54 protein-coding genes (2 of these 54 cut by a window edge) are annotated in these 57,671 nt (G+C 64.1%); 14 read left to right on the top strand and 40 right to left on the bottom strand.

Features of this window, described 5'->3' with window-relative positions; all coding sequences use genetic code 11:
- Together ACTDXD_RS15895 and ACTDXD_RS15890 are read right to left on the bottom strand one after the other, a co-directional pair.
- Positions 1-319, bottom strand: partial view of an enoyl-CoA hydratase-related protein gene (locus tag ACTDXD_RS15895; RefSeq protein ID WP_440123283.1) — the 5' end (the start) only. Its footprint begins 446 nt before the window's first position; 319 of the gene's 765 nt are visible here — the first part of the coding sequence; its start codon is at positions 317-319; its stop codon lies beyond the left edge, outside the window.
- Entirely contained in the window at positions 316-969 is a 654-nt protein-coding gene (locus ACTDXD_RS15890; protein ID WP_440123282.1) for a PaaI family thioesterase, read from the bottom strand. The genes ACTDXD_RS15895 and ACTDXD_RS15890 overlap by 4 nt, the downstream gene beginning before the upstream one ends.
- A gap of 126 nt (positions 970-1,095) precedes the next feature.
- On the opposite strand from ACTDXD_RS15890, the gene ACTDXD_RS15885 reads away from it, so the two are divergent.
- Positions 1,096-2,151 carry an acyl-CoA dehydrogenase family protein gene (locus ACTDXD_RS15885; RefSeq protein WP_440123281.1) on the top strand — a complete coding sequence of 352 codons (1,056 nt, stop codon included), beginning with the start codon at positions 1,096-1,098 and terminating at the stop codon, positions 2,149-2,151.
- 69 nt (positions 2,152-2,220) lie between these two features.
- Here ACTDXD_RS15885 and ACTDXD_RS15880 read toward each other — a convergent pair whose 3' ends face one another.
- Positions 2,221-2,829, bottom strand: a complete 609-nt coding sequence (locus ACTDXD_RS15880; protein WP_440123280.1) for a TetR/AcrR family transcriptional regulator — start codon at positions 2,827-2,829, stop codon at positions 2,221-2,223.
- A 159-nt stretch (positions 2,830-2,988) separates the two neighbouring features.
- Between ACTDXD_RS15880 and ACTDXD_RS15875 the strand changes: the two genes are divergently transcribed.
- Complete coding sequence (locus ACTDXD_RS15875; RefSeq protein ID WP_440123279.1) at positions 2,989-4,158, top strand: amidohydrolase family protein; 1,170 nt, start codon at positions 2,989-2,991, stop codon at positions 4,156-4,158.
- A gap of 83 nt (positions 4,159-4,241) precedes the next feature.
- The gene (locus ACTDXD_RS15870; RefSeq protein ID WP_440123278.1) at positions 4,242-4,451 is read left to right on the top strand and encodes a hypothetical protein; all 210 of its coding nucleotides are present in this window, start codon (positions 4,242-4,244) and stop codon (positions 4,449-4,451) included.
- Positions 4,452-4,691: 240 nt separating this feature from the next.
- On the opposite strand, the gene ACTDXD_RS15865 is transcribed toward ACTDXD_RS15870, so the two are convergent.
- The 11 genes from ACTDXD_RS15865 to ACTDXD_RS15815 form a co-directional block, all read right to left on the bottom strand.
- Entirely contained in the window at positions 4,692-6,245 is a 1,554-nt protein-coding gene (locus tag ACTDXD_RS15865) for an ABC transporter substrate-binding protein (protein WP_440123277.1), read from the bottom strand.
- Positions 6,246-6,364: 119 nt separating this feature from the next.
- Positions 6,365-7,372 (bottom strand): DUF2889 domain-containing protein, encoded by a 1,008-nt coding sequence (locus tag ACTDXD_RS15860; protein ID WP_440123276.1) that lies wholly within the window; start codon positions 7,370-7,372, stop codon positions 6,365-6,367.
- A gap of 53 nt (positions 7,373-7,425) precedes the next feature.
- Complete coding sequence (locus ACTDXD_RS15855) at positions 7,426-9,705, bottom strand: CoA transferase (RefSeq protein WP_440123275.1); 2,280 nt, start codon at positions 9,703-9,705, stop codon at positions 7,426-7,428.
- Positions 9,706-9,891: 186 nt separating this feature from the next.
- Entirely contained in the window at positions 9,892-10,689 is a 798-nt protein-coding gene (locus ACTDXD_RS15850; protein WP_440123274.1) for a crotonase/enoyl-CoA hydratase family protein, read from the bottom strand.
- 14 nt (positions 10,690-10,703) lie between these two features.
- Positions 10,704-11,858, bottom strand: a complete 1,155-nt coding sequence (locus ACTDXD_RS15845; RefSeq protein WP_440127662.1) for a thiolase family protein — start codon at positions 11,856-11,858, stop codon at positions 10,704-10,706.
- A 27-nt stretch (positions 11,859-11,885) separates the two neighbouring features.
- Entirely contained in the window at positions 11,886-13,400 is a 1,515-nt protein-coding gene (locus ACTDXD_RS15840; protein WP_440123273.1) for a class I adenylate-forming enzyme family protein, read from the bottom strand.
- A gap of 237 nt (positions 13,401-13,637) precedes the next feature.
- Positions 13,638-14,828: an acyl-CoA dehydrogenase family protein gene (locus ACTDXD_RS15835; RefSeq protein ID WP_440123272.1), complete on the bottom strand. Its 1,191-nt coding sequence runs from the start codon at positions 14,826-14,828 to the stop codon at positions 13,638-13,640.
- A 1-nt stretch (position 14,829) separates the two neighbouring features.
- A complete protein-coding gene (locus ACTDXD_RS15830) occupies positions 14,830-15,612 on the bottom strand; it encodes an enoyl-CoA hydratase/isomerase family protein (RefSeq protein WP_440123271.1) in 783 nt (260 codons plus the stop codon).
- Positions 15,613-15,696: 84 nt separating this feature from the next.
- Positions 15,697-16,884 (bottom strand): thiamine pyrophosphate-binding protein, encoded by a 1,188-nt coding sequence (locus ACTDXD_RS15825; protein ID WP_440123270.1) that lies wholly within the window; start codon positions 16,882-16,884, stop codon positions 15,697-15,699.
- Entirely contained in the window at positions 16,838-17,335 is a 498-nt protein-coding gene (locus ACTDXD_RS15820) for a thiamine pyrophosphate-binding protein (protein ID WP_440123269.1), read from the bottom strand. Before ACTDXD_RS15820 ends, ACTDXD_RS15825 begins: the two co-directional genes overlap by 47 nt.
- Before the next feature lie 28 nt (positions 17,336-17,363).
- Positions 17,364-18,146, bottom strand: coding sequence for an SDR family NAD(P)-dependent oxidoreductase (locus ACTDXD_RS15815; protein WP_440123268.1), 783 nt, complete (start codon positions 18,144-18,146; stop codon positions 17,364-17,366).
- A gap of 91 nt (positions 18,147-18,237) precedes the next feature.
- Between ACTDXD_RS15815 and ACTDXD_RS15810 the strand changes: the two genes are divergently transcribed.
- On the top strand, positions 18,238-19,137 hold the full coding sequence (locus tag ACTDXD_RS15810) for an NAD-dependent epimerase/dehydratase family protein (protein WP_440123267.1): 900 nt from the start codon (positions 18,238-18,240) through the stop codon (positions 19,135-19,137).
- A gap of 52 nt (positions 19,138-19,189) precedes the next feature.
- Here the strand turns inward: ACTDXD_RS15810 and ACTDXD_RS15805 are convergent, their stop codons facing one another.
- Positions 19,190-19,945, bottom strand: coding sequence for an SDR family NAD(P)-dependent oxidoreductase (locus ACTDXD_RS15805; RefSeq protein WP_440123266.1), 756 nt, complete (start codon positions 19,943-19,945; stop codon positions 19,190-19,192).
- On the bottom strand, positions 19,942-21,336 hold the full coding sequence (locus tag ACTDXD_RS15800; protein WP_440123265.1) for a phosphotransferase family protein: 1,395 nt from the start codon (positions 21,334-21,336) through the stop codon (positions 19,942-19,944). Before ACTDXD_RS15800 ends, ACTDXD_RS15805 begins: the two co-directional genes overlap by 4 nt.
- A 121-nt stretch (positions 21,337-21,457) precedes the next feature.
- Here ACTDXD_RS15800 and ACTDXD_RS15795 point away from each other — a divergent pair, with 121 nt between their 5' ends.
- The 4 genes from ACTDXD_RS15795 (at position 21,458) to ACTDXD_RS15780 (ending at position 26,023) form a co-directional block, all read left to right on the top strand.
- A complete protein-coding gene (locus ACTDXD_RS15795) occupies positions 21,458-22,543 on the top strand; it encodes a DUF7065 domain-containing protein (RefSeq protein WP_440123264.1) in 1,086 nt (361 codons plus the stop codon).
- Positions 22,544-23,476, top strand: coding sequence for an LLM class F420-dependent oxidoreductase (locus ACTDXD_RS15790; RefSeq protein ID WP_440123263.1), 933 nt, complete (start codon positions 22,544-22,546; stop codon positions 23,474-23,476).
- 121 nt (positions 23,477-23,597) lie between these two features.
- On the top strand, positions 23,598-24,422 hold the full coding sequence (locus ACTDXD_RS15785; RefSeq protein WP_440123262.1) for an alpha/beta fold hydrolase: 825 nt from the start codon (positions 23,598-23,600) through the stop codon (positions 24,420-24,422).
- Positions 24,377-26,023: an AMP-binding protein gene (locus tag ACTDXD_RS15780; RefSeq protein WP_440123261.1), complete on the top strand. Its 1,647-nt coding sequence runs from the start codon at positions 24,377-24,379 to the stop codon at positions 26,021-26,023. Before ACTDXD_RS15785 ends, ACTDXD_RS15780 begins: the two co-directional genes overlap by 46 nt.
- A 149-nt stretch (positions 26,024-26,172) precedes the next feature.
- Here the strand turns inward: ACTDXD_RS15780 and ACTDXD_RS15775 are convergent, their stop codons facing one another.
- From ACTDXD_RS15775 to ACTDXD_RS15720, 12 genes are all read right to left on the bottom strand, one after another.
- Positions 26,173-27,735, bottom strand: coding sequence for an ABC transporter substrate-binding protein (locus ACTDXD_RS15775; protein ID WP_440123260.1), 1,563 nt, complete (start codon positions 27,733-27,735; stop codon positions 26,173-26,175).
- 237 nt (positions 27,736-27,972) lie between these two features.
- Entirely contained in the window at positions 27,973-28,779 is an 807-nt protein-coding gene (locus ACTDXD_RS15770) for an enoyl-CoA hydratase-related protein (protein WP_440123259.1), read from the bottom strand.
- Positions 28,780-28,830: 51 nt separating this feature from the next.
- Positions 28,831-29,688 carry an SDR family NAD(P)-dependent oxidoreductase gene (locus tag ACTDXD_RS15765; protein WP_440123258.1) on the bottom strand — a complete coding sequence of 286 codons (858 nt, stop codon included), beginning with the start codon at positions 29,686-29,688 and terminating at the stop codon, positions 28,831-28,833.
- A 100-nt stretch (positions 29,689-29,788) separates the two neighbouring features.
- Positions 29,789-31,345: an ABC transporter substrate-binding protein gene (locus tag ACTDXD_RS15760; RefSeq protein WP_440123257.1), complete on the bottom strand. Its 1,557-nt coding sequence runs from the start codon at positions 31,343-31,345 to the stop codon at positions 29,789-29,791.
- A 152-nt stretch (positions 31,346-31,497) separates the two neighbouring features.
- Positions 31,498-31,950 carry a MaoC family dehydratase gene (locus ACTDXD_RS15755; protein WP_440123256.1) on the bottom strand — a complete coding sequence of 151 codons (453 nt, stop codon included), beginning with the start codon at positions 31,948-31,950 and terminating at the stop codon, positions 31,498-31,500.
- Complete coding sequence (locus ACTDXD_RS15750) at positions 31,947-32,375, bottom strand: FAS1-like dehydratase domain-containing protein (protein ID WP_440127661.1); 429 nt, start codon at positions 32,373-32,375, stop codon at positions 31,947-31,949. Before ACTDXD_RS15750 ends, ACTDXD_RS15755 begins: the two co-directional genes overlap by 4 nt.
- 18 nt (positions 32,376-32,393) lie before the next feature.
- A complete protein-coding gene (locus tag ACTDXD_RS15745; protein WP_440123255.1) occupies positions 32,394-33,281 on the bottom strand; it encodes an ATP-binding cassette domain-containing protein in 888 nt (295 codons plus the stop codon).
- The gene (locus ACTDXD_RS15740; protein WP_440123254.1) at positions 33,274-34,296 is read right to left on the bottom strand and encodes an ABC transporter ATP-binding protein; all 1,023 of its coding nucleotides are present in this window, start codon (positions 34,294-34,296) and stop codon (positions 33,274-33,276) included. The genes ACTDXD_RS15745 and ACTDXD_RS15740 overlap by 8 nt, the downstream gene beginning before the upstream one ends.
- The gene (locus ACTDXD_RS15735; RefSeq protein WP_440123253.1) at positions 34,293-35,183 is read right to left on the bottom strand and encodes an ABC transporter permease; all 891 of its coding nucleotides are present in this window, start codon (positions 35,181-35,183) and stop codon (positions 34,293-34,295) included. The genes ACTDXD_RS15740 and ACTDXD_RS15735 overlap by 4 nt, the downstream gene beginning before the upstream one ends.
- Positions 35,180-36,115, bottom strand: a complete 936-nt coding sequence (locus tag ACTDXD_RS15730; protein ID WP_440123252.1) for an ABC transporter permease — start codon at positions 36,113-36,115, stop codon at positions 35,180-35,182. The genes ACTDXD_RS15735 and ACTDXD_RS15730 overlap by 4 nt, the downstream gene beginning before the upstream one ends.
- Positions 36,116-36,378: 263 nt before the next feature.
- Positions 36,379-36,810 carry a Zn-ribbon domain-containing OB-fold protein gene (locus tag ACTDXD_RS15725; RefSeq protein ID WP_440123251.1) on the bottom strand — a complete coding sequence of 144 codons (432 nt, stop codon included), beginning with the start codon at positions 36,808-36,810 and terminating at the stop codon, positions 36,379-36,381.
- Positions 36,807-38,018 (bottom strand): thiolase C-terminal domain-containing protein, encoded by a 1,212-nt coding sequence (locus tag ACTDXD_RS15720; RefSeq protein ID WP_440123250.1) that lies wholly within the window; start codon positions 38,016-38,018, stop codon positions 36,807-36,809. The genes ACTDXD_RS15725 and ACTDXD_RS15720 overlap by 4 nt, the downstream gene beginning before the upstream one ends.
- A gap of 229 nt (positions 38,019-38,247) precedes the next feature.
- Here ACTDXD_RS15720 and ACTDXD_RS15715 point away from each other — a divergent pair, with 229 nt between their 5' ends.
- Positions 38,248-39,048 (top strand): FadR/GntR family transcriptional regulator, encoded by an 801-nt coding sequence (locus ACTDXD_RS15715; RefSeq protein WP_440123249.1) that lies wholly within the window; start codon positions 38,248-38,250, stop codon positions 39,046-39,048.
- A gap of 75 nt (positions 39,049-39,123) precedes the next feature.
- Here ACTDXD_RS15715 and ACTDXD_RS15710 read toward each other — a convergent pair whose 3' ends face one another.
- The gene (locus tag ACTDXD_RS15710) at positions 39,124-39,867 is read right to left on the bottom strand and encodes an enoyl-CoA hydratase/isomerase family protein (protein WP_440123248.1); all 744 of its coding nucleotides are present in this window, start codon (positions 39,865-39,867) and stop codon (positions 39,124-39,126) included.
- A 101-nt stretch (positions 39,868-39,968) separates the two neighbouring features.
- Positions 39,969-41,249, bottom strand: a complete 1,281-nt coding sequence (locus ACTDXD_RS15705) for an FAS1-like dehydratase domain-containing protein (RefSeq protein ID WP_440123247.1) — start codon at positions 41,247-41,249, stop codon at positions 39,969-39,971.
- 186 nt (positions 41,250-41,435) lie between these two features.
- Here ACTDXD_RS15705 and ACTDXD_RS15700 point away from each other — a divergent pair, with 186 nt between their 5' ends.
- The gene (locus ACTDXD_RS15700) at positions 41,436-42,239 is read left to right on the top strand and encodes a FadR/GntR family transcriptional regulator (protein WP_440123246.1); all 804 of its coding nucleotides are present in this window, start codon (positions 41,436-41,438) and stop codon (positions 42,237-42,239) included.
- A gap of 50 nt (positions 42,240-42,289) precedes the next feature.
- Here the strand turns inward: ACTDXD_RS15700 and ACTDXD_RS15695 are convergent, their stop codons facing one another.
- Both ACTDXD_RS15695 and ACTDXD_RS15690 read right to left on the bottom strand, forming a co-directional pair.
- Positions 42,290-43,801 (bottom strand): class I adenylate-forming enzyme family protein, encoded by a 1,512-nt coding sequence (locus tag ACTDXD_RS15695; RefSeq protein ID WP_440123245.1) that lies wholly within the window; start codon positions 43,799-43,801, stop codon positions 42,290-42,292.
- 41 nt (positions 43,802-43,842) lie between these two features.
- Positions 43,843-44,151, bottom strand: a complete 309-nt coding sequence (locus tag ACTDXD_RS15690; RefSeq protein WP_440123244.1) for a hypothetical protein — start codon at positions 44,149-44,151, stop codon at positions 43,843-43,845.
- Between the two features lie 224 nt (positions 44,152-44,375).
- Between ACTDXD_RS15690 and ACTDXD_RS15685 the strand changes: the two genes are divergently transcribed.
- Entirely contained in the window at positions 44,376-45,134 is a 759-nt protein-coding gene (locus ACTDXD_RS15685; RefSeq protein WP_440123243.1) for an SDR family NAD(P)-dependent oxidoreductase, read from the top strand.
- 43 nt (positions 45,135-45,177) lie between these two features.
- Complete coding sequence (locus tag ACTDXD_RS15680; protein WP_440123242.1) at positions 45,178-47,343, top strand: acyl-CoA dehydrogenase; 2,166 nt, start codon at positions 45,178-45,180, stop codon at positions 47,341-47,343.
- A gap of 79 nt (positions 47,344-47,422) precedes the next feature.
- On the opposite strand, the gene ACTDXD_RS15675 is transcribed toward ACTDXD_RS15680, so the two are convergent.
- From ACTDXD_RS15675 to ACTDXD_RS15640, 8 genes are all read right to left on the bottom strand, one after another.
- Complete coding sequence (locus tag ACTDXD_RS15675) at positions 47,423-48,088, bottom strand: TetR/AcrR family transcriptional regulator (RefSeq protein ID WP_440123241.1); 666 nt, start codon at positions 48,086-48,088, stop codon at positions 47,423-47,425.
- 43 nt (positions 48,089-48,131) lie between these two features.
- Positions 48,132-49,112 carry an NADPH:quinone oxidoreductase family protein gene (locus tag ACTDXD_RS15670; RefSeq protein ID WP_440123240.1) on the bottom strand — a complete coding sequence of 327 codons (981 nt, stop codon included), beginning with the start codon at positions 49,110-49,112 and terminating at the stop codon, positions 48,132-48,134.
- A gap of 56 nt (positions 49,113-49,168) precedes the next feature.
- Positions 49,169-49,915, bottom strand: coding sequence for an SDR family NAD(P)-dependent oxidoreductase (locus ACTDXD_RS15665; RefSeq protein ID WP_440123239.1), 747 nt, complete (start codon positions 49,913-49,915; stop codon positions 49,169-49,171).
- Positions 49,912-51,216 carry an acyl-CoA dehydrogenase family protein gene (locus ACTDXD_RS15660; RefSeq protein ID WP_440123238.1) on the bottom strand — a complete coding sequence of 435 codons (1,305 nt, stop codon included), beginning with the start codon at positions 51,214-51,216 and terminating at the stop codon, positions 49,912-49,914. Before ACTDXD_RS15660 ends, ACTDXD_RS15665 begins: the two co-directional genes overlap by 4 nt.
- A 57-nt stretch (positions 51,217-51,273) precedes the next feature.
- Entirely contained in the window at positions 51,274-52,299 is a 1,026-nt protein-coding gene (locus ACTDXD_RS15655; protein WP_440123237.1) for a phosphotransferase family protein, read from the bottom strand.
- 219 nt (positions 52,300-52,518) lie between these two features.
- On the bottom strand, positions 52,519-53,676 hold the full coding sequence (locus tag ACTDXD_RS15650) for an acyl-CoA dehydrogenase family protein (protein WP_440123236.1): 1,158 nt from the start codon (positions 53,674-53,676) through the stop codon (positions 52,519-52,521).
- Between the two features lie 104 nt (positions 53,677-53,780).
- Positions 53,781-54,176 carry a nuclear transport factor 2 family protein gene (locus ACTDXD_RS15645; RefSeq protein WP_440123235.1) on the bottom strand — a complete coding sequence of 132 codons (396 nt, stop codon included), beginning with the start codon at positions 54,174-54,176 and terminating at the stop codon, positions 53,781-53,783.
- Positions 54,177-54,203: 27 nt separating this feature from the next.
- A complete protein-coding gene (locus tag ACTDXD_RS15640) occupies positions 54,204-55,229 on the bottom strand; it encodes an aldo/keto reductase (protein WP_440127660.1) in 1,026 nt (341 codons plus the stop codon).
- Positions 55,230-55,290: 61 nt separating this feature from the next.
- Here ACTDXD_RS15640 and ACTDXD_RS15635 point away from each other — a divergent pair, with 61 nt between their 5' ends.
- Positions 55,291-56,187 (top strand): acyl-CoA thioesterase, encoded by an 897-nt coding sequence (locus ACTDXD_RS15635; protein ID WP_440123234.1) that lies wholly within the window; start codon positions 55,291-55,293, stop codon positions 56,185-56,187.
- A 191-nt stretch (positions 56,188-56,378) separates the two neighbouring features.
- Positions 56,379-57,671, top strand: partial view of a CaiB/BaiF CoA transferase family protein gene (locus ACTDXD_RS15630; RefSeq protein ID WP_440123233.1) — the 5' portion only. The gene runs 1,155 nt beyond the window's last position; the window shows 1,293 of its 2,448 coding nt (coding positions 1-1,293); it begins with the start codon at positions 56,379-56,381; its stop codon lies off the right edge, out of view.

Genomic DNA, 57,671 nt, shown 5'->3' with positions numbered 1-57,671 from the left:
AGCCACCGCCGAGCGCCGGGCCATCCACCGCAGCGATGAGCGGCTTGGTGAGACGACGCCGGATGACCCCGTATTCACCACCGCGTTCCGTGTAGTAGTCACCACCGGCAGTGAGATCGCTGCCTGCACTGAACACGGGACCATCCGCAGCCAGCACGCCGACTCGGAGGTCGTCGTCCCGGTCGAGCGACGTGAGGGCCTCGTCAAGAGCATCCGCCATTGCACGGTCGATCGCGTTGCGCTTGTCTGCGCGACACATCTCGATCACGAGTACATGCCCGACGCGCTCGACGCGTACGCGTGGCTGTGCGTTCGTCACGGCTGCCCGGGACGCAATTCGATGAACAGGCCTTCCGCTTCGGCACACAGCACCTCACCGTGACGGAGTTCTGCGCGCAGGTAGCGCTTGCGTCCCTCTTCCCGCTCGAAGCGGGCGTCGACGGTGAGTTCTGCATCGATGGGAGTGATGGAGCGGAAGTCCACGTGCAGGTATGCCGTGCGGCACGGGGTACGGTCCGTGCTCGCCAGCCTGCCGAGCACCTCGTCGAACATGAGGGGGATGGTGCCGCCGTGCGCAGCGCCGTTACCGCCGAGGTAGTACCTACCGAAGGTGACAGTGCCGGCGGCGCCGTCACGGTCCCATCGGTCGAACTCGATCAGCGGCGACATGCATTGCGCGCGTCCCGGCACGTCGAGATGGCCGAACGGACGACGACGCTCGGACACCTGGTGGTCTGTGAGCAATGCCTGCACATCGGCCAGATGAGCAGCAACCTTCTCGACGACGTCGAGGGGCGGGTTCGCTCCCGCGAGTTCGTCGAGCATGTCCCGAGCCACCGCGACCATCGCCGCATACGGCTGCGGATTCTCACGGTGAACGCCGGCGTCGAAGCCGCGGTGGCTCACCGAACTCCAGCCGCCTCCGATTGCGCCCCCGCCGACCGATTCTCTTGCGCTGCTCCCGGACATGTGACCTCCTGTTCGTACGACCGCTCGATACGAACCTAGACTTTCAGAAAATCTCGTCTCGGGCGCTACCCAAAACCTAGATGACGTGGTTAACTACGTCAACAAACACGATGCTGGAGGAGTGCCATGGACTTCGCGCTGAGCGACGAACAAGAAGCCCTCGCCGAGGCCGAGCGCGCTTGGCTCACCAAGAACGACCCCATCGCAGCGCGGCGTCCGGCGATCGACAGCGGCCCGGCCCGCACGACACCCGAAGGCGTGCAACACGTCGCTGAATCCGGCCTGATCGGGCTCCTCACCGAGGATATGGGCGGCACACACGTCGATCTCGCCGTACTCGTCGAAGAGCACGGACGTGCGGGCAGTGCGCTGCCGGTCGCAGAGCTCGCGGTCGCGACGCGACTGCTCGCACAACTCGGCCATGAGGCCTTCGACGCTGCCGAATCGGGTGCCGAACTCGTACTGCCGGCACTCGGCTCCCTCGAGAACTCTGCGCTCCACGCGCAACTCGACGGCACAACGCTCCACCTGAGCGGCACCACGGCCCCGACGACCGGGCTGATCGAAGCACACAGCATTCTGCTCGTTGCAATCACCGACACCGGCACCGAAGTCGCCGCGGTGTTGCCCGTCGACACGGTAACCGTCCGCACCCTGGAGACCCTCGACCTGACCCGCTCGTGGTCGGTAGCCGAAATGGACGTCCTTCTCGACGAGGGCAACTGGTCGGTGCTGCAGCCCGGTACCGTGGCCTTCCTGCACGACGAGCTCGCCACGTTCCGGGCCCTGGACGCGCTCGGCGCGGCAGCCCGTCTGGTCGATGTCACGGTCGAATACGCCGGACAGCGCACCCAGTTCGACAAGCCGATCGCGAGCTTCCAGGCGATCAAACACCACTGCGCGAACATGGCCCTCTCGGTCGAGGCCTCGCGCGCCGCACTGTGGGCGGCAGCCGTCGCCCTCGACGGTGACGACACCGACGCCCGCACCCGCGCCGTATCCGCTGCAGCGGCGTTCACCTGCGAAGGTGCCAGCGCCACCGCGCAGACCGCTCTTCAGGTACACGGCGGCATCGGATTCACCTGGGAGCACGACGTGCACCTACTGATCCGTCGCATCAAGGTCGACGAACTCCTCGACGGCTCGGTGTCGTACCACCGGCGTCGACTCGTCTCGGCCTGAGCGAGAACGTGCATCGAAGGGCGAGGCAGCGGGTTCGGGACCGCTGCCTCGCCCTTCGTACCGATCATTTCAGGCGTCGGCGCGTAACCGCCTGAAGTACTTCTCCGCCTCGTCGATCAACTCTTGCGCGTCCGCCTCGGCCTTCGTGCTGAACAGCGCGATCGTGGTCTCGTTGCGCATGGCGAGCAGGAAATCGCCGAACAACCGCTCCCGTCGCGACGGACCGAGCCCGAGCACCGCGACTTCGCTGTCCCCTCCGACACGGCTCGCCCTGCGGCGCTGGACGTCGAATCCGGGCGGCGTGTCCCCCATCGCGACAACCCGTGCCTGTGCTCGGTTTTCCCATATCAACCACAAGTATTCGCGGGTGCCGACAACGAACAACTCGAAGCCGTCGGTTTCCCCGCCCTGCCGGGCTGCCCGCACAACTTCGTCGACACGATTCCGCAGCAATCCGACGAAGTCCTCCCAAATCGCGTTGAAGACCTCGGTTTTCCCACCGAAATGGTGATAAATACTGCCGACGCTGACGCCCGAGCGCTCGACGATCTCGGCCATGGTCGCCGCAGTGAAGCCATGCTCACCGAAGACCTCGACGGCCGCGTCGAGGACCTTGTCCTTCGTCGCGGATGTGCTCGTCCATGTGCGGGCGCGTATGCGCCCTTTGCTCTGCAGCATCGTTCCTCCGTTGTCGCACCGCCTGGGGTTGACTTCCCGCCCTCTGCGTGGCCATAATCACTGTACATCCTAAAATAACATTCTAGAATTTCTACCAATATAGACCGGTACCAGCACAAACTGACCGCTCGGTACCCAGCCCCATCCCCGTACAAACGAATGGAGACCGAAGTGTCCGACAAGAAGCTGTGGGCCAATTCCGGTGATTCGCACTTCCTCGAGCCCGACGATCTGTGGCGCGCACGCCTGCCCAAGGATCTGGCCGAGCTCGTCCCCCGTTCCGAGAAGGACCCTGACGGCAAGTGGGAGACCGTCTTCGTCGACGGCCAGGCGTTCCGTCGCCGGCTCCCCAATATCTCGCAGGAAGAGTTCTACGCCGCCAGCCATCGTGCGCCGGGCGCCGGCAACGTCGAACTGCGCCTGAAGGACCTCGACGAAGAGGGCATCTGGACCGAACTCATCTTCCCGTCTCTCGGCATGTGGTCCAGCTCGTTCCGCACCCCGAAGGTCCTGCGTGAGGCACTGCGTGTGTCCAACGATTGGGCCAAGGAAACGATCATGGACTACTCGCCGCGCCTCGTCCCCACCGCTCAGGTGTCGACCCTCGATATCCAGGACGCGTGCGACGAACTCAAGCGCTGCGGCGAAATCGGCTACAGGGCCGTTTTCATGCCGGTCTCCCCGCATCCGCTGCAGAAGGACTACAACCGCGACGAATGGGAGCCGTTCTGGGCCCTCGCCGAGGACATCGGAATGGTCATCGCGTTCCATATCGGCACCGAGCCCATCGACTTCACGACCGGCGGCGCTCCCGGCGCCACCTACCGCGGCCCGGGCGGTGCAGTCCTCAATTACACCGAGACCACCTTCGGCGGCCAGCGCGCCGTGATGAAGCTCGTCGCCTCGGGCGCACTCGATCGTCACCCCAATCTGAAGGTGCTCGTCTCCGAAGGTGGCGCGACGTGGGTGCCGTTCGTCGCCGACCGTATGGAAGAGGGTTACCGCCAGCACTCGATGGCCGTGCGCCCCAAGCTGAAGCGCAGCCCCAAGGAAATCATCTACTCCCAGGTCTACGCATCGTTCCAGCACGACGAGTCGGCCATCGCCGCTATGACAGGCATGGGCTACAACAACGTGATGTGGGGCAGCGACTACCCGCACATGGAGGGCACCTACGGTCATACGCAGTTGACGCTGCACAACCTATTCGACAACGTCGACCAGAAGGTCAAGGATCGCATCATGCACGGCACCTTCGAAGAGCTGTTCCCGGGCGCCCCCAAGCTCCCTGCCGTCGGCACTGAGAAGCCGGAGACCGCCACCGTCTGACGGTCTCCGATGACCCAACGGCCGGTCCGCATCGAACGATCGCGGGCCGGCCGGTCCACTTCACCTCCTGAAAGAGCACTCCGATGAGCGACAGCGTTCTCTACGACCTGCCCGGCGAGTTCGTCTCCTCGATGGCCGAGTCCTCCGGGTACTGCGACGCCCAGGCCGTCCTGCCGACCGAAGACCACTACATCGCGTTCTGCACCTGCGGCAAGTGGCACACCACCGTCCCGACTCGCGACGAGGGGTTGGCCCTGGCCCGGGCCCACACCGCCGAAACCGAAGGCCAGTAGCAGACCGGCCATTCTCCATACATGAAATCCGGGTTCTGGAGCCTGAACAAGGCTCCGGAACCCGGATTTCATGGTGTGAGGAGTGCAAGAGGTTGCCGCGCAGGTGGATCCGCACGATTGGTGCAGAGCCAGTGGAGAGCCCAGTCCACCTGCTTGTCGCGATCGCTGCACCGGGTTCCACCGATCCGGAAATACTCCCCGTGCCTGTGACCCGGGGAGTATTTCCGCTTCGGGGCGGCTCTACTCGGAGACGGTGAGGTATCGCAGATCGAAGGGACCGGTCGTCGTGGAGTAATCCATGTCGACGCTGAAGTTGCCGACCTTGTCGCTCATGACCCACGGGTAGGTGATCCACACGAGCGGAGCGCCCCACGCCTGGTCGACCAGGTAGGTATTGAGCTCGACCGCGGAGGCTTCACGCTCCTCTTCCGAACGGCGCGGATCAGTTGCGGCGGCGAGCATCTGCTCATACTCGGGTGTCACACCCGACGGATTGAGGCGGGGGCCCCAGCGATAAGTGGATCCGGCCGTGAAGCTGGTCCCCAACGGGGAGTAGTGCAACAGCGCGGAGGCTTCGCCGCGGCCGAATGATGTCGGGCCCTCGAGTCCGTCCTTCACGATCGGCGTGATCTTGATACCGGCTTCTGCAAACTGCTCCTGCAGTACGTCTGCCACCCCCGGGGTGATGACGTTGACGATGATGACTTCACCCAGGTCGACGCCGTTCGGGTGGCCGGCCTCGGCGAGCAACTGTTTCGCCTTTTCGGGATCGTAGTTGTAGGTCTCCTCGAGCGCCGCGTCGTAGCCGGGCAGACCGGTGCGCGAGTACTGGTGCCGAGCTTCGGAACCCGGGTAGAGCGCTTCGACGATCACGTCACGGTTGTAGGCATGGTTGATCGCCTGGCGAACCTTGACATCGTCGAGCGGGGCCATGTTTCGGTTCAGGAAGAGTTCCACGCCGATTCCGGTCGGGACGTCGACTGTCGTCAGTCCGCGACGGTCTTCGACCGCGGTCACCGTGCCCGGCAGGAACTGGCCCAGCTCGATCTGCTCGCCGGCCATCGCGTTCGTGAATGCCTGAGTGTCGGAGATCGCCTTGTACTCGAGCTTCGCGATCTGAGCGGCCTCGGTGTCCCAGTAATCGGTTCGGTCGCGAACGACTGTCAATTGTTCACCGGGAGCGAAGCTTTCCACCGAGTACGCACCCGAGCCGTTGGTCTCGGTGGCAGGGTCGCCGTTGGCAATCAGATCCGGGTGCATGATGAAACCGGACATTTCAGCCAGGACGTACGGCATGGTGTCGGTCGGCTCGGCCAGCGTCAACGTGACCTGGTACGGGCCGGTGACGGTGACGTCGGTGACCGGCTCCATGCGCGACTTCACGGACGGGCTGTCGAGCGTGCGGGCGCGGTCGAGGTTGACTTTGACAACATTGCCGTCGACCGGAGAGCCATCGCGGAATGTCGCATCCTCACGCAGGTCGAGCACGAGCCCCAGGCCGTCCTCGGAGTACGAGAAGTTGTCGACGAGCATTCCGTCGACCGTGCCGTCCGCCTCCACGGTGAACAGCCTGTCGTAGATCATGTTGAGCCCGAAGCGGAACGAAGCGATCTCACTGGTCGCCAAGTGCGGATCGAGGCTGGTGATGCCGGTGGTCCAGCCCGTGCTCAGCGACGCGTCCGGGTTGGGTACACCGGAGTTGCCGGAACCACCGGATTCGCTCGAGCCACAGGCGGCAAGCAGTCCTACCGCGGCCACGGCGGCAGCTGCACGGAGGGTGCGGCGTCGAAACATGTTCGGCCTTTCTCAGGGGATACGGACACTCCGGCCCTGGAGACACACCTGCGACCGGAATGTGTCTAGGCTAACATCTTTCTTAGTAAACCTGTAGCACTTATATTACTAAGTTCCATTCACCCGTCTGCGCTTCGAAGCGCGTCGACCAACACAGGCACTTCGGCCATTGCGCGCATCGCGTCGTTGAGGTGTGTACATCCAGCAGTGCCGGGGAAGATCTCCAGTACAGCGGCTCTCAGATCGCGAAGTGGAGTTCCTACTATCCTGTCGACGGACAATGAGGCAAGCGGGCATTCGTCGTACGGAAGCACGCGGGGATCTGCCGAGATCGACAGTAGTTCCCCCGTTGCGAGATCCGCCGTTGCCTTCACCAGATACTCGTGCACCGCGACACGCCCGCCCTCTGGCACCGTCGACGAATCTTGGAACATCGAGTCGATCTCGATGACATCACCCATCGTCACGTCGATGCGGCGTGCACGCCGCATCGAGATCTCCGTGATTTCCAAAAGTTCATGCCACCCGATCGGATCATCTTCGCGGAGCAGCGGTCCGACCGTCTGCACCTGGTGGTTCCACTTGGACGAGCCGTCGGGCATCAACGCTCCCGAACCCGGCTGGAACCCCGTGCAGATGCCCTCCATCTTGCGACGCGGAGCATTCTCCATCGCCACGAGCATCTGTTCCCGCGGAATCCAGCGAGAGTAGGCGAATCCGGCGACGAGCGACGCGCCCGCGATGTCGTCGAGCATCAGATACAGCGGGGTGCCGGCCGAAGCCTCGCCCGGCAGCACCTCGGCGAGTACGGTGCGCGAACTGCCGCCGCCACGTGCGCCGATCATCCCGGTCACCGCCGGTCGCGGCGGATCCGTGGCGATGTCTTCGATCGTCCGGGTCGCCGAGTTCACCCCGACCGTCATCGTGTCCTCGGCGAGGACGACGGGCTCACCGTCGTCCGGTGTCAGCAGATCCCGCGACCTGCCAGTGAGGCGCAACTGCGTTCCGTGCCCGTCCGGCCACCGCATGTCGATCGTCGAGGTGCGGCGCACCGAACCTCGACGACGGACCGGGGCGGGACCGGACGGGCCGCGGGCCACGAGACCGAACGGGATGTCGACTGCCATGAAGTTGTCCTCCCGTAGAACCCTGTACCTGACGGCGGGTGTACTGCTGCTGTCTACTCGTGTTCCCACATCTTCGGCACCGACGGTCCTCCGGCCACACGATCGGCGTACATTGCGTCGATCTCCTCGTCGCCGTACCCGAGTTCGGTGAGGATTTCACGGGTGTGCTGGCCGATCACCGGTGCTGCACGGTCGAACTTCAGAGTGAGATCGTCGAAGTTCCAGTAGGCGCCGGGCTGCTCCATCCGACCGAAGTGCGCGTGATCGTAGGAGGCGATGAGCTGCCCGGTGCGGTTCGCTTCGTCGTCGAAGAACTCGAAGCTGTACTCCTCACGGACCGGCTCTGCTGCAATGCCCGCAGACGCGAGGTCGATCAGCAGCTTCTCGGATTCGAACGCCGCGAGGCCCGCCTCGATCCCCTCGTCATCGGCTGCGCCCGCTATCGCGCGCAACGCGGCGAGCTGGCCGTCGGCTTCGGCAACGACCGCGACCCAACCGTCGGCCACCTCGTAGATGCGGCGGCCCGGTCCGAAACCGGTTTGGGTTGCATCGAACCGCGGGTACTCGGCAACACTGTTGTCGGCGAGACGGATCAGCGTCTCGCTCTGCGTCGCAGTGGCCGACGCGAGCAACGACCCGGATGCCTTGGTTCCTCGCCCGGTCCGCTGCTTGTAGTACACCGCAAGCAGTGTTCCGATGAGCGACCCGAGTGCCGTCTGGACATCGAGGACGCCGAACCGAGAGAACTGCGGTGGATTTCCGACACCGCCATTCTCGACCTCCCAGCCTGCAAGTGCCTGGAAGATCGAGTCGAAACCAGGGCTGTCGGCACGATCGCCGTTCTCTCCGTAACTGGTCACGTAACCGAAGACAATATCCGGCTTGAGCGCACGCAGACCCGCCTCGTCTATGTGGAGCTTCGCGGACGCTTTCGGACGCTGGTTGTGGTGGACAACGTCTGCCCAATCTACAAGTTTGCGCAGTACGGCCTGGCCCTGCTCGGTAGTGAGGTCGACCGCGAGCGAACGCTTGTTGCGGGAGCATGCTTCCCAGTAGCTGGGCTTGTACCGGAGCCGGTCGCCGACGACGGGCTCGACCTTGATGACTTCGGCACCGAGGTCCGCCATCAGCATCGGCGCCATCGGGCCTGCGAGGAACGAGCCGAGGTCGAGGACCTTCAGGCCGGCGAGAGGCCGTGGGTCGCCGATATCTTTGGAACCGTCACCGACTGCAGCACACAACGATCCGAGCTCGGCGAGCACTTCGTCGGTGTGCTCGCCGAGGAGTGGCGCGGGGCGCGTTACGACGCATGGGGGGTCGATACCGAACGGGTTACCGGCCTGGATCGTTTTTCCGTTGATCGGATCGTCCACCTCGACGACGTAACCGTTGGAAGTGACCTGCGGATCGCGCAACAATTCGCCCATCTGCAGGGCCGGCTCGATTCCGAGGTCGGCAGCTCGGAACACGGGTAACCATTGGGTACTCGGCCGCTGCGCGATGACGGTGCGCAACTCTTCACTCGCGTTACTCGACAGATCGTTCAGGTCGCCGCCGAGTTCAGCGGCGACCTCCCGGACGAGAGGAATCGCACCGACGTCGATACGTTCACCAGGGTTCATCATCTGCAGCCACACACCGTCGCTGCACTGGTACATCGCGAGCTGCGGAGGCGCTTCGTACTTGTTGAGAATCAGTGCGGGGATGGGGTTCTCGGCGTTGTTCCACGCGAGCGATGCCGTGTTGAGCATGCCCTGCAGCAGTGAGGTATGCACTGCACCGATCCGGCCGGTGCCGTCGCGCTGGATGAGTCGTGCCACGATGCCCGCGGCGGCGAGGGATGCTGCCGCCCAGCTCGGCAGCGGGAAGCGCATGGCGATCGGGCCCTCGCGGTAACCCCACAGCTCACCCATCAGTCCGGAGCGTGCCTGCACGAGCAGGTCGTGGGCAGGGCGGTCGCGGTCGGGGTGGTCTACGGGGTAACCGACCACCGAGGAGACGATGAGGTGCGGGTGACGTTCGCGCAGCGTCGCGTCGTCGAGACCGAGCTCGGCCGCGTGCGTCGGGGTGAATTCGTGAACGAAGACATCGACCGTGTCGAGCAGGTCGGACAGCTTCGCGCGGCCGTCGTCGGTGTTGATGTCCAGGACGACGCTGCGCTTGCTGCGGTTCCAGGAAGCGAAGGCAACACGTTCGCGGAGCGGATCACCCTGCGGAGGTTCGACCTTGATGACATCGGCACCCGCCTCTGCGAGCATCCGCGACGCGACCGGAACGGCCAGCCCGGAGGCGAGTTCGACGATACGTACTCCGTCGAGAATCCGATCGGTCATGGAGTTTCCGCCTTTCGTACTCCGGACTACATGTGCCGGAAATCGACATCCGCTGTGACGCTCACCACGAGGTTACCCCACAAAGGGAACAAGGTCTACTTAGTAACCTTTGTCTAGAAGAACTACAGCCCGGGCCGAATCCCCATGGGAACGACCCGGGCTGCTGCATACCGGACGAAGCGAGCGTCAGCGCGCCTTCCAGACCGGCTCGCGCTTCTCGGCGAACGCGAGCGGTCCTTCCTTCGCGTCCTCGCTGAGCGCGAGACGATCCCACTCCGCGGCGGACAGTGCCCACCGATCGTCCTCCTCCACGCGCCGGCCGTCCACGACGCCGTAGGCGACGCGCTTGCTGGCCTGTACCGACAACGGAGCATTGACGGCGATGCGCTCCGCGAGTGCGATCGCAACCTCGACAGACTTCCCTTCGGGCGCGATCTGATTGATCAGACCGACCTCCAGAGCGCGCGCGGCGGTGATCGGATCTCCCGTGAAGATCATCTCCATCGCGAGACGCTGCGAGATCTGGGCGGGAAGGCGGAACACGCCACCCGCACCGGCGATCAGACCGCGCTTGACCTCCGGCAGACCGAAGGTCGCGTTCTCCGCGGCCACGATGAGATCCGCCGACAGCGCCAGTTCAGTACCCCCGCCGAGCGCGGTGCCGTTGACAGCAGCGATCGTGGGCTTGTCGACGTAGTGCTTGACGAAGCCCGCGAAGCCCCAGTCCTCATGACCGGGAGCATGCAGGCCCTCGCCACGCGAGATCGCCTTGAGGTCGGCGCCCGCGCAGAACGACTTGTCACCGGCACCGGTGACAACGATCGCCCGCACCTCGGGATCGTTCGCCGCCTCTTCGAGGGCGCCGCCGACTCCGATGCTCACCGACGAGTTCACCGCGTTGCGGGCCTCCGGACGGTTGATCGTGATCACCATGACGTTGCCGACGCGCTCGACGAGCGCACCGGCCTGGGTTGCCTGAGTCATCGTCGGTCCCTTTCTCAGTTCTCGACGAGTTCGAGGATCGTGGCGTTGGCTTGTCCGCCACCCTCGCACATCGTTTGGAGTCCGTAGCGAATCTTGTTGCGACGCATGTGGTGAACCATGTCGGTGAGGATTCGTCCACCGGATCCACCGAGCGGGTGGCCGAGGGCGATCGCGCCGCCGTTGGGGTTGAGGCGCTCGGGGTCGGCTCCGATCTCCTTCAGCCATGCAAGGGGCACGGGGGCAAACGCCTCGTTGACCTCGAACACACCGATGTCGTCGACGCTCAGGCCCGACTTCTCGAGGGCCTTGGCCGTCGCCGGGATCGGCGCGGTGAGCATGATGACCGGGTCGGCGCCGACAACGGTCGCCGTATGGATCTTGGCGATGGGCGTCAGACCGTACTTCGCTGCCGCCTCCTCGCTCATGATGAGCAGCGCCGAAGCGCCGTCGGAGATCTGCGAGGCGTTACCGGCGTGGATGACGCCGTCTTCCTTGAACACCGTCTTGAGCTTGGCGAGCGACTCGACCGACGTGCCGCGGCGGATGCCCTCATCCTTCGAGATCACAGTGCCGTCAGGGGTGGTCACGGGCACGATCTGAGCGTCGAACAGACCTGCATCCTGCGCCGCCGCGGCACGCTCGTGGGAGCGAGCCGAGAACTCGTCGACCTCGGTGCGGCTCATGCCCCACTTCTCGGCAATCATCTCGGCACCGACGCCCTGATTGGGCGCGACACCGTCGTACCGGTCGAGGAACGCCGTCGGGAAGGGATTTCCACCGACCTTGCCCGACGAACCCATCGGGACGCGCGACATCGACTCGACGCCACCGGCGACCACGACCTCGTAGTGACCGGCTTCGACACTTGCAACGGCGAAGTTCAAGGCTTGCTGCGACGAACCGCACTGGCGGTCGATGGTAACTCCCGGGACAGTCTCGGGCCATCCGGCCGCCAGCAACGCGGTGCGAGCGATGTCGATGGACTGCTCACCCACCTGCTGCACGCATCCCCAGATGACATCGTCGACAACGACCGGGTCGATACCCGCACGCTCGACGAGCGCGTTGAGAACGACAGCGGACAGGTCGGCCGGATGGACGTCGGCCAGGCCACCGTTCCGCTTACCGACCGGTGTGCGCACGGCCTCCACGATTACTGCAGTCACGATGTGCTCCTTCTTTGTCAGCGAGACGGGTCAGACCCGCGTGGATTCGAGTTCGGCGACCATCTCGAGCAGACGGCGCCGGTCGACCTTGAGGGACACGCTGCGCGGCAGTGCGTCCACCGTGTGGATGGTGACCGGAACTTCGTAGCCGGTCAGCTGGTTGCGGACGAACTCCTTGAGTTCGGCCTCATCGACGGGTTCTGCTCCCGCGATCAGTTCGATCACCGCGACAGGGACCTGACCGAGCCGCTCATCGGTCTTGCCGTACACGGAGGCGTCGAGCACCGAACTGTGAGCGCGCAGCGCATTGCATACCGTCTCCGGCTGCACCTTGAAGCCGCCGCGGATGATCGCATCGTCGGCGCGACCGTCGATGTAGACGAAGTTGTCGTCGTCGAGATGAGCCAGATCGCTGGTACGCACCCACTGGTTGGTTCCGGTGCCGGTCTGGCTGGAGCAGACTTCCAGGCGGCCGGTAGTGCCGACGGGCAGCACGTTTCCACTCTCGTCCACCGTGCGCATCTTCACGCCGGGGAAGGGTCGGCCGATGCTGCCACGCTTGCGCGCCCACCATTCGCCGATGAGCGGCTTCGTCCACCCTGCCACTGCACCACCGAATTCCGTGGCACCGTACATGATCATCACGGGAATCCCGTAACGCTCGGTGAACTCGTCGGCCAGGTCGGGGCTGACGAAGGTCGTGCCCGCCGTCACCGCACGCAGACTCGCGAGCTTCTCCTTGGGCACGTCCTCGTTGAGTACCGACCGCATCGCGGCCGGCGGCAGACCCGCGACACGCAACTGGTGCTCGTGCACGGCGTCGACCCATCCGTCGACCGTGAACCGCGGCAGTACGACAATCGGCCGCGCCTCGGCAAGCGCCTGAATGACGCCCCACAGGCCGCCGATGTGCACGATCGCGAGCGACACGAGGGCAACGCGTCCGGTGAGCGGCTCACGCTCGTCGCCACCTTTACCGGTGTGGCTGTGGACCGATTTGAGAGCCGCCTCGAGCTGACGCCAGGTCAGCGGGACCCGCTTGGGCGGGCCCGTGGTCCCCGAAGTGAACATCTCGACCGCAATGGGGTCTTTCTCGTCCTTCACGACCTCGATGGTGACCTCGGGACCACCCGTTCGCTGCACGACGTCGAGTCCGTCGACCGCGAATCCGACGATGCCGGCCTCCGCTATTGCGATCTCGAATTCGGTTTCTTCCCACATGCTCTGCGGTGCGAGCACGACCTGTGGAAGCGATGCCACCGCGTCTGCGGTGACTCGCGCCGTCGGCTGCATGGGGTTGAGTGTGATGATCGTGCGACCCTTGCCGAGGATGGCGATCAAGGATGCGATGGACTCCATCCGGTTCCCCAGCACGACGCCGATACGTGCACCGTCACTGCACCCGACACGCGCCAGTTCGGCGTCGATCGTCTCGGCGAGCACGCGCACTTCGCCCCACGTGTGCCATACCTTGCCCTGCTGGACCATTTTCGCGTCGTCGGATGCCGACCACAGCAAGCCCACCGCTTCCCTGATACCCGTCATTCGATGCCTCCCACTTCTGCCGACGGGAAAAATCCGCGTTCTTCCTGCATCGGTACCGGTTTCATGACGCTCCTGTACACCGGTTACGGCGACGCGGAGCGAAACGTCTACCTTCAAGATAGATGACATAGTTAACTAGGTCAATCGTGTTTGAGTCAAATGTGCCACGGGACTCTCAGTCTCCGCACGACGAAGTGGGGAGGGTCCGTCAGACCCTCCCCACTCACGCGACATACTTCAGCGCGGCATTCCCAAACCACGCTCGGCAATGAGGTTGCGCATGATCTCCGAGCTTCCGCCCGCGATCGTGTACGCCCGCGCGTACAGGAACTCGTCCTGCCACCGACCACGGTCGATCGCGTTCGCGTCTCCCTCGACGAGAATCCCGGCCTCGCCGGCGAGTTCGAGAGCGAAACGTGCGATGTCCACACCGAGTTCGCTGAACATCAGTTTGGTCATCGGTGCGTCGTATGGTCGCTCGGTCTTGCGTGACCAACGGCTGATGTTCGCGTACACCAGAGCCGAGAGTGCCGTGACCGCGGCCGACAGCTCACCGATGCGGTCCTGCACGGCACCGTCTTCGATAGCCGGCCGTCCGTTCCGCGTGACGTTCTTCGCCAGATCCTTCAGAGCCTCGACGTTCTGCTGCAGCCGCACCGTGCTCGTCGCCACGCCGCTTCGCTCATGTCCGAGACTGGAATTCGCAATGCCCCAGCCACGGTTGACCTCACCGATCAACGCATCCGGTCCGAGCTCGACATTGTCGAGGAACACCTCATTGAAATCGGAGGTGCCGGTCATCTCCCGCAACGGCCGCACCTCGACACCCGGCAGACGCATGTCGACGATGAATGCGCTGATACCTCTGTGCTTCGGGGCATCCGGATCGGTACGCGCCAGCAAGTAGCCGTAGTCGGCCCAGTGTCCGTTCGTGGTCCACACCTTCTGACCGGTGACCTTGAATCCACCGTTTTCGGTGGGGACGGCCTTGGTGCGCAGCGACGCGAGGTCACTGCCCGAACTCGGCTCACTGAAGAGCTGACAGAAGATGAGCTCGCCGGTACGAATTCTCGGCAGGTACTTCTGCCGCTGTTCCTCGGTGCCGAAATCGATCAGTGCATGCGACACCAGATGAGCAGCGCCCTGGATCGCGGCCGGCGCGCGGCCCCGGGCGAGCTCCTCACCGACGACAACGTCCTTTTCCGATGAATGCGCAGAACCCTTACCGCCGTACTGCTCCGGCCAGTCGGCGCCGACGTATCCGGCCGCGAACAGCTTTCCCGTCCACTCCTTGAGCAGAGCCAGCTCCTCGGCATCCTCCGCGCTGCGAACACCCGCCTTGACGGTGATTGCCGGCTTGTTTGCCGCGACGAACTCGCTCACCTCTGCACGGAACTCTTCGAGCTCCGGGGTCATTCCGTAATCCATGTCAGCGCACCTCGTACTTGCGGGTCGGTACCTCGGAGCGGACGACCTGCGCCTTGCCGATCGGATTGCCCAGGTCGGTGTAGTACATTCCGGTCGCGAGGGCCGCAGACCGGCCCTGATCCTTGGACTCCCAGATGGCCCGGATGCTGCCCTGGATCGCGGCCGGAGGTTTCGCGGCAATGCGCTCTGCCAGCTCCTGCGCTCGGTCCCACAGGCTGTCCCGCGTCACGATCTCGCTGACGAATCCGATTTCCAGTGCGCGCTTGGCCGACATCCGCTCGTCGAGGCCCAACAGAACCATACGCAGCACCTCCCCGATCGGGATCCGATGCGCGAGACCGATCGGTTCGAGCGCCGCGACCATTCCGTACGACACGTGCGGATCGAAGAACTGGGCATCCTCGCTTGCGATGATGATGTCTGCTTCGTTGAGCCAGTAGAGCGCACCTCCGGCGGCCATGCCGTGCACGGCGCAGATCAGCGGCTTCCAGCAACCATTGTGCTTGGGCGAAAGATCGACGCCCGGATCGCGGCGGCTGAAGACGTTGTCGGAGAGGAACGTGCCTTCCTTGACGTCTACGCCTGTCGAGAAGGCGCGTTCCCCGTTGGCCCGGAGCACCATGACATGGACGTCATCCTCCTCGCGCGCGTAGACCCACAGTGCAGCGAACTCGGCCCGCATCGTGTCGGTGAACGAATTCAGTTTGTCGGGCCGGTCGAGCGTGATCGTCAGAACGTGGTCTTTCAGCTCTGCAATCACCGTGGTCAAGCCGCTCAGGTCCACAGTTCCTCCTGGAAAGTACGGGCATGCGCCCTGACAAATATTACTAAGTGACCCATGTCGAGTCCAGTCCTTACCGTCAACACGTCAACGCGCATGTCCGGCAACCGCAGCAACCTCAGGACGCCGTCGGGCAGGATCCGCCTTGACCTCGATAACCAGAGGGTAGGCCCCCTCGTCCAGCAGCTCCGCGACCTGCGCAAACTCGTCGACCTCCCGCACCATCACCGCGCGGGCACCGAGCGCACGCGCCGTCCCCGCAAAGCCGGGCCACTCGACCTCCGAATGCGCGGTCGCGAGCCCGAGACTCTCGAGTTTGAGGTACTCGGCGCCGTAGCAATGGTCGTCGAGAACGACGAGCACCAGCGGCAGGCGGTGCCGGACCGCCGTACTCACCTCCACCAGGCCCATCATCGCGCCGCCGTCCCCGGCCACACAGACCGTCGGCACGTCGCGGCGACCCGCGGCAGCGCCCACCGCGGTCGCGATCCCTAGTCCGATCGAGCCGAATGCGCCGGGAACGGTAAAACGACCCGGATCGACCGGCAGATACTTCCACGCCGCAAACGAGAACCGTCCGACATCGGTGACGACCTGTGTTCCCTGCGGAAGCACCTCGGCGAGGCGGACCATCGCGTCCCGCATGTCGACGGTTCCGCCGCCGGAGATGCTGCGGTAACCCTTCGTCTCGAGCCCCTGCACCGCGTCGGCGAGTTGGGCGACACGACGACCGGACGGCGCCGGTGCTTCGGCCTCCGCGAGACGCTCGCACAACGCACGCACCACACCTGCGGCGTCACCAGGAATCGGAAGATCCACCGGCGCGAAACGCCCGAACGCACCGGATCGATCGTCGACCTGGATGACGAACTTGCCGGCCAGCAGTGCCGTGTTGTCCGTCGTGAACGACGAGAGTGCGGCACCGACAACGAGCATGCAGTCGACACGGCCGAGCTCTTCGATCGCCACGGCGTGCGATAGCGACCCATGGACGCCGAGATTCTCGGGTTCACCGGCGAAGAGGTCCTTCGCGAGCAACGTCGTCATCACCGGAGCGTCGATGGCCCGCGCCAGCCGCAGGATGTCGTCCCGCGCCCCGGAGGCGACCGCACCCCTGCCCGCGAGGATTACCGGTCGCGCGCTGCCGAGCAACGCGGCAAGCGCGTCGTCGACGAGATCCGGGTCCGGCGCACCGGGCACCGGCAGCGGAGGTGCCGTGCGCGGAGACTCACCCGTCACCGCAACTTCGAGCAGGTCGTAGGGCAGATCCAGCACGAAGAGGAACCCGGGTGGCGGCCACCCGGGCGAGGGCTTCGGCGATATCTGCACCCACCGCGTCGGCCTTCCGCACCCGGCGGTACTCCGCGCCCGTGAGACGGGCGAACCCCTCGAGATCGAGATCCTGGAAGTGGTCGCGCACATCCGGGGTGCCGCCGGTCAGCAACAGCACTGCACTGCGCGACCGCACCGCCTCCACAAGGGCAGTCGTGCAGTTCGTGACCGCCGGACCGTGTGTCACGGATGCGACGCCGACACCACCGGTCATGCGGGCGTAGCCGTCCGCCATCGACACCGCGCCACCTTCTGCCACGGCCGCCACGAACTCACCGCCGTGGTTTTCGACGAAGTCACCGAGATACGCGAGGTTCACATCACCCATGAGCCCGAAGATGGTTCCGACACCGCACTCGGAAAGCGATTGGGCCGCCAGTTGATAGGTCTTCACAACATGTTCCTTCGTGATCAGGGGGTTGTCAGATGACGGGACTGAAGCCGCCGTCGACGTGCACGGCCGTGCCGGTGAGGTAACCGGCGCGGGGCGAAAGCAGGAAGGCCGCGGTGTCGCCGAATTCGTGTGGCTCGCCCACACGGCCGAGTGGGATCTTCATCCGGTCGGCGATCTTGGCCATGTATTCCCCGACATCGCGGCCGGCTTCGACCGCCGGGCGCATGATCTGCCCGCTGCGAATGATGCCGATGAGCATCGCGACCACCCGAACTCCGTCGGGGCCGAACTCGTTGGCCAGCGCCTTGGTCAGGCTCAGGCCCGCGGCCCGTAACGGGGAGCTGGGCATACCGCCACCGGCGCCCGGAGCACGCGCTCCCGTGCTGAGTACGTTGAGAATGACGCCCTTCGATTCCTTCAGGTGAGGCATTGCCGCGCGGCTCGCGCGCACCGCCGCGAGGAACTTCAGGTCGAAGTCGTCGTGCCAGGCGTCGTCGGTGATCTCTTCGAACGCACCGCCGCTGTGCACACCGGCGGAGTTCACGAGTCCGTCGAGCCTGCCCCGCTTCGCATACGCCTGTTCGACGAGGCCGTCGAGGTCGGCGGCGACCGTGACATCGGCCCGCACTCCCTCCACCGATCCGCCGCCGAGTGCGCGCAGCGACCGCACGGCGTCGTCGAGACGCTCGGTGTTGCGCCCGCAGATCGTCACGTCGGCGCCTTCCGCGACCAGAGACGAGGCCGTCGCGAATCCGAGTCCGTCGGACCCGCCCGTGACGAGGAAAACTTTGCCCTTCAGGCCGAGATCCATTTTGCCTCCCGATATCGTGGGAACTTAGTAAACTATGTGATCTGGGTTATAACACAGTGTACGGGTTCGACGACAGTCCACGGAGGACAACATGAATGTTCTGATCTACGGCGCGGGTGGATTCCTCGGCTCCGCGCTCGTCAGGCGGTTCGTCGCAGGTGGGCATACCGTGCGCGGTCTGGTCCGCAACGAAGACGCCGCCGACGCGCTACGGAAGGCCGGCGCCGAGCCCGTGCTCGGCGACCTGCTGACCGATCCCGAGGGCACCGTCGCGCACGCGGCCGACGCAGACGTCATTCTCTATGCCGCGCAACTGCTGCTCGAGCCCGAGCGGCACACCATCGAAGCACTGATCGACACCCTCGAGGGAACCGGGAAAACGCTGATCTTCACGTCCGGCACCGGCGTCCTGTCGCAGCGCACCGACGGTGAGTGGAGCGAGGACACGTTCGCCGAGGACGACGAATTCGTCCCGTCCAAGTACATCGGCGGCCGCGTCGACACCGAGAACGTCGTGCGTGAGGTGAACGCCCGCGGGGTCCGAGGCATCGTCGTACGGCCCTCGATGATCTGGGGACACGGCCGCTCCCCCATGCTCGACGGCTTCCGTACGTCGATCGAGAAGACCGGTGCGGTCTGCTACATCGGTCGCGGTCTGAATCTGTATTCGAACGTGCATGTGGACGACGTCGCCGAGATCTACCACCTCGCCGCCGAGAAGGCGCCGGCCGGCGCGCTGTACCACGCGGTGTCGGGCGAAACGAACTTCCGCACCATCGCCGAGGCCCTTGCACAGCAGCACAGTGTTCCTGCTCGCAGCATCGATCTCTCCGAAGGCGTCGAGATCTGGGGTACCTTCGCCGCCCTGATCGTCTTCTCGACGTGCAGTCGCACGCGTGCACCCCGCGCGCGGCGCGAACTCGGGTGGTTACCTCATCCCGACAGGCTCGATGTGCTTACCGAGATCGGCGCTCCGGTGGACGCGACCTGACCTCCGGCGCACCCGATCCGAGGGAATCGGGTGCGCGGCGCTGCGCCCACTCTCAATGGCGCCCGCCGGCGACCACAAGCGTCTCGCCGGTGATGTAGGAGGATTCGTCGGAGAGCAGGAACCGAACGACCGACGCGATCTCCTCCGGCTGTGCGCCGCGTCCCAACGGGATTCCCTCGACCATCGCGGCACGTTGCTGCGCCGTGACGGTCTGTGCCTGCTCCGTCAGGACGAGTCCGGGCGCTACGGCGTTGACCCGGATGCCGTCCTCCGCGAACGCAAGCGCGCAGCCACGGGTGAAGTTGTTCAGCGCGGCCTTCGTCGCGCCGTACGCGATCGTCGAGGCATTCGCCGAGACACCGTTGATCGACGAAATATTGACGATTGCGCCCCCACCGGCCTCGGCCATCTCGTCCTTGACCGCCCATGTCGTGAGATAGGGCCCACCGGCGTTCGTGCGGAACAGAAGATCCCACCGCTGCGGGGTGAGCTCGTCGACGTCGAGCAATCGCGAGTAGGCAGCGTTGTTCACGAGAAGTTCGATGGGACCGCCGAATTCACGGCGAGCGAACGCCATGAGCTCCGTCACGGATTCGGGGTCCGCCACGTCCACCTGCACCGTTACCGCGTCACCCCCACGGTCGCGGATCCCGGCGGCCGCAGCCGTCGCCTCGTCGGCCCTGGATCGGTAGGCCACCACCACACGGGCCCCTGCATCGGCAAGGTTCTCACAGATCGCCCGACCGATACCGCGGGCACCGCCCGTAACGACAGCGATCTTCCCGTCGAATACCATCGCGCCGCTCACTTCTTGATCACATCGAAGTGCCGGTCGGCGAGTACGCCCATTGCCGGACGCAGTGCCTGCGTCTCGCCGGCCACCTGACGCAAGAGCACGCCCACCGCCGTCTCGAGCTGTACCGTTCCCGCGAGGCACCGCTTCACCAGCTTGGTAGTTCCCGCCGAGACCGACGACGGTCGGTATTCGAGCACCGCTTCGAGATCGTCCAGGTTCCGCTGCTCGATGGGCGCTGACACGCACGCGGCTTCACGCAGATACTTCAGAATTCTGGCCAGACCCTTGCTGCGCTGAATCACGAACGGATCCTCGCTTCGCGGCACGATGATCTGCCGGATCTGCTCGAGCGCGGCGGCGTAGAGCCAGTCACCCTCGCTCGGCGTCGACGACACCGGATCGACGTCGACGATCTCCACACCTAGCACGTCGGCCAGCGCTTCGAGAAACAACCTCCGGTGCAGCAGCCCGTACACGAGAGAATTGCCGACCTCGCCCAGCAGATCGGGCTCCGCACGCTTGCGGTGCCCCAAAATCACGATGCGCAATTCGGCGAGCACCCGGTAGTAGCGGACCCGATCGAAATCGATGTCCGTGCCGGCCGCACGCGCGTAGTCACCGAAACGCTCCATAAGATTGGTGAAAGGTTCCTGAACCGAGCGGACCGAGACCCATGCAAGATCGTCATGCGGATCGCCGAGGTGTCCCAACTCGAGGTCGAGGACGGCGGTAACCCTGCCGTTCTCGTAGAGGAAGTTGCCCGGCCCGGTGTCGCCCTGCACGATCACCACCGGTCCGTCCATGTCGGGCACGTGGCCGCGCACCCAATCTAGCCCTAGATCGATCAGAGGATCGCTGGTTCCGGAGTCACGGTAGACCTTCTCCCACGTATCGATCTCGCGGTGCACGAGCACACGCAGATCCGCGTCGGGATCCTGGTCGGGTAGCCCGAGCCGGTGTGGATCGACACGATGCATCTCGGCGAGGATCCGCATGAAATCCGATGCGACGGAGACCCGTTGATCCTCGTCATGCAGGCGGGAGAACCACGCTTGTCCGGGCACGAGCTCGGACAGAATCGCCTGTTCGGTCGGGTGGACACCGACGACGTCCGGGACCGGCACTGCGGTGCCGCTCAGCGCTCGGAAGAATGCCGCCTCGCGGTGCAGGGTGAAATCGTCACCCTTCTCCTCGGGGTCGAGACGGTCGTAGCGCAAGAACAACGGGCGAACCGCACCGTCCGCACCACGTACTTCCACCACCCACGCTTCGCGTCGACCACCGCCCGGGCGCCGATCGGACGAGATCACGGTGCCGTTCGCAGCGTCGCCGATCCACTCCACGAGCTCGGAGGAAAGAGAATTCGCTTCGAGTTCGGTCGAAACTTCTGTCGCCGTCGTCATCAGTGCGTCCTGTTCCTCGAGCGATTCTCACGTATGCGGTCCACCAACAGATATGGTACAGATCACTTATATCACTTAGTTCGCTTTCGACAAGCTTCTCGACCGATCCCGGAGCGTGCACATGACCTCGAACACCGTCACCGACCCCGAAGTACCATTTCTCCCCGAGGACGACCTCTACCACCGGCTCAGCGACGACCCCTACGAGACCGAGACGACCTGGTGGTCGTTCAACGTTCCCGAGCGCCGGATCGGAGGGTGGCTCCACGCGGCACATCTACCCAACCAGGGCGCCGTCACGTGGCGCGTGTTCGCGTGGGATCCGCGCGGAGCAGACCCCGGCCGTCTGGCATACTTCCGCAACTCCGGACCGATCCCGATGATCGAGAACCCCGACCTGCGCGACATCTCCTTTCCATCAGGCGGTTTCAGCGTCAAAGCCTTGAAGCCGACCATGGACTACCACATCGCTTACTCCGACCCGGCTGCGAAGTTTGCGATCGAATTCGAACATCGCAGCGTGCACCCACCTCAGCGCTTCACACCCGGCGAGGCGCCCGCGATGTTCAACCCTCATTTCGATCAGCTCGGCCATCTCACCGGTGAACTCGTTCTCGACGGCGAGCGCATCACTATCGACTGCCACTCCGTGCGGGACCGCACGTGGGGTCCGCGCGGCGGGGCGCACCTACAGAGCCGCAAGCCTGAACACTTGCGCGGCGAATACACCGTTCGCGAACCCGGTGGTCCCTCGTGGCGACAGGTCGAGCGGCAACGCGGTCGCGGGCGCATCCAGTACATTTTCGGCCACGCCGGCGCCGAGACGGGCTTCTTGAGCTTCGTTCGTCCCCAGGACGGTAACGCCGCGGGATTCTCGCCGCTCAACGTCGGGTGGCTCCTGAAGGAAGGACGATTCGAACGCCTCGACAAGACACGCAGCCGCATGCGCAACTACCGCGACCCCCGTACCGGATGGAGTGCGCACATGGAGGTCGAACTGGTCGACGTCACCGGCCGGTCGATGGAAGCCGAAGGCTTCGCCGTCAGCCACATGTGTGAACACGGCACCGGATCGAACGCATTGATGCGTTGGGAGTTCGACGGAAAGATCGGCTGGGGAGAAGACCAGGACGGATGGAAGCCAGACCACTTCGCCGAACTCGTGCGGGCCCTGCGCGACACGGGACGAGCCGGGAACCTGTCCTGAATGAGTGATGCCGTGAAGTTCACAGTCCAGTACCCGCTCGCGGTCCAGGGATACACCCCGGAATTCCTCGGACCGCAAGCGATGACCCGATTCGCGCGTGCCGCGGAAGAGTCAGGTTTCGACGCCATCGCCGTCACCGACCATCCGATCCCGTCGGAGAAGTGGATCCGGTCCGGCGGCCACGACGGTTTCGACCTGACCACCGCCCTGGCGTTCTGCGCGGCCGTCACGGACCGCATCAAGCTGATGACATACGCGATGGTGCTGCCCTATCGGAACCCCTTCCTCGTCGCGAAGGCCATGTCCACCCTGGACCATCTGTCGCAGGGCCGAGCGATCCTGACCGCCGGCGTCGGATACCTGAAGTCGGAGTTCGCCGCCGTCGGCGTGGATTTCGAGGAGCGACACGAACTCTTCGACGAGGCAATCGAGGTGATGCGCGGCGCCTGGACGCACCGAGGGTATCGCTACGAGGGCCGGCACTTCACGAGCCTGGCACAGACGGCACTGCCGTTCCCTGTCCAGGAGGGCGGCGTTCCGGTGTGGATCGCCGGGAACGCCCCGCGGGCACTCACGCGAGCGGCCACAGTCGGACAGGGCTGGGCTCCCCTGCTGATAGATCAGGAGAAGGCCTCGACGGTCCGCACGACTCCGATCCCGACCGTGGCTGCGCTGACGAGGGCAATCGGCGAACTACGGGACCTCACCGAAGCCGCGGGTCGGCCGCGCAACGCCGTCGAGGTGCAGATCGAAGGGCCGGACAGCAAGGTCCTGGTCCACGGCGGCTCGCTCGACGAGCACCGCGACCGTCTGCACGAGTTCAACCAGGCCGGTGTCGGCTGGTTCGTGCTCGATACACCCGCCACGACGGTGGAGGAGGCAATCGACGCGCTCCACCACTACGGCGACGCGGTGATCTCCGGATTCCACTGAAACGAATCGTGCTTACCCTCAGCGCATGACGGCACAGTCAGTTTCGGTTTTCGACCTGCAGATTCGAGACCTGCACCCCATCCGCCGAGCGACACTACAGAATGGAGAGGAATAGTGGGTAATGGAAAGCCATAGTGCTCATACGATCACGTCTTCCGAGATAGAAGTGGTCGGATGCCCGATTCACTACTCGATTCACGGTGTCGGACAACGCACGACCATACTTGTACACGGGTTCGGCGCGCATCAAATGTGGTGGCATCGCGTCGTTCCGCTGCTGAGCGACGACTTCAGTGTGATCACTGTCGATCTGAGCGGCAACGGCCGAAGCGGCAAACGCAGCGCATACAATCCCGAGCTACATGCGCGCGAACTCGCTGCAGTTGCTCGCGATGTCGGAGCAGGACCCGCACTTGTGGCCGGTCACAGCATGGGAGGTCGATCCTCAGTCATAGCCGCAGCCACCGAGACGGCGCTGTTCGGTGGCTTGGTCGTCCTCGACACGGGCTTCTGTATTGCGGTCCGACAAGACGACGCCCAGCGGACCGTCCGATCCCAACGAATGTATCGGACCTACGAGGAGATACGTGAGCGGTTCCGGCTCGAGCCACCTCAACCGGCATTGCCGAAGGACGTCATCGACCCGGTCGCCGCATATGCAGTTCACCAGACTGCCAACGGATGGACGTGGCGGGCTGATCCTCGGCCGCCGTCATTTTCGGACACTTCAGTGAATGAAGCCTGGCAGGCGGTACGGTGTCCGGTCGCATACGCATACGGCACCCTGAGCACCGCTCCCGTGATCGAATCATTGCCGGTGTTGCGCGGGTGGCACCCGGATATCGACATCCGACCCATGGCCGGCGCACATCATCATCTCCCGCTGGAACGACCGGACGAATGCGCAGACGTGATCCGGACGGTAGCGGCACGAATGAGATGGTGACCATCCGCGCGATGGTGGTCTCGTCATCGAATATCCATATCTGCGCAAGCAGGAAAGAGAAGCCAGAATTGCCCACCTCATCGACACTCGCCGCCATGGCAACGGATCCGGCATCGGTGCTGCCGGTTCAGTTGCGTTCTCGTGCTCGATCGGAGCCGAACCGGCCGTTTCTCCGCGAAGTGACGGGGGGCCATGCAACTTACGGAGAGACGTGGGAGGGCGTCCGCAGCTGGGTTGAGCATCTCCGCGACCTCGGCGTGGTTTCGGGATCCCGTGTGGCGACCTTGTTGCCGCCCTCGATCGATGCGGCAATGATCTGGGTCGCTCTCGGTTGCCTGAGCGCGGTAGAGGTCCCGGTCAACCCCGAACTGAAGGGTGCCTTCCTCGAGCATGTCCTCGACGATGCCGCGCCCGTGCTGTGCTTGGCGAGACCGGAGTTTGTCGACCGAATCCGAGACACACGACCAGCCTTGGCTATTCGAATCGTCGAACGTGGAGAGTGGGAAACCCTGGCTACAGCCACCACCGAGCTCGATCTGCTGCCTACGCCGGCCGATATAGCGTGTGTGATCTATACGTCCGGCAGCACGGGTCCAGCCAAAGGAGTGATACTCGTTTGGGCACAGTTCGCCAGCGTGATCGGCCGGATACCACTCGGTCCCGAAGACGTGAGCTACAACTGCCATCCTATGTTCCATGTCACCGGACGGAGTCCATTGGTCACGATGTGCGACATCGGCGGCCAGGTCGTGTTCCGCGAACGGTTCTCGGCAAAGGCCGCCATGAACGATGTCCGTAGGTTCGGGTGCACCACAGGGACTCTGCATGGCGCTCTCCTGCTGGCGTTACCGCCACGGCCGGACGACGCAGACAACCCTCTCGAAGCCGTATTCGCCGGACACAACGTCGCCCTCGCTGCGGAATTCGCAGAACGATTCGCCGTGAAATGTTACGACCTCTATGGTTCCACCGAAGTCGGATTTCCTCTCGTCCTGAGCGACCCGCCCGACCTCGAACACACCTGGTGCGGACGCGTCCGCGACGGCTACCAGGCACAGGTGGTGGACGAAAACGCACAACCTGTCGCTGACGGTGTACCGGGTGAGCTCTGGATTCGGCCCGACGACCGGCTCATGATCATGGTCGGATATCTGAACCAGCCGGAGGCGACCGAACGGGCACTGGCCGGCGGCTGGTACCACACGGGCGATATCGTCATACGACACCCCGACGGCAATTTCGAGTTCCTCCATCGAGCCGGCGACACCATTCGCAGGATGGGCGAGAACATCTCGACAACTGCGGTCGAGGCGGTGATAGACGAGCACCCGCAGGTGTCCGGCTGCGCCGTAATCGGTGTGCCGGACCTCGTTGCAGGACACCAGGTCCTGCTCGTAGCGGAGACGATCGAGAACTCCACTCTGAACGAGCCGGAACTGAACACGTGGCTGACGAGCAAGCTACCCAAGCACGCGCTTCCGAGATATCTCATCCTGACCCACGCGCTACCGCGCACGCCCACCAACAAGGTCCTCAAGACCGGACTGCTCGACACCATCGACCTGACCGATGCGTGGAGCCCACCGGTTCGACGCAGTTGAGTCGATGCACTGCTCGGACCGAACGTCACGCGGCCGGAAACCTCGCCGCAGCAGCATACTTCGACCCGCCCTCCCAGTCGTGGCCCCCGCCCCACAGAAGTGGGGCGGGGACACGACTGCATCAGTGGCATCCGAGTCTGCGTGAGCAGCTACTCCGAAACGGTCAGGTACCTGAAGTCGTACGGACCCCACGTGGTGGCGTAATCCATATCCGCACTGAAGTTTCCGACTTGATCGCTCATCACCCACGGATAGGTCACCCACGTCATCGGCACACCCCACGCCTCCTCCACCAGGTAGTCGTTGAGCTCGACCGCACTGGCCTCTCGCTCCTCGGCACTACGTCGCGAATCCGTTGCACCCGCGAAGAGCCGATCGTATTCCGGCGTCGGCCCCGCCGGATTCTGCGTCGCCCCGGACCGCGTCACCATCCCGGCAGCGAAGCCCAGACCGTACGACGAGAAATTCAGGTACGCCGGCGCCTCGCCCCCCGCAAACGTGGTCATTCCCTCGAGAGAATCCATCACATTGGGCTCGAAGCGGATCCCTGCCTGCTCGAACTGTTCCTTGATCACATCGGTCAGCCCCGGCGTCACTGCATTGGAAATGATGAACCGACCCAAATCCACACCATCAGGGAAGCCCGCCTCGGCCAACAACTCCTTGGCCCTCGCCGGATCATACGGATACCGCTCTTCCAGACCGGAATCGAAGCCCGGCAAACCCTCACGCGAGTACTGCCACCGCGCATCCGAACCTGGGAACAACGCCTCCGTGACCGCCTCACGATCGAGCGCATAATTCAACGCCTGCCGCACCCGCACATCCGACAGCGGCCCGTAGTTCCAATTCAACATCAACTCGGTCCCGATGCCCATCGGAACCGGAACGGTGTTCAGGCCCTGACGACCCTCGACCGCTGCGACGTTTCCGGGTTGGAACTGCCCGATATCGATCTGCCCACCGGCCACCGCATTGGTGAACGCCTGAAAATCCGCAATCGCCGTGTGCTCGATCCGCGCGACCTGCGCAGCATCGGCGTCCCAGTAGTCATCTCGATCACGCACCAGCACCAGCTTCTCACCCGGCGCCCAACTCTCCACGCTGTACGCGCCCGAGCCGTTGGCCTCCATATTCGGATCGCCGTTCGCGATCAGATCCGGATGCATGATCAACCCCGACATACCCGCCAACTGATACGGCATCAGATCGGTCGGCGACGACAATGTCAACGTCACCTCGTACGGCCCACTCGCCGCCACCTCGGTCACCGGCTCCATCAGACCCTTGACCACCGGCGAGTTCAACGTGCGCGCCCGATCGAGGTTGACCTTGACCACCTGCGCGTCCAGCGGCGTGCCGTCGCGGAACGACGCATCCTCACGCAACTGCATTGTCAATTGCTGGCCATCCGGGCTGTACTCCCACGATTCGACCAGCATCCCCTCCACCTCACCCGCGGAGGTGATGGTGAACAGCCGATCGTAGATCGCATTGATCCCGAACCGGAAGGATGCAACCTCGGAGACTGCCATGTGCGGATCCAGCGAATTCGGGCCGACCGTCCAGCCCGCGCGCAGCGTCGCCGTCGTGTCCACCTCACCGCCGCCACCGGAGCCATTTCCGCTGGAATCCCCTGAGCCACAGGCAGTTGTCATCAGTCCGACAGCAGCGACCATCGCTACAGCCAAACGCCAACGTCGTCGAAACATGACACGTCCTTTCAAGCCGCGGCCGGACCGGCCGAACGGTCGAAATTGGGTACGAGCTGGACATGACTCGTGACCGAATGTCGATCACCAAGTGCACGAATGTAACCTAGTTCACACACAAGGTTCTTGCCTAGAGTTAGCTCCAAAAGACTGTTCGACTTACAGAAGGTTATGCAACCGCAGCCAGAGGCTCGAGACCTGCACGCCGCGGCTGGCCCGAATTCCGAATCTCGATGTCTATCGTCCCTTCCAGACGGGCGGACGTTTCTCGGCAAAGGCCCGCGGGCCTTCCTTCGCGTCCTCGGTCTCGCTGACGACGCCGTCTTCTCTGTCGTTGCGAGCCCACGCCTCCAGCTCGGTCACGGCCGTACCGTCGACGATCCCCGCGACGAGGCGCTTTGTCGCCTGTACAGCCAACGGCGCGCTCGTTGCGATCCGATGGGCCAGGTCCAGCGCGGTCGACAGCGACCGGCCGTCCGGCACCACCCGGTTGACCAGCCCCCATTCGAGAGCCCGTCGAGCACTGAAACTCTCCCCCAACAGCAGGATCTCCATCGCGATCGCCCGCGGTAGCCACTGTGCAGCCCGGATGGCCCCACCTCCGGACGCGAGGAAACCATTGCGCACCTCTGGAAGCGAGAACCAGGCAGACTCGGTCGCGACGACGAGATCGCAGGCCATCGCAATCTCGACACCGCCACCGATCGCGTAGCCGTTCACCGCTGCGATGATCGGCTTGTCGATCGGGTGCCGGCAGAAACCGCCGAATCCCCAGGCCCGCTCGATCTCAGGGCTCGGGTACAGCGACCGGCCGCCGGCCATCTCCTTGAGATCGCCGCCTCCGCAGAAGGCCTCCTCCCCTGCGCCGGTAACCACCACCACGCGGATGTCGGAGTCATGCTGGGCCCGCGCAAGGGCGTCGACGAGACCTTGGGTGACTGCCGCGGACACCGCATTGCGTGCGTGCGGCCGGTTGATCGTCACCACCAGGATCTGCTCGATATGTTCGACCACCACCGCATCGGCGGCCCCGTTCTTCGTCATCACAGGCTCTCCTGACGCACCATTCCACGGACGATCGACCTGACCGACGACTCAGCCGATGGGGAAGTCCCCCAGGTTCCACGTCCCCTCGGTCCCCCGCGACCAACCCGACGCAGCCCACGTACCGCCGTCGACGGGAAGAACCGCGCCCGTGATGTACGAGGCGAGAGGCGAACACAGGAACGCGACGGCCATGCCGCATTCCGCGATTGCACCTTCGCGTCCCAGCGGAATGTACCGGTCCATGGCATCCTGGCGTTCCGGTTCACGTACGAGGAAAGCGGATTCGTCGATCGGCCCCGTACGCTGCCCATGGTTTCCTGGCGTGACGGTCTGATCCGGAGTGATCGCGTTGACGCGGATGCCGTCCGCGGCAAGTTCGAGGGCCATCGTGCGTGTGAAGCTGAGCATCCCGGCCTTACATGCGGCGTATACCGCGAAGTTGGGTGCAGCACGGGTTCCTTCGATGCTGCTGACGTTGACGATCGAGCCACCTTCACCACCTCGCTGCATGAGGGGGACGACCGCCGAGGTCGCTGCGAGCATACTCACGAGATTGATGTCGATGTGGCGCCGCCAACTTCGTTCGCTCTGGTCGACGAACGCACCGCCGCGGACACCACCGGCGTTGTTGACCAAGATGTCGAGCCGACCGAACTCGGCATCGGCGCGCGCGACGGCCTCCCGTAGCTGTTCGGTGTCCATCACATCAGTCTGCACCGCAAGGACCTTGCGGTCGCGCTCACGAATCAGGTCGGCGGTCTGTTCTGCGCGTTGCGGATCGATCTCGGCGAGGACGATATTCGCGCCGGCCTCGGCAAGCGACAGTGCGATGCCGCGGCCGATCCCTCCGCCGCTACCGGTGACCATGGCAACCCGCCCGGTCAGATCTATCGTGGTTCCACTCATGGGTCTCGCCTCTCGTTGCGGTGAACGCGGACCGCACCGCCGTCGAAATCGACAGGCGGTGCGGTCATTCAGTGATGCAGTACAATTCGGTGCCGCAGGGTCATTCGGCGACCGTGAGGTACCTCAGGTCGAAGGGGCCCCACGTCGTCGCGTAGTCCATTTCGGTACTGAAGTTACCGACCTTGTCGCTCATCACCCACGGGTAGGTGATCCACACGATCGGAACTCCCCATGCGTCCTCGGTGAGGTACCTGTTGAGGTCGACCGCGCTCGCCGAACGCTCGTCATCGGTGCGCGTCGAATCGGTGACCTGGTCGAGCAGCGCCTCATATTCCGGCGTGGTCCCGGCAGGATTCTGTGTTGCGCCGGCGCGCGTATTGAGGCCTGCGGGGAGGCTGAGTCCGTACGAACTGAATGCAATCATCATGGGGAAGGTCCCGCTTGCGAACTGCGTGTACACCTCGACGCCGTCGAGCACGCGCGGCTCGAAGCGGATACCCGACGCCGCAAACTGCTCTTGAATCACATCGACCAGCCCAGGTGTGGTCGCCGACGACACCGCAATTTCACCGAGATCGATACCGTCCGGGTGCCCGGCCTCGGCGAGGAGCGCTTTTGCCTTCTCGGGGTCGTACGGGTAGATCTCCTCGAGGCTTTCGTCGAATCCTGGCAGCCCTTCGGGGGCGAACTGCCACCGCACGCGAGAGTCCGGGTAGAGGGCTTCGGTGATCATGTCGCGATCGAGCGCGTGGTTGAGCGCCTGTCTGACCCTGAGGTCATCGAGCGGCTTCGCGTCGCGATTGATCGCGATCTCCATCCCCACTCCGGAATCGACGGGCACAGTGACGAGACCATCACGACCCTCGACAGCGGCAACGTTGCCTGGCTGGAACTGGCCGATGTCGATCTGGCCGGCAGCCACAGCATTCGTGAATGCCTGGAAGTCGGGAATGCCGGTGTACTCGATACGGGCCGGCTTGGCCGCGTCGGCGTCCCAGTAGTCGTCTCGGTCGCGCACCAACACCAGTTTCTCGCCGGGCGCCCACGATTCGACGCTGTATGCACCGGAGCCGTCGGCGGTCATGTCGGGATCGCCGCTCTCGAAGAGAACAGGATTCATAATGAGACCGGCAACCCCGGCGAGCGTGTACGGCAGCTGATTGGTCGGTTCGTTCAATGCCACGGTGACCTCGTACGGGCCTGTCGCGGTCACCTCGGAGATCGCCGACAACGAGCGCTTGACCACCGGCGACTCGAGCGTGCGCGCACGGTCGAGGTTTGCTTTGACCACCGCAGCATCGAGCGGCGTGCCATCACGGAAGGACGCATCCTCACGAAGTGCAAACACCATGCTGCGGCCATCGTCACTGTACGACCGATCGGTGACCAACATGCCGTTGGCCTTGCCCTCGTAGTCCACCGTGAACAGCCGGTCGTATATGACGTTGAGCCCGAATCGGAACGACGCGAGATCCGATGTCGCCATATGTGGGTCGAGTGTGTTCACCGCCTGAGTCAAACCCACCGACAAGGTTGCGTTGGTGTCGACCGCACCCTGGTCCGCAGCGGCGGACGAATCGGAACTACCGCACGAGGAAACCAACGCGGCTACAGCCACACACGCGACTGCGGTGACTGCCCAGCGACTTCGGAACATGAGATGCCCTTTCGCGGAATCGGGTTCGAGCGCGGATCACGGCCGTGCAGGCGCGAGTGGGAGCGCACACACTTCGACACCCGAAGAAAAGTGATATTTCGTCGACGACACTAGCGCGTGGTGGTGCGCATCACAATACCGAACGTGTTGGATTACTCGGAATCATTCTCTGCATCAGTATTATTCACCGCACGGAGCTGAATTTCGGCCGATCCGTCGACAACGACAACACCCGTCGAATCGATCAATTCCAGCTCGAGTTCGATCCGTGCGTCGCCCCCACTCCCCCGAATACTGCGCACCACAGCACGTGCGGTCAGGATCTCTCCGCGATACACGACCTTGCGGAATCGGGTCCGGAATCGTCTCACGGTCCGGGTACCGAAGCGGTCCGTGCAATATGCGGCCAGATATCCGGCACCGAGCATGCCGACGCTGAATGCTGCGGGATATCCTGCAGCACGCGCCATTTCGTCGTCATGATGCATCGGGTTCATGTCACCGCTCGCGCCCTGGTAGCGCACGATGTCGGTCATCGTGATGGGCCCGAACTCGCGCGGGGCAAGCTCTTGCCCCTCTTCGATACCGACCGTCGAGGCCGTCATGTCTGCGCCCCAGCATTCGCGAGAAGCGCGGAGGTGTAATGGCATTCCGCTCTGAGGACACCGTCGGCATCGGTGAATGTCACGGTGAAGTGCACCATTGCCATCGGTCCCGATTTTCCGTTCTTGTGTTCAACCGAATCGAGACGCAATCCGGTCGTGACGGTTTCGCCTGCCTCGAGCAGCTTTCCGTGGAATTCGTATTCCTGCTCGAGAGACAGCAGTCGGCGGACATCCGGTGTCACTCCGATCGCCTCGCATCCGGCGCGGGTTTCGGGAAGGTCGAAGACCCGCGAAAGATCGTCCCAGAACACCACGGTGGAAAGGAAGGTCGGCGGCACGGGCGCCGCCGGGTCGTCCAGATATTCGGGCCGCACCGCACCGGTTGCGGCGGCATACTCACGGACCTTGCCCCACTCGATCGGCATCACAGCCACGGCGGACCCCTATCCTGCAATTCGCGCGATGGGTGCGGGCCGGAACGTACGCTGGCTCGGATGCGCAGCCGGGATGGCCGACAGCAGCGTTCGGGTGTACTCGTTCGCCGAGTCCGAGAACAATGCGGCCGCCTCGTCGCACTCGACGATCTCGCCACGCTTCATGACCGCGATACGATCGGCGATGACTCGCACCAGCGACATGTCATGCGAAATGAACAGGTACGCGAGATTACGTTCGGCCTGCAGTTCGCGCAGCAGATTGATGACATGTGATCGGATGGACATGTCCAACGCTGCAACGGGTTCGTCGCAGACGACGACCTCCGGGTCGGTCACCAACGCACGCGCAATGGCTACACGCTGAAGCTGTCCCCCCGACATTTCGTAGGGAAACCGCTCGAGGTGATGCGCGGTCAGACCGACGCGATCGAGCAACGCCGCGATACGCTTGTCGCGGTCCGACGAGCTGTACCCCCCTTGCGAGAGCATGGGCTCGGCGATCGAGTACTTGATCTGGGCACGGGGGTTCAGCGACTTGAACGGATCCTGGAAGATCATCGTCGCCCGGCCCCGGACCTTGCGCAGATCCGTGCGTCCCATCGCGGTGATGTCGTCGCCGAGCACCTTGATCGAACCCTTGTCGGGTTCGATCAGACGCAATGCCAGTCGCCCGACGGTCGACTTCCCGGCACCGGACTCGCCGACCAACGCGAGCGTCTCACCGCTGCGCACCTCGAGGCTCACACCTCGCACAGCGTCGACAGTCTCGGTCACGCGACCGAGCAGATTTCGCTTGGCCGGGTACGACTTCGTCAAGCCCTCGATAGCAAGAGCCACTTCGCCGGCGTTCTTCCGAAGGTCGGCGTGTGCGCCGGCCGCGGTCGTGTCAGTCATAGAAAGCGTCCTCCAGCGAGATCTCGTCGGTGCGGACGCAACGCACGAGATGATCGGTTCCGATGGTCGACAACGGCATGAAGCCCTCGGTGCACTTGTCCTGGGCGTAGGGGCAGCGCGGCGCGAACCGGCACGAATCGACGAACTCGTGCGGAGGTGGCACACGGCCCGGGATCACGCCCATCTTCTCGGCATGTCGTACCGGATCGGGCATCGCGTGCAGAAGACCCGCGGTGTAGGGGTGGCGCGGATTGTCGAAGAGCTCGAGAATGGGCGCGTCCTCGACGATCCGGCCCGCGTACATCACCGCAGCCCGGTCGCATACTTCCGCAACGACACTCAGGTCGTGGGTGATGAGCAGGACACCGAGCCCGAGTTCGAGCTGCAGTTCGTGGATCAGGCCGAGCACCTGCCGCTGCACGGTCACGTCCAGGGCGGTGGTGGGCTCATCGGCGATCAGAACGTCCGGATCACACGACAGTGCCATCGCGAGCATCACACGCTGGCACATACCCCCGCTGAACTGGTGCGGGTAGGCATGCGCTCGCTTTGCCGGATCGGGGATGCCGACGCGGTCGAACAATTCGATTGCGCGGGCCCACGCGTCTTTCCGCGAGCACTTGCGGTGCCTGCGGACGGCCTCGGCAACCTGGTCGCCGACTGTGAAGGCAGGGTTGAGACTGCGCCGTGGCTCCTGGAAGATCATCGCGACCTCGGCACCGCGAACGTCGTCGAGCTGTTTCTCCGGCAGCGTGTTCAAGTCGCGGTCGTTGACGACGATGGAACCGGAGATGCGTGCGTTCCGCGCCAGCAGGTGCATGATCGCGAGCGAAGTGACCGTCTTGCCCGAGCCCGATTCTCCGACCAGTCCGACGGTTTCGCCCTTGCGGACGCTGAGTCCGACGTTGTCGACGATCCTCGTCCACCCATGATCGGGTGTCTTGAAGTCGACGCACAGGTCTTCGACCCGAAGGACGGTGTCCTGCTCGAGTGCCTTCTCAGTGGTCATTGTCATGCCTTGCTCCCGCCCTGGCTGCCGACTGCATCCCGCAGGCTGTCACCGAACAGGGACAGCAGCAGAATCGAAACAACGATCATCACGCTGGAAGGAATGATGGTCCAGCCGTTGATCGCGAGATTGTCGAAGCCTTCCTTGACCATCGAACCCCAACTCGCGGTCGGCGGTTGCACACCGAGGCCGAGGAAGCTCAGGCCCGATTCCGCGACGATGGCGACGGATGCGCCGAAGGAGATCTGGATGAGCAACGGGGAAACGATATTCGGCGCCACATGGCGCGCCACGATCCTGATCGGGCCTGCGCCACCGGAACGGGCAGCTTCGACGTAGTCCTCGCTGATGATCTCCCGTGTACTGACCCGGACCAACCGGAAGAACCGTGGAGCAAGCAGCACACCGATTGCAATCATCGCGTTCGTCAGGCTCGGCCCGAGAGCACCGACGATCGCGACCGCGAACAGCAGCGGCGGCAAGGACATCAGCACATCGGAGACTCGGCTGGTGAACGAGTCCAGGGCGCCGCCGAAATAGCCGGCCATCAGACCCAGGCTCGCACCCGCGACGATACCGATACCCACCGCGAGCGCAGCTGCAGCAAGATCGACACCGGTGGCGACCATGAGGCGGCTGAGGATGTCACGGCCGACAGCGTCGGTGCCGAGCCAGTACTCCGCACTGGGGCTTTCCAGCCGGTTCAACAGATCCTGGGCCGACGGATCCTTCGGCGTCCAGAACTGTGCCAGAACACCGATGAACACGAAGAACATCAGGCCGACGAGACAGAACATGCCGAGACGGTCCTGCAGTAGCCGCTTCATCGTCCGGCCGGGGGTATACGAGAACAGCGTCTTGGCGCTTTTCGCGTTCGTCACTGTGGTGGTCATTGGTTTCGAATCCTCGGGTTCAGGTAGCCGTACGAGATGTCGACGAGCAGGGTGACGAGCAGGACGATCACGCCGCTGACGAGAACAACGCCCTGCATGGTGGGGATGTCACGGTTGATGACGGCGGTGACGCCGAGCTGACCGAAACCCTGGATGTTGAAGATCGCCTCGATGATGACGGCTGCACCAACGACGCGGCCGACGTTGAGGCCGAGCATGGTGATGTAGGGAACCGACGCGTTCTTCGCCGCGTGTTTGCACACCAGCGTCAGTTTGCTCAGTCCCTTGGCTCGTGCGGTGCGGATGTAGTCCTGCTCGAGGGCTTCGATCATGGAGCCGCGCGCCTGTCGTGTGAGTTCGGCGAGGCTGATGGTGGCGACGGCGATGGCGGGGAGCGTGGCGTACATCAGCCATTCCCCCAGTCCGTCACTCATCGGTGCGTAGCCGGTGGGCGGGAAGATCTGCAGGCCGCCGAGGGCGAACCACTTCACGAGGATCGCGGCGAGCACGAACGGCGGAATGGCAAGCAGGAAGACCGAACTACCGGTCAGGAGCCGGTCGTACAGGCTGTCTCGCTTGACTGCTGCGAGCATGCCGAGCGGGATGCTCAGGATGACGACCATAAGCATCGCAAACAAGCCGATGGACAGGGTCCTCGGAAGGCGTCGGGCAATAACCTCGGTGACGGGCTCGTTGGTGGCGAAGGACGTACCAAGGTCTCCATGAAGTGCGTTCCACACGTAGGACAGGTACTGCTGCCACACGGGCTGGTCGAGTCCGAGCCGCTGACGGACCGCTTCGATCGCTTCGGGTGAGGCATCGGCGCCGGCGATGATCGCGGCGGGGTCGCCCGGTGCGATTTCGACGAGCAGAAACACGATGACCGTCAGGATCAGAAGCATCGGCACGACCGTCAGCAGTCGTGATGCCATGAACCGCAACATGGAAAGTCCTTCGTTCGGCTGGTGCGCGGCGTGGGCGCATCACTCGGTTTCGAACCGAGCCGGAAAGTTGCGGCCGGGTGTGTACACGACCACGGCCTGCATACATTGTGAAGTGCACCACTTAGGTTGTCAACACCACTTAGTTAACCAAGTTGTGAAATTCCGCGACTCGGCGCAGTACGGAAGCGGCCTGTGCTGCGTACGCCGAAGCATCCGCAGCACAGGCCGCTTACTGCTACCTGTTGTGGGATTCAGTCCTGCACGGGACGGAATACGGGCAGTTTCCACCCCTCGGTGATCGGAGAGAACCGCACTTCGACCTCCATACCGATCTCGACCTCGTCGGGATCGATGTCGACGACGTTCGTGACCAAGCGGGCCGGGGAGGCACCGTCGAGGTCGATCACCGCACCGACGACGGTGATGTCGGGCAGGCCCGGGAAACCGTGCACGACCGCGAAGCTGTAGACCGTGCCCCGCCCCGACAACTCCGGCCACTTCTTCTCCGTGGACTGGCATTCGGGGCAGAACGGGGTGGGAGGCATCCGGAAGTGTCCGCACTCGGCGCATTGGCACGCAACGAGACGCTCTTCCTTGGCGGCTTGCCAGAAAGGCTCGGTGTGCGGATCTGTCGTGATCCTGACGGTGTCGCCGGGCAGCGGCGTAGCTACGATGTCGCTCATGCCGCACGTCCCAGGATCAGGCCGCTGACGGGCAGCGACGCGGGGCCGCCGGTCGCAAGCGCGAACTCGGCATCCTTGACCTGGTTGATCGCAGTGCCTCGCATCTGCTCCACCGCCTCCATGATGTGTGTCATTCCGATGATGTAGGCCTCGGACAGCTGACCACCGTGTGTATTCACCGGGATCGAACCGCCGTCGTACCGGATGGCGCCGCTCTCGACGAATGCGCCGCCTTCGCCGCGCTCACAGAAGCCGTAGTCCTCGAGCTGCATGAGCACCATGGGCGTGAAGTGATCGTAGAGCAGCGCGACGTCGATGTCCTTGGCGGACAGGCCGGACTGTTCGTACAGCCGCTTCGCGATCGGTGCGTTACCGGCCGAGGCGAAGTACTCATCGGGCATGCCGTACCATGCGAACGCACGACCCCATTCACGACGACCACCGTGCGCGACCGCCACGACCGGCACGGGCGTCTGACGGAGATCCTTCGCACGCTCCGCGCTCGTCGTGATCACCGCGACCGCACCCTCGGTCTCGAGACAGAAATCGTACAGGCACAACGGGTCTGCAATCATGCGGCCATTGAAGTAGTCCTCTTTGGTCAGAGGGTTCTTCTGGATCGCCTTGGGACGATTGAGTGCATTCTGCCGCTCGGAGATGGCGATCTCGGCGAAGGCATCGCGAGTGGTGCCGTACAGGTGCATGTGACGACGTGCGAGTACGGACATCAAGTGCCCCGGCCCTGCAAGACCGGACGGCTGCAGGAACGAGTTGGTCGGATTGGGCGCCGACGCTGCGAACACCGTGCCCAGTCGCTGCTTCTCCTGCTGCAATGCCATCACGGTGACGACCGTCGTCGCGTCGCCCGCCACGATCGCGGCACGCGCCAGGCCGATCGAGCCGGCGGCTCCGCCGCCGCCGGAGGTCAGCGACGCGGTGAAGGTGACCTCGGGAATACCGAGGGTCTCCATGAAGTCGGCAGTATCCATCTTGTCGCCGTACCCGGCGCCCGCGCCGGAGTAGTAGGCGAAACCGTCGATGTCCTTCACCGAGATTCCGGCGTCCTCGCACGCCGCAAGGATTGCCTTACCGGCAAGTTCCGTAATCGTCTGGGGCGCGGATCCTCCGCGCTTGTAATAGGGGGTGGCGCCGACACCGACAATGGCGACATCCCGCAGTCCGTTACTCAAGACAGCTTCTCCGTTCATAATTCCGGTCGGCCGAGGAACCACTGGCGAACACCCGACGGTGTCCGCGTGGAGCCCGTACCGGCTTCACGCGCACGTCACGGTGAAATGCACAAATGACATGTATCACATAGTAAGCTATGAAAGGTCAGGACTCCAGCGCCAGTCGACATTCGACCCATCGTCCTGCCTACATCGACTTGTCCGAGCGAGCCCACTGCGACTCCCTCACCCCATCCCGGAGGTAATCGTGGCCGAAGAATCGTTCGCACCGATTTTCGACTCGCTGGGCGCCACGTCGTCGCGACCGATTCGTACCCCGAAGACGGCCGAACTGGTGGCATTGAGATTGAGGCGCATGATCGTCGACCGCGAACTGGCCGACGGAGACCGGCTACCGCACGAGGTCGAACTCATGGAGCACTTCTCCGTGAGCAGACCGACACTGCGCGAGGCCGTTCGCGTACTCGAGGCCGAACGGCTCGTCGAAGTGCGGCGCGGTTCTCGCTCCGGTGCGCGGGTATGTGTACCCGGCCCGGAAATCGTAGCTCGGCCGGCATCGCTGCTCCTCGAGCTGTCCGGCGCCACTGTCGCCGACGTACTCGTCGCCCGGGAGGCGATCGAACCCCATGCCGCGCGGTTGCTGGCACTGACGGGAAGCGACACCGAGTTCGACGAACTCGAGCGCATGATCGACGAAGATATCCCTGCCTCCTACCACGCAGACAAGCTATCCGCGGGAGCCGCAGCGTTTCACCTCCGGCTGGTGCAACTGTGTGACAACATCACTCTCGCACTACTCGCCGGCATGATGCACGAAATCTCCGAACGTCACATGGAGACTGTCACTGTGCAGAAGAGCCTCGAAGACCGTGAAAGGTACGAGGCGAGTTATCGGCTGCTGGTCCGATCGTGCCGCCGCCTGGTAAAGCTTCTACGTTCCGGTGACGCCGACAACGCCTACGACCACTGGCAACAGCATGTGATGATTTCTCGGGACTCTTTGCTCGTCGGCCACGAGTCGACTCAGGTCCGCGACATCCTGAACTGACGGTGGGCGCCCACACACTTATGCGACCGGCCGCCATCGTCGTACGAGGCGGCCGGTCACATAAGCACTGGTAACTCAGGATTTTCCGAGCAACCGGTGCGTGAGTTCACGGAACTCGGATGAGCACAGAAGGTGTCCCTGACGCGCGCCCGCCTCATCGAAGTTCTCCTCGGCGGGCCAGGCCGCCCTCCGCGCAAGCGCGGCATAGTCGCCGAGCACGCGGCGATCGATGTACGACAGCGCCTCGACACGGGCGAGCGCGGCAGACAGCGCGTCCGGCTCTCCGGCTTCCGCAAGGCCCAGTTCCACCGCACGGTTCGCCGTGATCCGTTCCTGTTCCGCGAGCAACCGCCACAGCAGGTCCGGCGCGATGCGATGCAGCAGTGCCACCCCTCCGGTCCCCGCGATCAGGCCGGCCCGGGCCCATCCCTGCATAAGAAATCCCTTGGGACCGACGAACCGCATGTCGCACGCGAGCGCGAGGTCCATCCCCAGGCCGACGGCTGGGCCGTCTACGGCCGCAATCGTCGGGATCGGCGAGTCGCGTAGCGCGCGCACCATTCCCTGCACACGGCGGTAGATGGTCTGGTGGATCTCCTCGGGCGTCAACGTCCTGCCCAGCTCCGCGAAGTACGGCAGGTCGCCGCCCGCGGAGAATGTGCCCTCCCCCGTCAGGACCAGCACCCTGGCATCCGGCTCGGATCCGGCAGCGGTGATGGCGTCGGACACGATGTCCGCGTCGTCTGCCGACAGGGCATTGCGCTTGTCCGTCCAACGCAATGTGACGATCACTGCGCCGTCACGGAGTTCGGTGGTCACCGGCATGGCATCCTCGTTCGTTTCAGTGTGGGTAACGAAATGGAAGAACCCGCCGGGTGGTGTGAAGGACGCATCCCGGCGGGTCCGATCAGGTGAAGCGATCAGGCCTGGACGGCGCGGCGCTTCTCCGCACGCAGTTCACCGCTGCGCTTGAGCATCTTCGCAGCGACCCGCTCGAACTCGACCGGTGCGGTCGGCAGGACAGCCAAGCCGGTTTCGCGGCTCGGAAGCGAAATGGTGGCGGTGGCCGGGCAAGTGACTTCACCACGCTGGCTGGTGCCGCGCAGTTCGACGTCGACGAGGTAGCGATCTCCCTCGACGCGCTTGCCGACGACCTCACCGGTGAAGGTGTGGGTGTCACCCTCGTAGTTGAACTTGCGCATCTGGCTGGACATGGACTCGACCCAACCCTCGTCGCCGATCCAGTCGGTGAGGAAGTGCGAGAGCCAGCAATCGCGCATCATGCCGTAGTCATACGCCGCCGGCAGGCCGATCGAGCGCGCGTACTCGCTGTCCCAGTGGATACGCTGAGCCACGTCCGGGACGCCCTGCTCGTTCGGGATGTAGAACGCGGCGATGCGCTGACGATTCTTGTATGCCAGACGGCTGGACGTCGGCGTGTACGGCGCGAAACCGTAACCACCCGAATGGAACACAACCATGTCTGTGGTAGTCAGCGGGCCCTTCGCCATCGTGCCGAGGGTGTCACCGACCGCGACATCCTCGAAGTAGCGAGTATTCGCGCCGCGAATCTGCTCGGCCGCGTAGATCTCGTCGATCTTCGCAATCTCGTCGGCGGTGTAGGAGGCAGGCTCGATTGCGTCGTACTTCTTGCGCTTCTTCGACTCGTGGCGCTCGGTGTGGATCGTGATCACACGTTGGGTCTGAACGACTTCGGCGCGCTGGTTGAACTGCACATGGATGCGCGTGACGATCAGTGAGCGGCCCGCGAACTCGGACTGCTTCTCTTCGACCTTCTCGAATCCCTGGAACGAATACAGGGTGTCGCCGTCGTAAACCGGGCGGTACCAGTCGGTAGTGGTACCCGAGACGAACACATGGATGCCACGGAACGAAGGACGACGCTGATCCTTCGGCACCGGATCCGCAAGCAGATCCTTGGTGAGCGCGATGTTGATCATCGGCGGCGCGATCTGACCACCCCAGCGCGTATCGAGACCGTACTCCTCGTCGACGAACAGTGGATTGTCGTCACCGTAGCTACGCGCAAAATTGCGCATGATGTCCGGCGTCGCGCGCGTGTACTGCTCGCGCTGCGTGACGGCGTGATAAACACCGACGAGATCCTTCGCCTTCTGAACATCCTCCTCGCGGAAGGTGTAGATCTCGGGCTTTGCTTCCGTTGTCTCCGACGTGCTCATGGAGTACCTCCGTGGGTCGATGGGGCGCCGTGACCGTGGCCGGCGCTTCGAAGCGGCTGAGTGGGCGGGCGCGGTTGTCCATCTCGCCGGTCCCCTCCCACAGTAAGTGTACTTAGTCATAGATGTAAAGCCATTTAGGTCGGATACTCGGACAATCTTCGAGGACGAGGACGTAACCTCTGGGTCATGAGCAATCGAGAAGCCGCGTCCCTCGGCGCAACGTCGGGGTCTGTGCGCATCCCGAAAACTGCCGAACTCGTCGCCGACCGCCTCCGCACCGAAATCGTGCGCGGTCAGCTGAAGGAAGGCGACACTCTCCCACCGGAAACCACGCTCATGGAAGAATTCGGGGTTTCCCGTCCCACGCTGCGAGAGGCATACCGGCTACTCGAAGCCGAATCGCTCATTCAACTCAAGCGCGGTGCGCGCGGCGGAGCCGTCGTATCCGTCCCCGACATCTCCGTCGCGGCGCGGTATGTCGGCCTCATCCTGCAGATGAGCGGCACGACTCTCGACGAAATCCATACGGCTCGCATAATTTTCGAGCCTGCTTGTGCGCGGCTGTTCACCGAGCGTCGCACCGACAACGATCTCGATGACCTACGCGCGTGCATCGATCGGATGCGCGACGTCACCGAGGAAGACCTGAAATCGAACGGAGCGCCGGAAATGTGGGCCGAGCTCACCGGCAGTTTCCAATCCATCATCACTGAGCGGTGCGGCAACAACGCCCTCAGCGTCCAGGCCGGCGTGCTGCGCGACATCGTCAGGACGCATCAGAAGTCCGCCCTGGATCGTGGAAGCCGGCGCGAGGGCACGTGGCCGGCCTATCGCCGCAATCTTCGGTCGTACGAGAAGTTCGTCGGCATCGTCGCGATCGGCGACGGGGCGGCAGCCGAAGAACATTGGGCCGCGCACCTACGTTCGGTCGGGAAGATCTTGTTCGGTCGCGGGGCAGGCAGAACATCGATCGTCGAACTGTTCGGCTGAAATGCATCGGTCCGGCCGGCGTGAGCCGACCGGACCGATGCATGTGATCGTCATACCTTCGCGGACTGCTCCCGCTGGACGAGACGGTCCACCACGTGCCTGCGGACCAGCTTGCCGGTCTCGGTGCGGGGCAGTTCGTCCCAGTACACAATACGTTCGGGGGTCTTACTGCTCCGCAGGGCATCTCGCACAAACGCACGCAGATCATCGCCATCGACGGAAACTCCGGGCCGTAGGACAACTGCCGCCTCGATGCGCTGGCCCCACTCCTCGTCGGGAACACCGACGACGGCAACGTCCACAACGTCCGGATGCCGCAGGATTACGTCCTCGATTTCGGCAGGTGCAATGTTCTCGGCGCCCCGGATGATCGTGTCGTCCACACGACCACCCACGAAGAGGAAACCTTCTTCGTCCACGTACCCCTTGTCGCGGGTATCGAAGAATCCGCGCTCGTCGACCATGCGGCCGATACCTGCGTATTCAGCGGACACCTGGTCGCCACGGACGCAGATACGTCCCATCGCACCCGGCTCGAGCACACTGTCGTCGAAGTCACGGATCTCGAGGTCGATACCAGGCACCACTTGCCCGACAGAGCCGAGCCGCGCGCGGACCGACTCGTCATCGCTCGCGAGCGCCGCCCGATGGTCGTCGGGCCCGAGAACCGCAATAGTGGAACTGGTTTCGGTCAGGCCATAGGCGTTGACAAATCCGGCGCCGGGCCATATTTGCAGGGCGCGCTCGATGACCTTCGCGGGCATGGGAGCACCCCCGTACGCCAAGCCTCGAAGGCTCGGCACACTCTTGTCCGCATCGGACTCCACGATGCGCGCGAGCATCGTGGGTACGACGAGTGCGTTGGTGATCTCTTCACGGCGAACCGTGTCGAGCCACTGCTGCGGAGTGAACTGCTCGAGCACCATGGTGCGCCGCCCCGCGTAGAGGTTCGTGATCACGTTCGCGACCGCCGCGATGTGGTACGGCGGAACGCTGACGAGCGCTGCATCGGTCTCTTCGGCCGACGCGAACTCCACCGATCCGAACACATACGACGTGAGGTTCTCATGGCGAAGCAGGACGCCCTTCGGCGCCGAGGTGGTTCCCGAGGTGTAGATCACGACAGCAGGCGCGTCGGTGTCGACAGCATCGTCCTCGTCGAGCTCGATGTTCGCCGAGGACGCGAGGTTCTGAAGCCATGCCTGAGGCGAGAACACCTTCAGACCTGCCCGCTCGAGGGCGTCCGACTGCGCTTGGTCGGCAATGCCGAGTGCGCGCGGGTGGTTCGCGAGCAGACCGTCGAGCTGTTCGCGCCCCAGCCGGTAGTTGACCGGAACAAGTGGGACACCAGCGCGCGCTGCCGAGAACATGGCCACGGGAAACGCAGGGCCGTTGACAGCGAGATACACGACGGAGTCGGCCCCCGCTTCACGGATCGCGGCGGCACCGGCGACCGACAGTTCCTGCAGTCGTGCCGCCGAGATACCGAGGTCACGGCTTCCGACCACGGTACGGTCGCCGAAGCCGTCGACCGCCATGTCCAGCAACATCGTCAGATTCATTCGTCACTCCGCTCGAGGAATCGATTTACCGATACCGGGTATCAGTCCGAGGAAGGCAGCGGCTTGGCCGCCTTGAGGGGCAACGCGCGGCCGTCGACTTCGAGTCGGCCCGAGCCGGGCTTGGTGCACAGGATTTCGATTCCGGCCTCGTCGTCTGCATAGCGCTTGCCCAGTTCGGCGCCACCGACGTGCGCGGGATCGATCGACGCGCCATCCCCCTGTCCCTTCTTGCCGACGACCATGTCGACTCCACCGCAGGTCAACGACACGTCCACCTTGGGCGCGCGGACCACGATCACAGTGGTGGTGTCGACGGAACTGGCCAACGACTGACCGACCTTGAGAATCACGATTCCTCCATTTGAACAATTCTGCACTCGGGCCATTCTGCGGCTCCGGCGATGTCACCTCGGTGACCGGCCGCTACCGACATTGTCAGAGTAGCGCTCGTCACATAGTTTAGATAGTACTATAAGTGACCTAACATACGACCGAGTCGGTACGCGAAGATCCAGTGATCCGCCAACCTTCACGTAACGACCCGGACCGGACATACCGAACACCAGGAGTCTGCATGAATATCAGCGGAAAGAAAGCCGTCGTCGTCGGAGGCGCCTCCGGAATGGGCAAGGCCACCGCGGAGGCGCTCGCCGCACAGGGCGCCCAGGTTGCGATCCTCGATCGTGAGGGCAGCAACGGCAAGGAGGTCGCCAGCGCGATCGGCGGCACGTTCTACCCGGCCGACATCACCGACTTCACCGGTGTCGAGGAGACGCTTGCTGCGGCCGTCACCGACCTCGGTGGCCTCCACGTCATCGTCACCACCGCGGGCGGCGGCACGGCCAAGAAGACCCTCGGTCGCGGCGGCCCGCACGACCTCGAGACGTTCCGCCAGGTCGTCGACCTGAACCTGATCGCCACATTCAACCTCAACCGGCTCGCCGCAGCCCACATCGCGAACAACGAGCCCGAGGACGCCGAGCGCGGCGTCATCATCAACACCTCGTCGATCGCAGCGTTCGAAGGCCAGATCGGGCAGGTCGCCTACTCCGCTGCAAAGGCCGGCATCGCCGGTATGGCCCTGACCATGGCCCGCGATCTCGGGCCGCAGGGCATCCGCGTGCTCGCCATCGCCCCGAGCCTGTTCGCCACCGGCGCCACCGCAGCCTTCACCGATGAGCAGGTCGCACCCCTCGTCGAGGACGCTGCATTCCCCAAGCGCATGGGCCGACCCGAAGAATATGCGAAACTCGCCCTCGCGATCGTCGACAACGCCATGCTCAACGGGCAGTGCCTGCGCCTCGATGCCGGTCAGCGGTTCGCTCCGCGCTGATCGAGACCAGCACTCGACGACCACTCACCTAGGAAGAGCCCTCATGCCACTCGCGATCACCGACGACCACCGCGATATCGCGGATGCGGTCCGGTCGTTCCTCACGGGCCACGATGCCGCGACGCTCGCGCGACGCGTTGTCGACGACCCGAACACCGATGCAACTTCACTGTGGAAGCAGCTCGCCGAACTCGGCTGGCTCGGTCTGCACCTTCCTTCCCGCTTCGGTGGCGAGGACGTAGGCCTGCCGGAAGTCGCGATCGTCGCCGAAGAACTCGGCCGACTGCTGGTTCCCGTCCCGTTCCTGGCATCTGTCGCGACCTCCGCGGCACTTGCCGCCGCCGGAGACGACGACCAGCAGTCCCGGTGGCTGCCCGGTTTCGCCGACGGCTCGACCGTTGCCGGACTCGGCATCGCCGGATCGCTCGCTGTATCCAGCACGGGCCTTTCCGACATCACGGTCTCCGGTGATGCCGGCCTCGTCGTGGGCGCCCTCAATGCAAGCGTGCTCGCGCTCGTCGTCGGTGACGACCTCGTGCTCGTCTCCCCCGACGACGCTGCCGTCACCGTCGTTCCGACTCCTGATTTCGAGCCGACGCTGAGTCTGGCGCACGTGCTTCTGGACAACGCGCCGACGCTGGCCGTCGTGAGTGGCGCCGCGAGCCACGTCCGTCACATCGCCCGGGCCCTCGCCACGGCCGAAGCGGCCGGCGGGGCTCGCGCGACGCTCGACGCCGCCCTCGACTACGCGAAAGTGCGCGAGCAGTTCGGGCGTGCCATCGGCTCGTTCCAGGCGATCAAGCACCACCTCGCGAACATGCTCGCAACGAGTGAACTCACGGTCGCGGTCGCGTGGGATGCCGCCCGTGCCGGAACGGAAGGCGAGCAGGCCGTCCTCGCGCTGGATGTCGCTCGCGCGCTCGCGTTCGATTCCTATGTGGCCAACGCAGAGAAGAGCATCCAGATCCACGGTGGCATCGGATTCACCTGGGAGCACGACTGCCACCTGTTCCTTCGCCGTGCGCAGGCGCTGCGAGCACTGTTCGGCGATCCCGTGGGCGCGCTCGATTCGATCGTAGCGTCGGGTGCCGCCGGGGTGCGCCGCCACTACGCGGTGGATCTGCCCCCCGAGGCCGAAGCTTTCCGCACCCAGGCCCAGCAGTTCGTACAGCAGTACGAGGCCGCATCGGAAGCCGATCGCCGCGCGCTGCTCGTGGACTCCGGCTATCTCATGCCGCACTGGTCGAAGCCGTACGGCCGCGCCGCGTCCCCCGTCGAACAACTCGTCATCGACGAGGAGTTCGCGGGTATCGATCTTCCCAACCTGGGCATCGGTGCGTGGATCCTGCTCACCCTCACCCAGCACGGCAATGCCGAGCAGATCGAACGGTGGATCCGTCCGGGCCTGATGGGCGATCTCGTGTGGTGCCAGCTGTTCTCCGAGCCCGGCGCAGGTTCGGACGCCGCCGCCGTGTCGACGCGCGCCGTGAAAGTCGACGGCGGCTGGCGGATCACCGGGCAGAAGGTGTGGACGTCCAATGCGCAGAACTGCAACCGCGGACTGGCAACAGTCCGCACCAACCGCGACGTTCCGAAACACAAGGGCATCACGGCTGTGGTCGTCGACCTGCACGCGCCCGGCGTGACGGTGCGGCCGCTGCGTGAGATCACGGGTGAGGCCGTCTTCAACGAGGTCTTCTTCGACGACGTCTTCGTTTCCGACGAGGACGTGGTGGGAGCGGTCGACAACGGATGGGCGGTCGCGCGGGCGACGCTCGGCAACGAGCGGGTCTCCATTGGTGGCGGCAAGACCGGGGGGGACGAGCGGTCTGCCTATAGGCTGCTCGACGTCGCTGCGAAGTACGCGGCGGGTGACGTCACGACCACCCGCGCCGTTGCCGAGCTCGTCGCACGCGAGCAGGCGATGGATGTTCTCAATGTCCGGAACGTCGTGCGGGCCGTGGTGGGTGGAGAACCCGGCCCGGAGGGCAGTATCAGCAAGATGCTCGTCGCCGAGCATTCGCAGCACGTCGGCGAGCTGGCGCTGCGCATCGCGGGGTCCGCAGTGGTGGTCGGGGACGAGCCGCAACTTGCGTACAACTACCTGATGTCTCGGGCCATGACCATCGCCGGCGGCACGTCCGAGGTCAACCGCAATGTCATCGCCGAGCGGATACTGGGACTGCCGCGCGAACACATCGCGAACTAGAAACTCGTCGATATCGGGCGCCGGACAGGTGACGAGACCTGTCCGGCGCCCGGTGTCGTTGTCGACCGCAGTGGTCGGACTACGCCGGAGGACTTCCGAGCCCGGCGAGGCAGAAGCGCAGAAGCGCCTCCCGATCACCGGCCGTCGGCTGCTGACCGGTGTCCATATAGTGTGACGCGGTGCCGGTGACGAGGTTGTCGACGAACAACGCCTGCCGATCGGGATCGGCGACACCGGCCTCCGTCAGAATGGACAGCAACAGCGCGCGGATACGTTCTCGGCCCACCGGCTCGATCTCGGTTTTTTCCCTGGCGATCTGGGATACGTTCCACTGAATGACGGCGCTCAGATCGGCCAGTCGCGGGTCTTCGATCTGAGCGACAATTCCGTCGATCCACGCTTCGAGTTTGTCCTGCCACGAGGACTTCTTGTGCACGCGGTGACGAAGGTAGTTGTAGACCGTCAGCATGCCCTGTTCGTAGGTGGCGACGACGACGTCGTCGCGGCTACGGAAGTGCCGATAGAACGCCTGGTTGGTGATGCCGGCCTCGCGGACGATTTCACTGACCTTCGGAACCTCGGTGCAGCCATTGCGAAGCATCACCTCGGAAGTCGCCCGGATCAGGGCTCGGACCTCGGCGTCATACGCTTCTTGGCGGGCTGGGTGGGCGGCGCGACGTAGTTGGCGGCCCCCGGAGATCACCAGGATGTCCGTGTCGAACGAATCGGCAGGAGATGAGGACACAGCCGACTTTCACCTCCATACGATGCAGAATGCGGTTCTGAGATTAGCACGCACCGTCGAGCGCGATAACAACCTTTCCGACCGCAGTCCGGTCATTCAAGCTCGTCAGCGCTCTGGCGACGTCGTCCAGGCCGAACACCTGCGACACCAGTGGCGTCATCCCCTCCGACACGAGCGCCGCAAGGACCTGCTGTGCACGAGCCGGCGCGTCGGGGTGCCGTTGCGCCAGGGTGCGCAGCTCGACGCCTCGAATCGTAAGATCCTTCAACAGAACAAGATTCAAGGGTATTCGTGGAATCTTGCCGGTCGCGTACCCCACTGTGACGAACGTGCCGCCAGGAGCCAATGCCCGCAGCGCCGGCTCCGCATACGCACCGCCGACCGGATCGATCACCACCTGCGCGCCACCACCTGCGATCTCTTTGATGCGCGTCTTGAGATCTTCCGAATCATAGGAAACGCCGGCGTCCGCGCCGAGTGTCGACACCGCCGCCAGTCGCTCCTCCGATGATGCACAGGCAATCACCCTGGCGCCGAGCCTGCTCGCCACGTCGATCGCTGCCGTACCCACTCCGCCGGCGGCGCCCAACACAACCACCCAGTCGTCGGCGCGCATTCCACCGAAGGTCACCAGGGCGTGATAGGCCGTGGTGTAGGTCACGCGGAACGCCGCTGCAGAAGCCCAGTCGAGACCGTCGGGTTTGGGACTGAGCACACCTGCGGGAACACAGATCAGTTCCGCGAAAGCTCCGGTCATCGCCGAACCCATGACGGCGTCGCCCGGCGCGACCGACCGGACGTCCGCTCCCACCGACCGCACGACTCCGGCGAACTCACTACCCGGAGTGAACGGCGTGGGAACGGACACCTGGTACTTGTCGGCGACGGTCAGGACGTCTGGAAAATTGACTGCCGCCGCGCGGATCTCGACCAGCACCTCACCCGGCCCCGGAATCGGATCCGGCACGTCGCGCACCGTCACCACATCCGGTGAGCCGTACCTGTCACATCGTGCTGCCCGCATGTGCTGCGCGTCTCCTGAGACTCGAGATTGTCGGTGCACCGGTAATTCTCGGTGCGTCAGTACAGTCCACCATCCACACGCACGAATGACGATGTGGTGTAACTCGAAGCAGGACTCGCCAGATACAGAGCGGTGGTGACGATCTCCTCCGGGTTACCCGGCCGACCGACCGCACTGCGGGTGGAACGGCGTGATTCCTCGGGCCACGCATCGGAAATATCGGTCAGGAACGGGCCCGCAGAGATCGTGTTGACCCTGACCTTGGGACCGAACTCACGCGCGAACACACCGGTCAGCGCATTCAGAGCCGCCTTCGCTCCGGCATAGGGCCCGAACTTCGGGGCGGGGAAGATCGCGCCGGACGACGACACATTGATTATCGAGCCGCCGTCGCCTTCCGCCATCCGTTCACCGATCTGGGCGCTGAGCCGGAACGGACCCTTGAAGTTCACGTCGATGACCTTGTCGAACAACATCTCGGTCGTCTCGGCCGACGACGGCGCCACCGGCGACATGCCCGCGTTGTTGACGAGAATGTCGACCTTGCCGAAGGTCTCGTAGGCAGACTCGATCAGCGCATCGATGTCACTCCATTTTCCGACGTGGCACGCGACGGGCAGCGCCTTGCGTCCGAGTGCCTCGACTTCCTGTGCCAGCTCGGTGCACGCGTCGATCTTGCGGCTGGTGATCACCACGTCGGCTCCGGCGCGCGCGAAGGCCAGGACCATTTGACGCCCGAGTCCGCGGCTGCCTCCGGTCACCAGTGCGACCTTGCCTGTGAGGTCGAACAAGTTGTCGGTCATGCGATTCCGTACTCCTCGAGAACATCGGCGTACTTCGCCTTGGCGGCAACGAGCCGGGTGGGGATGTGCTCGGACGGGAACAAGGTCGGAGTGGGCTCGTAGTTTTTCAGCACGCCGCGGGCAACGGCGACCTTGTGCACCTCGGTCGGTCCGTCGGCAAGGCCGAGCGACAAGCAACCGGCCCACATCTCGTGCAGCGGGAGTTCGACGGTGACACCGAGCGAACCGTGCACCTGGATAGCCCGATGAACGATGTCGTGGTAGATCTTCGCCATCGCCACCTTGCACATCGCGATGTGGGTGCGAGCAGCACCGTGCGGCTGGGTGTCGATGATCCACGCGGTCTTCAGAACGAGTAGCCGGAATTGTTCGAGTTCGATGGCCGAATCCGCGATGAACTGCTGAACGAGCTGCTTTTTCGCAAGAGTCTCTCCTTGCGTGGTTCGCGACAGTGCTCGCTCGGCCATCATGTCGAAGGCGCGCTGGCATTTGCCGACGGTGCGCATCGCATGGTGCACTCGCCCGCCTCCGAGTCGGGCCTGCGCAACCTCGAATCCCTGTCCCGGGCCGCCGAGGATGGCATCTGCCGGGACACGCACGTCGTTGTAGCGGATGTAGGCGTGGGTGCCCTCGTCGAGTTCCTCGCGATCACCCATCACAGCGACGTTGCGGATGATCTCGATACCGGGCGTTTCGGCGGGCACGACGAACATCGACATCCGTCGGTACGGCGAGGCATCGGAGTCGGTGACCGCCATGACGATCAAGAACGACGCGTACCGCGCGTTCGACGAGAACCACTTCTCACCGCTGATCACCCATTCGTCGCCGTCCTTGCGCGCCGAGCAGATGAACTCCTTGGGGTCTGCACCCGCCTGGGGTTCGGTCATCGAGAAAGTCGAGACGATGTCGCCATCCAGCAGCGGCTGCAGGTAGCGGGCCTTCTGCTCATCAGTGCCGAACATCGCGAGGATCTCGGCGTTTCCGGTGTCCGGTGCCGCGGTGCCGAAGACGGTCGGTGCCCACATCGAGCGCCCGAGGATCTCGTTCAGCAGGCCGAGCTTGAGCTGGCCGTATCCCTGGCCACCGAGCTCGGGTCCGAGGTGGCACGCCCACAGGCCCTGTTCCTTGACGCGTTCCTGCAGCGGCTTCAGGATCGCGCGTACCGCCTTGTTCTCCGTGTTGTACGGCTGGCCGAGGTGCGGAAAGAGCAGATCGAGCGGCTCGCATTCCTCACGGACGAAGGTCTCGACCCAGTCGAGCTTCTCCTGAAATTCCGGATCGGTCTGGAAATCCCACATAGTCGTTCCTTACGTGAAGTTCGTGGTGCGGGCTGGTGTGGCGTGCCGGTCCGGTTCTCAACCGCCGACGAGAGCGAGCGCCTCGCGGAGGAGCTCCGGCAGTGCCGGCTCCATCCGTGCGAAGGAGGGGTTCATCGTGTTGTGCTTGCGCGCACGCTTGATCAGCAGCGCTGTCGCGGCAGCTTCCTTGTAACGCGTGAGAGCGTCGAACCATTCGAGATCGGGAACTTTCGCACCGAACGACTCTTCGTATTCCCTGACGACCTCGGCGATCGTCGGCGCGCCACAGGGCTCGTCGTTGGGACGTGCCGGATGCCGGGCTTCATCGGTGAAATACGTCAGCCATGTCAGATCGATGCGGGGATCACCCACCGACCAGATTTCCCAGTCGATGATCGAGGTGACTCTTGTGCCGTCACAGAGTGTGTTCCCGAGACGGAAGTCTCCGTGATTCACGACGGGAGCCATCGGCTTCGGGATCGTCGCGTGCAGCGCCTTCGCGCATCTCTCGTAGTCGCCGCTCAGATCCTCGGGAACAGTCGTGAATGCCTTTGTCCATCGATCGATCTCGTCTTCGATCGTCACTACCGGTTCGTCGCCGAGACCTACCTCTGCAGGGACGACCCGGTGCAGATTGCCGAGCATGCGGGAGGCATCGAGGAACCGCATCCTCGTCTGCTCCTGAAGCGCGTCACCGCGCTCGTCGGCGAGGAGAGGCTCGACGCATTCTCCCGCCACGAACGCCATGGCCACGAACGGCGGCGCCTCTTTCGATTGCCCCGGGCCAGAAAAGTAGACTTCCGGCACCTTGACCCCGTGTGCACCGTGTAGTGCATTCATCAGGCGTCCCTGCCGCAACACGTCGCGGTTACGGACGGGTTCGAGCCCGGGAGGTGCGACCTTGAGGACCACCTGCTGCTCACCCGCAGCCGACGAGGCGTCGGCGATGAAGGTGAGGCTCGAAGAACCGCCTGCCAGTGGACGTACGTCTGTGACAGTGAGGTTTTCACGCCATTCTTGTCCGGCACGCACGGCGCGCACGGCCAGGTCGGCACGAAAGTGTTCGTCGTCGATGAGCGTCACGCGATGGGACCCTTCCGCTGGGGACTTCCCGGCAAGATTCTGCTCGGGCACACAATCAGATTGTCATTCTGAGAACAGTATTCTGACTTCTGGGGCCGCTGTCAACCTCGGCCCCCGACATGACGAAAGGGTGCCTGCTGGGCACAGTCCACAGCAATGACAAAGCAGGGAAGGGAGCTATCCCATTCCCTGCCATGTCCAGCGCATACGCGTATCGGGTCAGGCCGGCCGCGCCGCGATGTCTCGGCCGATGATCTCCTTCATCACCTCGGTAGTGCCGCCGTAGAGTGTTTGGACACGGCTGTCGACGAACGCGCGTCCGATGGGGTACTCCATCATGAATCCGTAGCCGCCGTGCAATTGGACGCACCTGTCTACGACGCGTTTCTGCAGTTCACTGGCCCACCACTTGGCTTTCGCGGCATCGACGGCAGTCAGTTCGCCGGCATTGAGCGCGAGGACGCACTGGTCGATGTGCGATTGGGTCACCTCGATCTCGGTGAGCATCTCGGCGAGCACGAAGCGGGTGTTCTGGAGGTCTCCGACGGGCTTGCCGAACGCCTTGCGCTCGAACACGTACTCACGCGTCCACTCGTAGGCGGCGCGCGCTGCGGCGATCGCGGCGACTGCGATGGAGATGCGTTCGAGGGGAAGGTGTTCCATCAAATGGACGAACCCCTTGCCCTCAGTGCCGAGCAGGTTCGCGTCAGGCACCCGCACATCCTCGAAGGCGAGTTCCGCGGTGTCCTGCGCCGCGAGACCGACCTTGTGCAGCTTGCGCCCCCGACTGAAGCCGGGCATGTCGCGCTCGACGACCAACAGAGAGAAACCGCGGGAACCGGCGTCCGGATCGGTGCGGACCACGACGATCACCACGTCGGAATGGATACCGTTGGTGATGAACGTCTTCTGCCCATTGAGGACCCAGTGGTCGCCATCTCGGACCGCACTGGTCTTTATGCCCTGCAGATCCGAACCCGTGCCGGGTTCGGTCATGGCGATGGCGCCGATGAGGTCACCGGCAGCCATGCGTGGCAACCAACGCCGTTGCTGCTCATCCGTTCCCAAGTCGATGATGTACGGCAGTGCAACATCGTCCTGCAGGCTGATTCCCGATCCGAAGGAGGTCGTGCCGGTGCGGGCGATCTCCTCGGCGGTGATACAGCGGAATCGGTAATCCGAGACACCCGAACCACCGAACCTCTCCGGCACAGCCAGGCCGACGATGCCGGATTTCCCGGCCGCAAGCCAGGCGGAACGGTCGACCAGCCGGTCGTCCTCCCATCGTTCGTAGTGTGGCTCGACCTCGCGAGCCAGGAACTCGCGGACCGTGTGACGGTACGCTTCGTGATCGCTTTCGAAGAATGTGCGCTGCATGGGTGAACTTTCGAGAGGATGTGTGGATCGAATGACGGCGGAAGAGCACGGCAGTGCGCGTCGCCCTTGTCGTACGTCGACGGCAGCGCGGGAACGCTATGCCATCACGCGCTTCCCAACTGCCGGCCCATTGCACCGATGAGTGCCTGCAGCCCTTTGTACGGGCGGGCCATGACTGTGAATTCGACGATACGGTCGTCGGCGTCCCACCGGACGATGTCGACGCCTTCGATCGTCAGGCCGTCGACGACGGCGATGAACATCAGAACGGCGGAGCTATCGTCGTACCATTCGTGCCGGTAGTCGAGGCTGGGGCCGAACACCTGAATCGCGGCCCACAGATAGGCGAAGGTGCGTTCCGCGCCTTCCTGGGGAGTATGGACCGCGGGCGATCTGAATACGACGCCGGGAGCAAGCAGAGCTCGCAGCGCATCGGGATCGGGCAGTTCCACGAGAGCGTGCCATGCGCGGATCGCGGTGGGCGCGTCCAGATGCTGCATACGGATTTCCTTCTGCTCGTTCGGACTTCAGCGGCGCCGCAATTTCTTGTGGCGAATCGACCGGGGTTCGAAGGCGAGGTCGCCTCGGGAGATGTTCGTGCCCGGCGAGACGATCTCGTCGATACGATCGAGGAGGTCGTCGGACAGAACGATTTCTGCTGCGGGAAGCTGACTTTCGAGCTGGTCGAGGGTACGGGGGCCGAGGATCACCGAACTTACCGCGGGATGCGCCATGGCGAAGGCGATCGACAGACCGATGAGGTCCGTGCCGGCGTCGCTCGCAACCTTCTCGAGCTCGTCGACCGCTTCGAGCTTGCGTCGCGCACCCGGCGAGTCCGTGCGCCACGCTCCGCGAGGAACACGGGCGAACCGGGAATCGGCAGCCGGGTCCTCATCGGATCGGTACTTTCCGGTCAACCATCCGCCGTTCAGCGGGCTCCACACCAGAGTTCCCATGCCGTACCGTTCGCACGTCGGGAACACGTCGCGCTCTGCACCACGCACGAATATCGAGTACGGGGGCTGTTCGGTGCGCAGGGCAGTGTATCCACGGCGTTCCGCCGTCCACTGCGCCTCGACGACGGCTTCGGCCGGGAAGGTCGACGAGCCGATCATCCGCACTTTTCCGGACCGGACAAGATCCGATAGTGCGGAAAGGGTTTCGTCGAGATCAGTGTTCTCGTCGAGCCTGTGGACCTGATAGAGATCGATGTGGTCGACCTTCAGCCGACGCAGGCTGTCCTCGCATGCCTGAACGATCCAGCGTCGTGAAGCTCCACGACGATTACGATCGCGCCCCATCGGGTTGTAGAATTTCGTGGCGAGTATGACGTCGTCGCGGCGCCCAGCGATAGCCGCACCGATGATCTCCTCGGACTGCCCCTGCGAGTAGACGTCCGCGGTGTCGATCATGTTGATGCCGGCATCGAGCGCGCGGTGCACGATCCCGGTGCATTCGTCGACGTCCGTGTTTCCCATCGAGCCCAGCGACATGGCCCCCAGGGACAACGCGGATACCTGCACACCACTGCGGCCCAGATAGCGATAGTCCACGATCTCTCTTCCCAACGCCAACACACCCATGCGCGATACAACGTAGTTATACAATTTACCTATGTCTATAGCCGTCACCGCAGAATCCGTGGCCAACATTCCTCGACCGCCCGTGCGGCGCATCCTCACGCTCGAAAGCGCCGGCGACGACGTGTTCCGGGGCGAGTCGAACATCGCTGCACCGCGGATCTACGGCGGCCAGGCGCTCGGGCAATCCTTGGCCGCAGCGGGTCTCACAGTCGACTCCGACCGGCAAGCGCACTCGCTGCACGGTCACTTCATACACCCCGGACGCTCGGACGTACCCGTGGAGTACCACGTCGAGCGACTACGCGACGGGGGTAGCTTCACCACGCGTAACGTACGCGCCGTACAGGGCGACCGTACGATCTTCGTTGCCACCGCGTCGTTCCAGCGTCCGGAAGCAGGCCTCGAGCACCAGCAGCCGATGAGCGAGCCCGCGATACCGCCCGAGCAGCTTCCACAGTTCGAGGACAGCATGAGCACCCTGGAGCTGGGAGAAGCCGGCTGGCTCCTCCCGCTTCTGTCCAACATCGGGGTGGAGTTCCGCTTCCCCGAGGAGTATCCACGATTGGCGAATCGCCGAGGCGAGGTTCGTCCACCTCGGCAACGCGCGTGGGTTCGCACTCCTGAGCCACTCGGTGACGACGCACTGACCCAAGCCGCAGGCTTCGCGTACTGCTCAGATCTCTTTCTGTTGTCCGCGGCACTGCCTCCGCACGGCCGGCACATCGATTCACCCGGACTGCAACTGGCGAGCCTCGACCACACCGTCTGGTTCCACACCCCGTTCCGCGCCGACGAATGGCATCTGTACGAGCAAGAAGGATCGTGGATGGGCAACGGTCGAGGACTGTCGCGTGGGCATCTCTTCGATCGGGAAGGAAACCTCGTGGCGAGCACAGCCCAAGAAGGACTGCTCCGATTCCGGGCCTGAACCTCACCCCTTTCCTTGAAATGCACGTCGACCCAGGTCGGCGTGCATTTTTTCGTGCCGGAGCCGAGATCGTTACCACAGCAAAGGGAAAGGGAGGCTAACAAACTTTGGTCAAGTTGTAGACGTAGTGAACTTCGTTAGTTATAAAGGTCACACCTTCTCGTTCGCCGTACCCCTTCGAAAGGTCTGACGTGAACGCAGCCTCCACCCAGTCGACGGCCCCTCTGCACGGCCTCACCGTTGTCGATCTCTCCACCACGACCCCCGGCGCTTTTGCGAGCGTGTTTCTCGCCGATGCCGGCGCCGACGTTGTGATGGTCGAACCGCCGGCAGGCAGCGCCCTGCGCGCCCTGACCGGATGGCCGGCTCTCGCCCGTGGCAAAAAGAGCCTCACCCTCGATCTACATACCGACACTGGACTCGCCGCGCTGCACAACCTGTTGCGCAGCGCCGACGTGCTGGTCACCACGTCACGTCCCGCCGCTCTCGAGCGCTTGGGTCTTACACCCGCACATCTCGCCGACCTCAACCCTCGTCTGGTGAGTGCGTCCATCACCGGGTGGGGCACCACCGGTCCATGGGCGAACGACAAGGGCTACGAAGCCCTTGTCCTCGCCCGCATGGGCGTGTTCCACGGCAAGGCGCAGATGTCCGAACGTCCCGGGCCGTCGTTCACACCCACTCCATGGGCGTCGTGGGGAGCAGCCCACACTGCGGTCCAGGGCATCCTCTCCGCTTTGTACGAACGTGAGACGAGTGGTGTCGGCCAGCATGTCGAAGCCGACCTGCTACGCGGCGCGGCCTCGATGGACACCTACAACTGGTTCTTCGAACTCGTGTGTGCACGTTGGCCCGACGCCTACCAGGCGATGTATGCGTTCGACGATCAGGGCCGCCCCGCTGCGCCCTTGATCTACCCTCTGCTCGTCGCACAGACCAAGGACGGTCACTGGCTTCAGTTCGCGCAGACCGAGCCTCGCCTGTTCTTCGCGATGATGACCGAGTTCGGCCTCGCCCACGTCTTCACCGACCCGTATTGGCAGGGCATCCCGCTCTTCGACGACGTCGAACGCCGCGTCGAACTGCGGGACACCATGCTCGAGAAAGTGCGTGAGCGCACCCTCGCGGAATGGCAGCACGTCTTCGATACGAACCCCGATGTCAGTGCCGAGATCTTCAGCGATCCGGTCGCCGCGCTGGATCATCCACAGCTTCAGCACGACGGCCGTGTGGTGACCATCGACGACCCCGATCGCGGCCCGGTCCGCCAGCCGTCCACACTCGTCCATGTCGATGGCAAACCACTGACGGAACTGCGACCGGCGCCTCGCCTCGGGGCCGACACGGAGGAAGTGCTCGAGGGACTGACATCCGGACCGACCGCCTCGTCTGCCGCCGCCGCACCCACCGGCGAGCTGCCCCTCGCGGGGGTGACGGTCCTCGAGCTCGGCTCGATGTTCGCGGCGCCGTACGGCGCGACAGTA

The sequence above is a fragment of the Rhodococcus sp. SJ-3 genome, assembly GCF_051918125.1.
Classification (GTDB): Bacteria; Actinomycetota; Actinomycetes; order Mycobacteriales; family Mycobacteriaceae; genus Rhodococcus.
The sequence above is the reverse complement of the archived record's forward strand: the minus strand, read 5'-3'. Positions and strand labels throughout refer to the sequence as shown.

Bases quoted from the DNA above. Each gene is read 5' to 3' on its own strand.
- ACTDXD_RS15890 (WP_440123282.1), bottom strand. From the start codon at position 969: ATGTCCGGGAGCAGCGCAAGAGAATCGGTCGGCGGGGGCGCAATCGGA.
- ACTDXD_RS15885 (WP_440123281.1), top strand. From the start codon at position 1,096: ATGGACTTCGCGCTGAGCGACGAACAAGAAGCCCTCGCCGAGGCCGAG.
- ACTDXD_RS15880 (WP_440123280.1), bottom strand. From the start codon at position 2,829: ATGCTGCAGAGCAAAGGGCGCATACGCGCCCGCACATGGACGAGCACA.
- ACTDXD_RS15875 (WP_440123279.1), top strand. From the start codon at position 2,989: ATGGAGACCGAAGTGTCCGACAAGAAGCTGTGGGCCAATTCCGGTGAT.
- ACTDXD_RS15870 (WP_440123278.1), top strand. From the start codon at position 4,242: ATGAGCGACAGCGTTCTCTACGACCTGCCCGGCGAGTTCGTCTCCTCG.
- ACTDXD_RS15865 (WP_440123277.1), bottom strand. From the start codon at position 6,245: ATGTTTCGACGCCGCACCCTCCGTGCAGCTGCCGCCGTGGCCGCGGTA.
- ACTDXD_RS15860 (WP_440123276.1), bottom strand. From the start codon at position 7,372: ATGGCAGTCGACATCCCGTTCGGTCTCGTGGCCCGCGGCCCGTCCGGT.
- ACTDXD_RS15855 (WP_440123275.1), bottom strand. From the start codon at position 9,705: ATGACCGATCGGATTCTCGACGGAGTACGTATCGTCGAACTCGCCTCC.
- ACTDXD_RS15850 (WP_440123274.1), bottom strand. From the start codon at position 10,689: ATGACTCAGGCAACCCAGGCCGGTGCGCTCGTCGAGCGCGTCGGCAAC.
- ACTDXD_RS15840 (WP_440123273.1), bottom strand. From the start codon at position 13,400: ATGACGGGTATCAGGGAAGCGGTGGGCTTGCTGTGGTCGGCATCCGAC.
- ACTDXD_RS15835 (WP_440123272.1), bottom strand. From the start codon at position 14,828: ATGGATTACGGAATGACCCCGGAGCTCGAAGAGTTCCGTGCAGAGGTG.
- ACTDXD_RS15815 (WP_440123268.1), bottom strand. From the start codon at position 18,146: ATGGATCTCGGCCTGAAGGGCAAAGTTTTCCTCGTCACGGGCGGGTCC.
- ACTDXD_RS15810 (WP_440123267.1), top strand. From the start codon at position 18,238: ATGAATGTTCTGATCTACGGCGCGGGTGGATTCCTCGGCTCCGCGCTC.
- ACTDXD_RS15800 (WP_440123265.1), bottom strand. From the start codon at position 21,336: ATGACGACGGCGACAGAAGTTTCGACCGAACTCGAAGCGAATTCTCTT.
- ACTDXD_RS15795 (WP_440123264.1), top strand. From the start codon at position 21,458: ATGACCTCGAACACCGTCACCGACCCCGAAGTACCATTTCTCCCCGAG.
- ACTDXD_RS15790 (WP_440123263.1), top strand. From the start codon at position 22,544: ATGAGTGATGCCGTGAAGTTCACAGTCCAGTACCCGCTCGCGGTCCAG.
- ACTDXD_RS15785 (WP_440123262.1), top strand. From the start codon at position 23,598: ATGGAAAGCCATAGTGCTCATACGATCACGTCTTCCGAGATAGAAGTG.
- ACTDXD_RS15780 (WP_440123261.1), top strand. From the start codon at position 24,377: ATGCGCAGACGTGATCCGGACGGTAGCGGCACGAATGAGATGGTGACC.
- ACTDXD_RS15775 (WP_440123260.1), bottom strand. From the start codon at position 27,735: ATGTTTCGACGACGTTGGCGTTTGGCTGTAGCGATGGTCGCTGCTGTC.
- ACTDXD_RS15770 (WP_440123259.1), bottom strand. From the start codon at position 28,779: ATGACGAAGAACGGGGCCGCCGATGCGGTGGTGGTCGAACATATCGAG.
- ACTDXD_RS15765 (WP_440123258.1), bottom strand. From the start codon at position 29,688: ATGAGTGGAACCACGATAGATCTGACCGGGCGGGTTGCCATGGTCACC.
- ACTDXD_RS15760 (WP_440123257.1), bottom strand. From the start codon at position 31,345: ATGTTCCGAAGTCGCTGGGCAGTCACCGCAGTCGCGTGTGTGGCTGTA.
- ACTDXD_RS15755 (WP_440123256.1), bottom strand. From the start codon at position 31,950: ATGACGGCCTCGACGGTCGGTATCGAAGAGGGGCAAGAGCTTGCCCCG.
- ACTDXD_RS15750 (WP_440127661.1), bottom strand. From the start codon at position 32,375: ATGCCGATCGAGTGGGGCAAGGTCCGTGAGTATGCCGCCGCAACCGGT.
- ACTDXD_RS15745 (WP_440123255.1), bottom strand. From the start codon at position 33,281: ATGACTGACACGACCGCGGCCGGCGCACACGCCGACCTTCGGAAGAAC.
- ACTDXD_RS15740 (WP_440123254.1), bottom strand. From the start codon at position 34,296: ATGACAATGACCACTGAGAAGGCACTCGAGCAGGACACCGTCCTTCGG.
- ACTDXD_RS15735 (WP_440123253.1), bottom strand. From the start codon at position 35,183: ATGACCACCACAGTGACGAACGCGAAAAGCGCCAAGACGCTGTTCTCG.
- ACTDXD_RS15730 (WP_440123252.1), bottom strand. From the start codon at position 36,115: ATGGCATCACGACTGCTGACGGTCGTGCCGATGCTTCTGATCCTGACG.
- ACTDXD_RS15725 (WP_440123251.1), bottom strand. From the start codon at position 36,810: ATGAGCGACATCGTAGCTACGCCGCTGCCCGGCGACACCGTCAGGATC.
- ACTDXD_RS15720 (WP_440123250.1), bottom strand. From the start codon at position 38,018: ATGAACGGAGAAGCTGTCTTGAGTAACGGACTGCGGGATGTCGCCATT.
- ACTDXD_RS15705 (WP_440123247.1), bottom strand. From the start codon at position 41,249: ATGAGCACGTCGGAGACAACGGAAGCAAAGCCCGAGATCTACACCTTC.
- ACTDXD_RS15700 (WP_440123246.1), top strand. From the start codon at position 41,436: ATGAGCAATCGAGAAGCCGCGTCCCTCGGCGCAACGTCGGGGTCTGTG.
- ACTDXD_RS15695 (WP_440123245.1), bottom strand. From the start codon at position 43,801: ATGAATCTGACGATGTTGCTGGACATGGCGGTCGACGGCTTCGGCGAC.
- ACTDXD_RS15685 (WP_440123243.1), top strand. From the start codon at position 44,376: ATGAATATCAGCGGAAAGAAAGCCGTCGTCGTCGGAGGCGCCTCCGGA.
- ACTDXD_RS15680 (WP_440123242.1), top strand. From the start codon at position 45,178: ATGCCACTCGCGATCACCGACGACCACCGCGATATCGCGGATGCGGTC.
- ACTDXD_RS15670 (WP_440123240.1), bottom strand. From the start codon at position 49,112: ATGCGGGCAGCACGATGTGACAGGTACGGCTCACCGGATGTGGTGACG.
- ACTDXD_RS15665 (WP_440123239.1), bottom strand. From the start codon at position 49,915: ATGACCGACAACTTGTTCGACCTCACAGGCAAGGTCGCACTGGTGACC.
- ACTDXD_RS15660 (WP_440123238.1), bottom strand. From the start codon at position 51,216: ATGTGGGATTTCCAGACCGATCCGGAATTTCAGGAGAAGCTCGACTGG.
- ACTDXD_RS15650 (WP_440123236.1), bottom strand. From the start codon at position 53,676: ATGCAGCGCACATTCTTCGAAAGCGATCACGAAGCGTACCGTCACACG.
- ACTDXD_RS15645 (WP_440123235.1), bottom strand. From the start codon at position 54,176: ATGCAGCATCTGGACGCGCCCACCGCGATCCGCGCATGGCACGCTCTC.
- ACTDXD_RS15635 (WP_440123234.1), top strand. From the start codon at position 55,291: ATGTCTATAGCCGTCACCGCAGAATCCGTGGCCAACATTCCTCGACCG.